Here is a 56,633-nt window from a genome sequence, read left to right as displayed (position 1 = left end):
GCGCTGTCGGCATCGAGCCCCTACGTGCAGGGGCAGGACACGGCGTTCGACTCTGCGCGCCTGAACTCGGTGTTCGCGTTTCCGCTCTCGGGCCGCGCCCCGCTGGCGCTCACGTGGGAGGACTTCACCGCCTACTTCGACAAGATGACGCGCACCGGCGTGGTCAAGAGCATGAAGGACTTCTACTGGGACATCCGCCCCAAGCCCGAGTTCGGCACCATCGAGATCCGCGTGTTCGACACCCCGCTCACCATCGAGCGCGCCGCCGCGCTGGCGGGCTACGTGCAGTCGCTGGGCGCCTGGTTTCTGGCCGAGCAGCCCTTCATGCCCACCGAGGACGACTACCTGGTCTACACCTACAACCGCTTCCAGGCCTGCCGCTTCGGCATGGACGCGGTGTACGTGGACCCTGCCACGGGCGACCACATGCCGCTGCGCGAGCACATCCTCAAGACCATGGACAAGATCGCCGGCCACGCCGCCGTGCAAGGCGCATCGAGCGCCATGCACATGCTACGCACCGAGGTCGAAGCGGGCCAGAACGATGCGCGCTGGCTGCGCGAGCGCCAGCGCGAGGAGCAACTGCTGGCCGAGGTCAGCCGCCAGGCGGCGCAGCGCTTTCGCGGCGCCACGGCCTGATCCTGCGCGGCCCCGCCGTCACGCCGGCAGCACCGCCAGCTGGCGCGAGCGCTGCGTGCGCCCGCCATGGCCCCAGTCGCTGGCGGGCAGCTCCCGCACCACCACGTAGCTGGCGGGGGCCAGCACGCCGTCCCCGGCCAGCTGGCGCTGCAGCTCCGCGAACGCCGCCTGGATGAAGGCGGCCTTCTCTTCCTGCGTGTTCGTGCCCTGCGTGATGCTGATCTCCAGCAACGCCGTGGGCTGTTCGGCCGGCGCACCGCCGATGTGCCAGCGCGCGGCGGGCAGGTCGTCGATGACCACCGCCGTCACCTCGCGGCGCTTGCCCAGCAGGTCCACCGTGAGGTCCGTCAGCGCGCCGGCCAGTTGCCGGTAGCGTTCGGGGTTTTGCAGTGGGGCCAGTTTCAGAACGAGGGTTGGCATGGTGTTGTCTTCCTTTCTTGCGGGGTGGGAGCAGCAGGGGACGGCGTGTTCAGCCCGGCGCTGCGCAAAACCCAAAGGCCCGCGCGCACCAGAGTGCGCGCCAGCCAGGCGTGGGCGTCACGAAGGGCCTGCTGGCGCAGCCGCAGCGCGTCGCGCCGGGCGCAATCGCGCAGCCTCTGGTACTCAGCGGGGTGCATGGGCTGGTGCATGGCGGTTCCTTTCGAGGGCTGTTTTGCAGGGCTTGAAGCCACTGTAGGCAGCCCCGGGCGCGGCGGAAACGGCCCACGGCGCAAGACCGTTTTGCGCGGATTGCAAGGCCCCGCCGTTACCATCGCCCCATGCGCGAGATCCGCTTTGAAGACATGCACCTGTTCGTGCGCGTGGCCGACCTGGGCTCGCTCTCGGCGGTGGCGCGCGAGCGCGACGCGCCGGTGAGCCAGGTCTCGCGCACCCTGTCGCGCATCGAGCAAGCCTGCGGCGCGCGGCTGCTGCACCGCTCCACGCATGGCCTCGCGCCCACACCCGAGGGACTGACCTTCCTGGACTACTGCCGCCGCATCACGGGCACGCTCGACGAGCTGGAAGGCGAATTCGCCCACCAGAGCGGCCAGCCCCGTGGCTGGGTGCGCGTGGCGTCCAGCTCGGTCGTGGCCGAGCACCTGTTGATTCCGAGCTTTGACAGCCTGCAGCGGCAGCACCCGCAACTGCGCGTGGAGCTGCTGGTGGATGACCGCATGGCCGACATGGCGCGCGATGGCATCGACATCGCCATCCGCACCGGCCCCCCGCTGACCGACACCGTGGTGGCGCGCCCGCTGGGCACCTTGGCACGCGCCCTGTACGCCACGCCCGGCTACCTGCAGGCCCATGGCGCGCCAGAACACCCCGACGACCTGCACGCGCACCGCCTCATCGCCAACAGCGCGGTGGCTTTCCTGAACCATTGGCCCTTCCTCGTCGATGGAGAACCCCGCGTGCTGGTGGCCGAGGGCCACTGGCGCTCGGGCAGCACCGCCATCACGGCGCGCATGGCGCTGCAGGGCCTGGGCATTGCGCGCCTGGCCACGGTGGTGGCCGAGCCCCTCGTGCGCCAGGGCCTGCTGGCGCCCGTGCTCGCCGACTGCGTGGACCTGCAGCCCAGCCCGATCCATGCCATCACCCTCACCCGCAGGCACCGGCTGCCCAAGATCCAGGCCTGCATCGACCACTGGGCGCGGTGGTTTGACCCGCGCTAGCGCACCACCATGCCACGCTCTTTTTTGCTGCCGCACATGTTTTCTGATTTTTGGCCCTCCCCGGCCCACCATCCACACCGCACACACCCCATGACCACAAGGCCCTGCCATGGGTGAGTTCGACCTGATCGCCCGCTACTTCACCCGCCCTGCGCGCCCCGGCGGCGCCGTGGCCCTGGGCGTGGGAGACGACTGCGCGCTGCTGGCGCCTGCGCCCGGCATGCAGCTGGCCATCTCCAGCGACATGCTGGTGGAGGGCCGCCACTTCTTTGCGGACGTGGACCCCGAGGCCCTGGGCCACAAGGCGCTGGCCGTGAACCTGTCGGACCTGGCGGCCTGTGGCGCGCGCCCGCTGGCGTTCACCCTCGCCCTGTCGTTGCCCCGGGTGGACGAGGCCTGGCTCGCGGGCTTCTCGCGCGGGCTGCTGGCGCTGGCCGACGCCCACGGCTGTGCGCTGGTGGGCGGCGACACCACGCAGGGCCCGCTCAATATCTGCATCACGGTATTTGGCGAGGTCCCCCCGGGCCAGGCCCTGCTGCGCAGCGGCGCACGGGCCGGCGACGACATCTATGTCAGCGGCACGCTGGGCGACGCCCGCCTGGCGCTGGAAGCCCTGCTGGGCCACGCCCCCCTGCCCGCCGGCGTGCTGGCCCGCGCGCGCCAGCGGCTGGAGCGCCCCACCCCGCGCGTGGCCCTGGGCCTGGCCCTGCGCGGGGTGGCCAGCAGCGCCATGGATGTGAGCGACGGGCTGCTGGGCGACCTGTCGCACATCCTCAAGGCCTCGGGCGTCGGGGCCCGCATCGACACGCACACTACTTCAAAAATGATAGCATCCAGCGCTTACTCATCAAGCGCCAACGGCCAAATTGGCTTGGAATTGATCCACCAATGCACGCTGGCAGGCGGCGACGACTATGAGCTGGCCTTCACCGCCCCGCCCGCACGGCGTGACGCCGTGGCCGCCGCGTCGCAGGCCAGCGGCACGCCCGTCACCCGCATCGGCACCGTGCGGGCCGAGCCCGGACTGCAGCTGCTGGACGCGCAGGGCCAGCCCATGGACAACCGCTACGCCTCGTTCGACCATTTCCGGTGACTGGCCCCGGCGGCCGGCGGCCACTTTTTTTCGCGGACCATGAATCCTTTGGCGAAACCAGCGGCTCTTGGTGGGGGAGGCGCCCTGTGCTGGCACCTCCTTCAACCGACCAAGGAACCAATTCCCATGCTGTACCGCAAGAACATCACCCGCCCCGAAAGCCTGCTGCGCGTTGTGGGGGGCGTCGCCCTCATCGCTGCGGGGCTGTGGTGGCTGGCCGCATCCCCCTTGGGCCTGGCGCTGGCCGCCGCGGGCGTCGGCAGCATCCTGAGCGGCGCGTTGGGCTACTGCCCCGCCTGCGCCATGGTGGGCCGCAGGCCCGTGGAATGACATGAGACATTCCCCCCTCGAGTCGCTTCGCGCCTTCACCCCCCGCTCTCACGCTGCGCGTGGGCAGGGAGGCGCAGCCAGCGCGCCGGTCTCATGGGCTGCGGGTGGCGCAATGCACCGTGGAGAACTGAGAAGATGAGCCCCACCCAACCACTACCCACGCTCGCCCAGCTGCTGCCCGCAGCGCGCAGCGGCGACGCCGTGGCGATGGAGCAGCTGCTGCGCCTGACCCGCCCCGACATCCGCCGCTATGCGCTGCGCCACTGCGCGGCCACCACGGCCACCGACGACGTGGTGCAGGAGGCGCTCATCATCGTCTACCGCCGGGTGGGCGCGCTGCGCGAGGTGGCGGCGTTTGGCGGCTGGGTGGTGCGCATCGTGCAGCGGCTGTGCATGCGGCCCATGCTCGCGTGGCTCAAGGCCGAGCCCCTGGCGCAGGTGGAGGACACGCTGGCATGGTCGCACCGGCCCGACCACGAACTGCGCCACGACCTGGCCCTGGCCATCGACTCGCTGCCCCCCCTCTACCGCGACGCGCTGCTCCTGCGCGACTTCGAGGAGCTGACCATCGAGGAGATGGCCCAGCGCCTGGGCGTGACGCGCGAAGCGGCCAAGAGCCGCCTGCACCGCGCGCGGACCCTGGTGCGGGAGTACCTTTCCGCGCCCGCCAGCACCCCGGGGCCTTGAGGCCAGGCGCCAAAGCGGCCGCGCTGCGCAATAGTTCACGCGGCGCCCTGCGGGCTTTTGCAACGCCAGGCCCGCAGCGTGCAACATCACGCCCCATGGCCTACACCTACCTGTTCTTTCAACCCGCCCGGCTGCCGCTGCGCACGGAGGACCTCTCGCCCGACACCGTGCTGGTGCTGCGCGACATCGAGCACATCAAGGCATCGCTCGCCCAGGTGCTGCCGGGGCTGGAATGGGCCCTGCCCACCTGGGGCCATGCCACGGTGCTGGGCCACGGGGTGGAGTTCCACCTTCCCGAGAACGTCTCCGAAGGCCCGCTGGCCATGCATTGCTCGCTGCGCACCGACTACACCGCATGGGTGCAGGCGCTGTGCGACACGCTGGGCTGGCTGGCCTTCGACGAAACGCCCATGTGCCTGCAGCCCCACGGGCCGCCCTTTCCCGCTTGACGCGCCGCGCGCGAAGCCCCGGTTCGACGCCGCCGCCCGGCGGGAACGGGAAGCCGCCCCGGCCCTCCAGCCAACCAGCCAGCCGGCAAACAGGCCTTCCTTGCGCGGCGACCGCCCCGCTCAGGCGCGCACGAACTGCGCCAGCGGCCGGCGCGGCGTGGCGGGCACCTCGCCCTGCGGGTAGCCGATGCGGCAGAACATCTGCACCGTGGCATCGTCCGCGCTGCGCGGCGCGGGCCGCCCCAGCACCAGCTGGTGCACGCGCTCGTAGTGCGGCGCCATCTCGGCGAACTCCTGCAGCGCCTGGCTCATGGGGTGCATGCCCACGCCCAGCGCCGTGGCCCGCAGCTGCAGGCGCGCGTAGGCCCGGCCCGCCTGGACCTGGTCGGCGCGCGTGTTGCCGCCCGCGATCCACACAAAACCCATGGCCGTGCGGCTGTGGCCTTCGAAGCGGCCCATCGCGCTCTTGTAGGCCGCGCTGCCTTCGGCGGGCGGCGCCGTGCGGTCGAACATGCCCAGCGCCGCCACCGCCCGCACGAAGGGCGAGTTCAGGGAGATGCCGTCGCGGTGGCGCAGGATTTCGGAGGGGCCCACGCGCGTGAGGTGGATGCTCTCCATCATCGTGCGCGGGGTGAGCAGCTCGACCTGTGCGGATTCCCAGCACAGCGCGCGCAGCGGCCCCAGGCGGGCATCGTCCACCGTTCCCCCGGCCTGCAGCGGCGCCCCGGGGCGCTGGCTGGCCAGCAGCGCGGCCAGCACCTCGAGCGCCACGGGACGGGCCGTGTCGAAGTCGCTCTTGGGCGTGCGGCGCTGCAGCACCTGCGCAAACAGCGGATCGGGCTGGCCCGCGGGCTGGAGGGTGACACGCGCCACGGGCCGGTCGTCCCAGGCGGTCAGCGCCTCGGGCAGCGGGCCCTGCGGCCACAGCTGCACCTCGCTGCCCGCGCCTTGCTGCGCCAATGCCAGCACCAGCAGCTCCAGGAACGCCCCGTGGCCGATCAGGATCTGTCGGCCCAGCGGGTCGGTGTGCGGCAGCACGCGCTCGCGGTCGGTGCGCAGGGTGATCACGCCGTCCTCGCGCAGGTCCACCACCCAGGGCTGCAGGTTGTGCGGGTTCGGCGCGGTGATGGCGTAGGCCACGGCGCGGCGGCGCACCTCGGTCTCGCCCACGGGGCCCTGCCAGGCCTCGACCGCCTCGGCGGGGTAGTGCGGGCCGGCCACGCCACACGCGGCCAGCGTGCCCGTGGCGGCGGCGATGGTGCCACCACCGGCCAATCGAATGAAGTTGCGGCGATGCATGGAGACGCTCCTTGGAGGGGTGAGAAAGACAGACACGGGTCAGGCCAGCGCGGCACGGCGCGCCTGCGGCGCCAGCAGCCCCAGGTCGGCGAGCGCCTGGCGCACCGCCTGGTCGAAGGGCGTGTGGGGTTCATCGCCGATGAGCGCGCGCAGGCGCGTGTTGTCCAGCCGGTGCGGCGTGCTCCACAGGTAGCGCATGGCCGCCAGCGCGGCGAACGTGGGCGCCACGGCGCCCGCGATGCGCAGCAGCGGCCAGGGCAGCCGCCCTACCCGCAGCGCGCCGGCATCGGGCAGCCAGCCCTGTTCCGCGGCAATGGCCGTGAAGCTGTGCAGCCATTGCCGGGCGCTGGCGTGGTGCCCCGCGAAATGCAGGCATTCAAAGGCGGCCAGGCGATGCCGCTCCTGGGCCACGCGCACGAAGGCACGCGCCAGGTCGGGCAGGTAGGCCCAGGGCGTGGCCACGTCCAGCGGGCCGGGCCAGGTGATGCGGCCCCGGGGCAGCTCCCTGGCGATGGCCTGGTCGAGCCAGCTGCCCGTGCCGCTGCCAAAGAAGTCGCCCGCGCGCACCACCACCGCCCGCAGTCCGCCGTCCCGCGTGGCGGCGGCCAGGCGCTGCTCGAGCTGCACGCGCAGGCGGCCCTTGAAGCCGGTGGCGGCCTGGGGCGTGTCCTCGTGCAGCACGGCGGGCATGGCCTCGCCGAAGTTGTAGACGTTCCCGGGCAGCATGAGCGTGGCCCCCAGCGTGCGCGTGACGGCGACCGCTGCCTCCATGAGGGCGGGCGCCTCGTCGCGCCAGGCCTTGTGCGTGTAGGCCGGGTTGAGCGCATGCACCACCACCTGGGCGCCCCGGGCCTGCGCCGCCAGCGCGGGGGTGTCCTGCACCGCCGCGGGCAGCCACCACACGCCGGGGATGGCCGGCAGTGCCGCTCCCTGGGCGCCCGGCCGCACCTGCGCCAGCACCTGCCAGCCCGCCTGGGCGAAAGCGCGGGCGGCGGCCTGCCCCAGGCGGCCCCGGCCTCCAAGGATCAGCACGGTGGAAGCCGCCGGGGCGGCGGTGCTGGGCGTGGCGCTGGTGGTCATTGGGGGCCTTTGTGAAAAGAAGGAATGGGGTGATTGTGGAAATGCGCGGCGAACTACACAATTGCCTAACTTTTCATATCAGCAATTCATTTTTGAATAGCAAGGCCCGCAGAAACCGGAGCACGCCGCCGCCCCATGAATCAGACCTTCGACTGGAGCCTGGTGCAGTCCTTCCTGGCCGCGCTCGACCAGGGCAGCCTGCTGGGCGCGGCGCGCGTGCTGAACGCGAGCCAGCCCACCATCGGCCGCCACATCGCCGAGCTGGAGGCACAGCTGGGCGTGGTGCTGTTCGAGCGCACCGGGCGCGGGCTGCTGCCCACGGCCACGGCGCTCCAGCTGGCCGAATCGGCGCGCGCGATGGAGGCCGGCGCGCACCAGCTCGCGCGCAGCGTGTCGGGCGCGCAGGCCGGGGTGAGCGGCACCGTGCGCATCACCGCCAGCCAGCCCGTGGCCTGCGCGCTGCTGCCCCCCGTGCTCGCGCGCATGCGGCAGGCGCTGCCCGAGGTGCAGGTGGAGCTGGTGGCCAGCAACGAGGTCACCAACCTGCTGCGCCGCGAGGCCGACATCGCGCTGCGCATGGTGCGCCCCAGCCAGGCCAGCCTGGTGGCCAGGCGCATCGGGGCGGTGACCCTGGGCGCCTACGCCCACCGCGACTACCTGCGCCGCAAGGGCGTGCCGCGCCAGCCGGCCGACCTGCTGCAGCACGAGCTGATCGGCAACGACCGGCACGAGGACATTCCGCAGGGCTTCGCGGCCATGGGCTACCCGGTGGAACGCCAGCATTTCGCCTTCCGCACCGACGATCTCATGGCCTACTGGGCGGCCGTGCGCGCGGGCCTGGGCATCGGCTTCGTCGGCCGCTACCTGGCCCGCACCGATCCCGAGGTGGTGGCCGTGCTGCCCCTGCTGCCCCTGCCCGAGCTGCCCATCTGGCTCACGGTCCACCGCGAGATCCGCACCAGCAGCAGAATCCGCGCCGTGTATGACTTCCTGGCGCACGAGGTCCCGGGGATGCTGTGAGCATCCGGCAACGCCACACGGCTGCTAGCATCCCATTTCCGTTTGTCCACCGCGCCCGAGGAACCCCGTGATCCACTTCCCCATCGCCCTGCGCTTGCGCGCTCCACGCCCGCTGCGGCACGCGTGCCTGGCCGGCCTGGCCGTGCTGTGCAACGTGGCCCCGGCGGCCCTGGCCCAGGACACCTCGCGCATCACGCGCGTCACTGTCTATCCGGGCAGCGCCACCGTGGAGCGGGTGGCCAAGGTGCCCGCCGGCGCGCGCAGCCTCACGCTGGCCTGCCTGCCCGCGTCGCTGGATGCGCAAAGCCTGCAGATCAACGCCGACCCCGGCGTGCGGGTGGGCGAGTTCAATGTGCTCACCGAAGACCGCGATGTGGTGGCCGCCTGCGCCAGCCCCCTGGACGGCCGCATCCGCGAGCTGGAGGACCAGATCGCCGGCGTGAAGGCCGAGGCCTCGGCGCTGCAGCTGGTGGACAGCTACCTGCGCGGCGTGGCCCACGCGGGGCCCGCCCCCGGCGATGCGGCGGCGGCGGGCCGCACCGGCGGTCTCGCCCCCGCACCCGCGCAGATCACCGCGACGGCCGAGGTGCTGCGCAAGTCCGGGCAGGACAGCTTTGCGCGCGCGCACCAGCTCCAGCGCAAGCAGGAATCGCTGGAACTGGCGCTCAAGCCCCTGGTGGCCGAGCGCGAGCGCGTGGCCAGCCAGCGCGCGCGCGTGGTGTCGGTCACCATCAACCTCGCCACCGAGCGCGAGGCCGAGCTGCGCCTGTCCTACCAGGTGCGCGGCCCGGGCTGGCAGCCCACCTACCGCGCCACGCTGGACGCCGGCCAAGCCAAGGTGCTGGTCGAGCGCCAGGCGCTGGTGGCGCAAAACAGCGGCGAGGACTGGGGCAACGTGCAGCTGACCCTTTCCACCGGCCAGCCCGGCCGCGCCACCCAGGGCCGCCTGCCGCGCGCCTGGACGCTGGACGTGGCACCGCCGCCGCAGCCCGTGGCCGCGGCGGCCCCCATGATGGCCATGGCCCCGCCCGCCCCCGCGCCCGCGGCCCGCGCGCGCAATGTGGCCGAGGAGGCCATGCCCACGTTCGACGTGAGCGCCACCGACAAGGGTTTCGCCACCGAATTCGCGGTGCCGCAGCGCATCACCGTGCCATCGAGCGGCCAGCGCGTGACGCTGGCGCTGGGCAGCCACGCCGCGCCCGCCACGCTGATCACCCGCACGGCCCCCGCCGTGGAAGAAGCCGCCTACCTGGTGGCCGACATCGCCCAGCCGCCCGGCGTGTGGCCCGCGGGCCCGGCGGGCCTGTACCGCGACGGCGCGTTCGTGGGCAGCGGGCGCATCGACTTCGGCACGCCCAGCCCGGGCGCTCCGGCGGGCAGCACCAGCCTGTCGTTCGGCCGCGATGAGCTGGTCACGGTGCGGGCCGAGCCCGCGCAGGACCTGACCGGCAGCACGGGCTTCACCGGCTCGCGCACCGAGCGCAAGACCCGCCGCGCCTACAGCGTGGAAAACCGCCACAAGACCGGCATCACGCTGCAGGTGCTGCATGCCGCGCCGGTCTCGCGCAACGAGAAGATCGAGGTCGAATCGCGCTACCAGCCCCAGCCCGCCGACATGGCCTGGAACCGCACGCCCGGCACCGTGGCCTGGCAGCAGGCCCTGGGCGCGGGCGCCACGGCGCAGTTCAGCGCCGAGCACACGATCCGGTATCCCAAGGATGTGGAGCTGCAAGAGCGCCAGTAAATGATGAGGCCCCCCCTGAGGCGCTTCGCGCCTTCACCCCTCTCTCGCTGCGCGGGAAGGGGACGCACCCGGTGGCCTGGCAAAGCCAGTTTCACAGGTACGCTGGCCTTGTGCGCGCCAGCTCCATACGCCGTGGGTTGCACGAAGCACCGTTGATTGTTGATATGACCCCCAGCTCTCCTTCCGCCCACACACCCGCCCCCCGGCGCCCCACCGTGGCGTTCATGTTTTCTCACCCGGCCCACTTCATCGCCCTGGGTTTTGGCGCCGGGCTGTCGCGCGTGGCGCCGGGCACCGTGGGCACGCTGTGGGCCTGGCTGAGCTACCTGGTGCTGCAGCAATGGCTGTCGCCCCAGCACATGGGCCTGCTGATTGCAGGGAGCACCGTGGTGGGCTGGTGGGCCTGCACCGCCACCGCCCGCAACCTGCGGGTGGCCGACCCCGGCAGCATCGTGTGGGACGAGGTCGTGGCCTTCTGGCTGGTGCTCTGGCTGGCCATGCCCATGGGCTGGTGGGGGCAGCTCGCGGCGTTCGCGCTGTTCCGCTTCTTCGATGCCGCCAAGCCTGGCCCCGTGGGCTGGGCCGACAGCCTGTTCAAGGGCTTTGGCTGGCGCGGCGGCTGGGGTATCTTGTGGGACGACTTTGTGGCAGCCTTCTGCACGCTGCTGGCCATTGCACTGTGGAGGTTCCTATGACAACCGCGTCGCTATCGAATGAAGAGCTGCTGGCGCTTGATACATCAGCGCTGGAGGCCAATTTGACGCAAATTTCCCTGCGGCTGCTGAAACACAGCCACCTGCTGGCCACCGCCGAGAGCTGCTCGGGCGGCATGATCGCAGCGGCCTGCACCGACCTGGCGGGCTCCAGCCAGTGGTTCGAGCGTGGTTTTGTCACCTACTCCAACACCGCCAAGGTCGACATGCTGGGTGTGCCCGCCGCCATGATCGAACAGGACGGCGCCGTGAGCGAGTCCGTGGCCCGCGCCATGGCCGACGGGGCGCTCACCCATTCCCAGGCGCAGGTCAGCCTGGCCGTGACCGGCGTGGCCGGCCCCACGGGCGGCAGCGATGCCAAGCCCGTGGGCACGGTGTGGTTTGCCTGGTGCGTGAATGGCGAAACCCACAGCGAGATGCAGCACTTTGCGGGCGACCGCGCCGCCATCCGCACGGCCACGGTGCGCTATGCGCTGCAGCGGCTGCTGGCCTGGTTGCCCGCCTGAGGCGGCGTTGCCTTGCGCCGCCTCACGTCGTCTCACGCCGTTGATTCGCGTTGCCGCGGTACCGCACTGCCTGCGGCTTCCGCTTGGGCTATACGGTTGAACGCACATCCGCATGAGACGGCGCCCGCAGGCGGGTCGGCCTATGCGCGGCCGCGAAAAACACCGCGCCGCCTTGCAGGGATCGCTGCCAGCCCGAGCAGACCTGCCAGCAGCACCAGCCCCCACGACGCAAGCGTGGGCACGGCCATGGCCGCCCCCAGAGCCACGGCAAACACCCCCGACAGCAGGCCCAGGTTCTGCAGATTGCCGTGGGCGTCGCGCGCTCCCGTCACCTGCACGTCGACCGCCGGGAGCACCAGATTGCCCGCGCCCACGGTGAAGCTCTGCACATAGTGCGTGCTGTCCGTCCAGCTGCCGCCCGTGGGCGTCAGTACGGCAGCCAGGCCCGGCTGGTTGGGGAAGCTCAACACCGGCGTGCTGGCGGTGTCCATGGGTTCGCTGAAAGTGATCGTCAGCGTGAAGAGCTCCCCGGCGCGCAGAATGCTGCCGCCCCGCTGCGTGGTCAGGTCGCTGCGCAATACGGCGGTGCTGGGCGCGACCGCCAGGACGCTGGGGTTCCTGGTGTCGATGCTGAACACGCCCGTGAGTTCGAAATCGGTGTTCTTGTTGTCGGGGTCGTCCTTGCGCCCCACGCCGCCGGCGATCAGCACGTTGATGCTGTCGAACTGCTCGTCGCCATCGGCAATCGTCCAGGTCACTATGTAGCGGTTGCGGTTCGCCCATGTGGATGTGACATTGCCGAGCGTGAGCGGCGTGCCACCCGTGTTGGTGAACACCAGGTTCGTGCACAGATAGTTGAGCGGCACCCCATTGGGGCACCCGCCATAGTCGCTGGCAATGTCATACCGGATAACGAATGTGACGGTTTTCCCGATGTCGGCGTCGGTGAGGACATGGCCGCTGCCGGCCGGGTGCACCAGGATGCCGCCATCGATGACACCCTTCATGTCGACGACATGCGGGGGAGGGATGTAGAGAATCTCGAACACGTCGGCCTGAAAGCCGGGGGACTGGACCGCGCCCACGGTGTCCTTCGCGCCGCTGACCGCCACGTCCACCGGGCTGATGTTCACGACCATGCTGGCGGTGCCATAGTTCTGCCGGAACGTCGTGGCATCGAGCCAGGTCGAGGTGGTGGGCACCAGAAACGCCCCGGGGTCTTCACCCACCGTGGGAAACGAGATGACCGGAGTGACGGCGGTGTCCATGGCGACGTCGTAGGTCACCGTCAAATGAAAGGCGTCACCGCCCGACACCGGGGAGTCGCTGGGCACGACCGATACCATCGCCGGAGCCGCCAGCACAAACGGTGCCGCCAGGCACAGGCACCACGGCAGCAGCAGCCGTGCCATCAGCCGGCCCCGCCCCCTTGAAATCACGCCCACCCCAAGCCCCGCCCCGCCTGTACAGGCCATCTCTGTCGTACCCACAACCATTCCTTTTTCGGCCCACAGGGCCTGTTTCTTTTTTTGCGCCGAGCACCTTGCCGAACCACCGGTGGAATTCAGAACCTGCGAGGAAAAACCCGGTGCCACGCGGGGCTGCCGCGCACCGCGCCCCAGGCTGCTGCCGGCTGCATGCGGACACCCCGGGGTGCCACCGCGCGAGCCGGCCGCCAGTGTAACTTTACGTAAGCAAAGACGATCCGGCGGCGGCCCGGGGCGCGAGGTGGGGCACCCGGTCGCCAACGCGCCCCTCGCGCGCACCCATCACCGCGGCCACCGCCAGCGCGCTCTTGCGCTGCAGCGCTGCGGTGTAGCATGGGCGCACCTCATTCGCGGCGCACACCATGCACTGGTTCCAAGGATTCAACAGCCAACGTATCGCCACGGGCGGGGCAGATATCTTTGTGCGCACGGGCGGCAACACCGAGGGGCCGCCGCTCTTGCTGCTGCACGGCTTTCCGCAAACGCATGCGCTGTGGCACCGCGTGGCGCAGCAACTGCAGCACGACTACTTTTTGGTGATGCCCGACCTGCGCGGCTATGGCGACTCGTCGCACGCTCCCGGCCTTCCCGGCCACGCCAACTACAGCAAACGCGCGATGGCGCAGGACATGGCCGAGGTCATGACGGCGCTGGGCCATGAGGCGTTCTTCCTGTGCGGCCACGACCGGGGCGGCCGCGTGGCGCACCGCCTGGCGCTGGACCACGCGGCGCGCGTGCGCAGGCTGTGCGTGATCGACATCGCGCCCACGCTCGACATGTACGCCCGCACCGACATGGATTTCGCGCGGGCCTACTACCACTGGTTCCACCTGATCCAGCCCGCGCCGCTGCCCGAGACCATGATCGGCGGCAACGCGCGCGCCTACCTGCACGCCAAGCTGGGCGGCTGGGGCAGCGCGGGCCTGGCCCACATCGAACCCCAGGCCCTGGCCGACTACGAGCGCTGCTTTTGCACGCCCGAGGCCATCCACACCGCGTGCGAGGACTACCGCGCCAGCGCGGGCATCGACCTGGACCACGACCGCACGGGCCGCGCGCAGGGCGAGAAGATCGCCTGCGACACGCTGGTGCTGTGGGGCGAGCACGGCGTGGTGCACCGGCTGTTCGATCCGCTGGCGCTGTGGCAGGCGCAGTGCGCGGGCGCCGTGACCGGCCAGGCCGTGCCCGCCGGGCACTTCATCCCCGAGCAATTGCCCGAGGCCACGGCCGGCGCGCTGCGCGCCTTCATGCGCTGACGGCGCGGGCCCGGGCCGCGCACGGACCACAATCGCCGCGGCAGGCGTGCATTTGTTCACGCAGGCCCCGGCCGGCGCCTGCCGCCGGGCACGCGCAGGGGCCCCGGCGTTCCTAGAATCCGCCGCTTCGCAGCTGCGGAATCCGTTGCGAAGGCCTGTGCGCAGGCACCCCGTTTTCCGCAGCGCCCCCCCAAAACAAGCCCTGCCGATTGCGCGACCATGCCCCCTTTCACCGCCACCCAGAACCAACTGCTCACCGAGCACCTGCGCAGCTTTCTGCACGGCATCGAGCCCGAGGCGCTGGAGCTGCTGCGGGCCCACCTGGAATGGGTGGAGGTGCCCGGCGGCAGCACGCTGATGACGCAGGGCGAGCCGGGCGAATCGATGTACCTCACGGTGAGCGGCCGCCTGCGCGCCTATGTGCGTGGCGACGACGGCCACCAGCGCCGCGTGGCCGACATGGGGCGCGGCCAGGTGATCGGCGAGATCAGCCTGTTCACCGATGCCCCCCGCGCCGCGACCGTGGTGGCCGTGCGCGACTCGGTGCTGGTGCGCCTGACCAAGGACGTGTTCAAGACCCTGCTGGCCAGCAGCGCGCAGGTGTCCATCGCGCTCACGCGCCAGATCATCCAGCGCCTGCAGTCCGGGACGGCCGCCAACGTGGCCGCGCTGGAGCGCCCCGTGGCCATGGGGCTGCTGCCGATCAGCGCCGGGGTGGACCTGCAGGGCTTCGGCCAGGGCATGGCACGCCAGCTGGACCTCATCGGCCGTGTGCGCGTGGTGGATTCCGCCACGGTGGACGCCGAACTGCGCGAGGCTGGCATCGCGCAGCGCGAGGGCGCCGACGCCACGGCCAACCGGCGCATCGCCATGCTGCTCGACGAGATCGAGGCGCGCAACGACTTCGTGCTGCTGGTCGCCGACCCCGAGCCCACGCCCTGGACGCGCCGCGTGAGCCGCCACTGCGACGAGCTGCTGCTGCTGGCCGACGCGCAGGCCGAGCCCGCCCTCCACGCCATCGAGGAGCAGTGCCTGCTGCGCCGCGCGCCGCTGGCCGAGGCCGCCGAGATCCTGGTGCTGCTGCACCCGGCCGGCACCCGGTGCCCGCAAGGCACCCAGCGCTGGCTGGACCGCCGCCCCGTGGCCGACCATCTGCACGTGCGCCCCGCCCTCGACCGCGACATGGCGCGCCTGGCCCGCATCCAGAGCCGCACGGCCGTGGGCCTGGTGCTGGCCGGTGGCGGCGCGCGCGGCTTCGCGCACCTGGGCGTCTACCGCGCGCTGCAGGAAGAAGGCGTGGAGATCGATTGCGTGGGCGGCACCAGCATCGGTTCGGTGATGGCGGCGTACGTCGCCTCCGACCAGCCGCTGGAGGCCGTGATGGCCAATGCGCGCGAGGCCTTTCGCACCAACCCCACGGGCGACTTCAACCTGCTGCCGCTGCTGTCGCTCATCAAGGGCCGGCGCCTGCGCCACATCCTGCACGCGGCCGTGGAGCGGCTGGTGGGCTTCCCCGCGCAGATCGAGGACCTGTGGAAGAACTACTACTGCGTGGCCACCAACTACTCCAGGGCAAGCGAGCAGGTCGTGCGCCGGGGCAGCCTGGTGAAGTCGCTGCTGGCCAGCATCTCCATTCCCGGCGCGCTGCCGCCCGTGGTGCACGAGGGCGACCTGCTGTGCGACGGCGGCACGTTCAACAACTTTCCGGTGGACGTGATGCGCGGCATGCGCGGCGTGGGCACGGTGATCGGCGTGGACCTGAACTTCAGGAAGCCCCGGCGCATCGACCTGGACGACGTGCCCACGAGCTGGGCCCTGCTGCGCGACAAGCTGCGGCCGCGCGCCAAGCGGCGCTACCGGCTGCCGTCGCTGGCGAGCTACCTGATGAACGTGACCATCCTGTACAGCATGTCGCGCCAGCGCCAGTCGCAGCAGCTCACCGACCTGTACTTCAACCCGCCCATGGACCGCGTGGGCATGCTGCAGTGGAACCGCTTCGAGCAGATCGTGCAGCAGGGCTATGCGCACGGTACCGAGGTGCTCGACGCGCTGGATGCCGTGCGCCGCCAGCGCATCGGCGGGCTGCGGGCGGCCTGAGAAGCAGCCCGCGCGGTGCGCGGGTTTCAAATCAAAAAAGGCCGTGGCGCTTGCGTGACAAGCGCCAATCGCTATTTATTTAATAGCAATCCAACCCATAGAGACCGGGACTCAGGCCGCCCCGTGGCACTTCTTGTACTTCTTGCCGCTGCCGCAGGGGCAGGGGTCGTTGCGGCCCGGCTCGGGGGCCTTGCGCACCGTTTCCACGCGCGGGCCCATGCTCTTCCAGATCTGGCGCAGGTCGTACACGGCCCAGATGGCTTCGCCGAAGGCCTCGACGCGCGCCTGGCTGGTGCTGGGCGGGCCGTCCTCGCTGTACATGCAGACCTCGGGCTTGCCGGTGTCGTCCTCGGTCAGCGCGACGATGCTGTCCAGCGCGTCGTCCAGCCACCGGGCGGCCTCCTTGTCGCGCGGGGCGGCCCAGTCCTCGGGCCAGTTCTCCACGGCGAACATGAAGCCCAGGGCCCAGACCTGGCCGAAGGACGGGATTTCCTGGTCGTCGCCCATCTCCGCGCGCTGCTCGTCGGTGAGGCTGGCCACCGCACCGCGCATGTCCATGGCCTCGGGCTGGAAGGTGCGGTCGTCATCCAGCGTTTCGACCTTGGTGTCCAGCTGCGCCACGATCTCGTTCCAGCGGCGGTCCCACAGCGCGAGGAAACGCGCCTGCTGGGCGGCATCCGCGAAGGCGGGCAGCAGCGGCAGGGGCTCGCCCTCGGCCACATCGAGCTCGGCGCCGTCGCCCAGCAGCATGGGCAGGTATTCGGCGGGGGCGATGGGGCGGCGGCTGCAGATCACGGCGGTCATGAAACCGTCGCAGAACTCCCACTGCGGGATTTCCTCGCCGCGCGAACGCAGGTCGTCCAGGATGTTGTCGATCTCTTCGAGTTCGTCGGGGCCCAGCCCCAGGGGGGCGGCGGCAGGCGTGGTATCGGTCATGGCAGGGCTCCGGTCAATCGCTCAGGGGCGAAGAAGAACAATTTTTTACTTCTATGATGCTGCACAGGTCCGCCGCTTGCGGCCGGGCCTGCGAAAAGGCGGCCAGTGTAGCCCTCTCGCCGCCTGGCGCCCGGCATCCCGCAGAATCAGGACCCCCATGATCCACCAACTGAACTCCCTGTACCCGGTGCGCTACACGGCCTTCGCGCTGTGCGTTTTCGGGCTGCTGCTGTCGCTGTTCGCGCTGGTGGCCTTTAGCGTGGGACTGCCCGTGGTGCTGGTGTTCGCCGCCCTGGTGGCCGTGGGCGTGTACGACCTGCAGCAGTCGCGCCACGCCATCCTGCGCAACTACCCGGTCATCGGCCACATCCGCTTCATGCTCGAATACGTGCGGCCCGAGGTGCGCCAGTATTTCATCGAGAGCGACAGCGAGGCCGCGCCGTTCTCGCGCGCGCAGCGCTCGCTGGTGTACCAGCGCGCCAAGGGCGACCCGGACAACCGCCCCTTCGGCACCCACCTGGACGTGGGCGCGCAGGGCTACGAATGGGTCAACCACTCGCTCGCGCCCACGCAGCTGCCGTCGCACGACTTTCGCGTGTGGATCGGCGGCAACCCGGATGCACCGTCGCCGTCCGTGGCGCCCTGTACCCAGCCCTACCACGCGAGCGTGTTCAACATCTCGGCCATGAGCTTTGGCGCGCTGTCGGCCAACGCCATCCTGGCGCTCAACCAGGGCGCCAGGAAGGGCGGCTTCGCGCACGACACGGGCGAGGGCAGCATCAGCCAGCACCACCGCGTGCACGGCGGCGACCTGATCTGGGAGATCGGCTCGGGCTACTTCGGCTGCCGCAATCCCGACGGCACGTTCAGCGAAGAGCGTTTTGCGGCCAACGCCACCGATCCGCAGGTCAAGATGATCGAGCTGAAGCTGAGCCAGGGCGCCAAGCCCGGCCACGGCGGCGTGCTGCCCGGGGCCAAGGTCACGGCCGAGATCGCGGCCGCGCGCGGCGTGAAGGAAGGCGAGGCCTGCATCTCGCCCGCCAGCCACAGCGCCTTCCGCAACCCGGTGGAGATGATGCAGTTCATCGCCAGGCTGCGCACGCTCTCGGGCGGCAAGCCCACGGGCTTCAAGTTCTGCCTGGGCCACCCGTGGGAGTGGTTCGCCATCGTCAAGGCCATGCTGGTCACGGGCATCACGCCCGACTTCATCGTGGTCGACGGCGCCGAGGGCGGCACCGGCGCGGCCCCGGTGGAGTTCAGCGACCACGTGGGCGCGCCGCTGCAGGAGGGCCTGCTGCTGGTGCACAACACCCTGGTGGGCGTGAACCTGCGCGACCGCGTGCGCATCGGCTGCGCGGGCAAGGTCATCAGCGCCTTCGACATCGCCCGCATGATGGCGCTGGGCGCCGACTGGTGCAACGCGGGGCGCGGCTTCATGATGGCGCTGGGCTGCATCCAGGCGCAAAGCTGCCACACCGGCCACTGCCCCACGGGCGTGACCACGCAGGACCCGCTGCGCCAGCAGGCCCTGGTGGTGCCCGACAAGGCCACGCGCGTGGCGCAGTTCCACCGCAGCACGCTGCACGCGCTGCAGGAGCTGGTGCAGGCCGCCGGCCTCACCCACCCCAAGGACATCACGGCCCACCACATCGTGCGCCGCATCAGCGACACCGAGGTGCGCCTCTTGTCCAACCTCATCACGCGCATGCTGCCCGGCGCGCTGCTGGGCCCGCTGGACGCGCAGCACAACGTGTTCCGCCTGTACTGGCCCCTGGCCAGCGCGCACAGCTTCCAGGCCAGCGAGCCCGCGCTGGAGCCCTCCATCCCGCACCATGTGGAGCTGGTCCATGCGGCGGCGGCAGGCACCGCCGCCGCGGTGGCAGGGGACGCGGCCGTATGACGATGGACACCCCCGACTACGGCGCCTTCCTGCAGCAGCACCTGGCCACGCAGCCCCACGCCGTGATGGCCCACGTGCTGGGCGGCGAACAGATCTGGATCAAGCGCGCGGGCGCGCCCCACGGCACGGGGCGCTACCGCGCCATGGCCGTGCTGGCCGGCCTGCTGCGGCTCCCGGTGCTGCGCCCCGTGCCCAACCCCGGCGGCACCGCCGCCATCGCCACCGAGGTGCGGCGCCTCACGGACCTGGCGGCACGGGGTGTGCGCGTGCCCGTGGTGCTGGCCGCGCAGCGAGATGGCTTCGCGATGCGGCACCTGGGCCGCACGGGGGAGGAGACCCATTCGCTGGGCAACGAGATCGACCATGCCGTGCAGGCGGGCGACACGGCGGCCGTGCTGGCGCTGTGGCAACAGGGGCTGGACACACTCGCCCATGTGCACCGCCAGGGCACGTGCCTGAGCCAGGCCTTTGCGCGCAACCTGGTGCGCTGCCCCGATGGCGAAGTGGCCTGCATCGACTTCGAGGACGATCCTGCGTCCGTGCTGCCGCTGCCGGTATGCCATGTGCGCGATGCGCTGTGCTATGCGCACTCCACGGCCATCTATCTGCACCAGAGCGGCACGCTGGGCGAGGGGCGCGAGCGCTGGGCGGCGTGGGTGGCGCAGGGGAGCACGGAGATGCGGGAGGTGCTGGCGACCAGCGTTCGCCGGATGGGGTGGATGCGGCAACTGCCTGCGAGCCGCAAGCTGGGGCGGGACTTGCAGCGGGTGCGGGCGGCGTATGACCTGTTGGCATGACAAGACTAGCGCGATGAACGACTATGAGATTTACACCCCCACAGCAGAAGAAGTCCACTCCGGCGTCCTCGGCCGCCGGATGCGGCAGTTCAACTACGGATTTGTTAGCGAATACGGCCAGACGCAGCCAGTGTGGGTGAGCGCACGTGACACCAAGGGTGAATTGCTGGGCGGGCTGCGCGGATTCGTGTTTCTGCAGTGGCTGAATGTGGAACTTCTGTTTGTCGACGAATCGGCCCGGCACCAAGGGCTGGGCCGAAGCCTGCTGGCTACGGCGGAACAGAAAGCCCGCGAGCTGGGTGCGCACAGCGCGACGCTGAGTACCTTTGAGTGGCAAGCGCGGGGCTTTTACCTCAAGCAGGGCTATGAGGAGTTCGGACACATCGACAACTACATCCAGGGCTTTCAGCTGGTGTACATGAAGAAGGTACTCGCACCTTGATGTCTCCGGGCAGGGAGACTGGATCTTCAGAAGCGCTAGACGAACCACAGCCAGATGGCCACGCCCAGACACCCCAGCGAGAGCACAACAAAGGCCCAGTAGAGGCCAGGAATGCCACCGATGGCAGTGAACTTGTTCGCCTGCAGCCCCTCCTGTTCAGCGCGTGACAGGGGGTCCACTCCGACAGCCCGACCAGAAGATGGCGGTACAGCCCAGATCTTATGGTCCGACGTTCGCTCGAACTGACGCGCATCGAATGCAAGGTACGCGAAGAAGCCTGAGAGGACTAGAAAACCCAATGGTCCCATACCGATCCTTCCAGTGACGGCCGCATCAAGCCACTGGAGCGACGGACGCTTCTTCCAGCACCAACTCCGTCGCCACATCCGCGCCCAAGCTCAACAACCGCTTGCGCATACAAATCACCGCCTTGTCCTTGCTCAGCAAAATCGCCCGGTGCGCGGCGGCCAGGTCGATGAACTTCTGGTCGTCCGCGTCCTTGCACACATAGGCCACCCTGGACGCAACATCCACCAGCTGCACCTGCACATCGAACGCGGACAGCACCTGCGCCGCGTCCACGCGGTAGTAGTCCATGCGCTCCGCGATGTGCGGGTAGGCCAACACCCGCTCCAGCTCATCGCGCATGACCTGCGTGGCAATCCATGACAGGCGCCCCTGGGCCAGCAGCGTGCGCAGCGGCGCGGTGCGCGGGTCGCTGAAGATCAGCAGGTCCAGCGCCACGTTGGTGTCCACCACCACGGGGCGCGCGGGCTCGCCCTCAGCGGCCTCGGCGGGCAGCGAAAGCTCAACCCGCATCGCGCGGGCCGCCGGCATCGGGCGCCTGGGACGGCGCCTTGGCACCGCGGTCGCGCACCGCGCCCTTGATCATGTCGAAGCGGAACATGCGGCATTCGATGGGGCCGTTCCACATCGGCACGCGGCGCGACTCCTTCAGGCGCATCTTGCCGGGCAGCTTGAGGTCGGGCGTGAGCATCCAGGCCGTCCAGCCGCTGTAGTTCTTCTTCCAGTGGGCGGCCAGCTGGCTGAAGAACTCGCCGCCATCGTCGGTATGGGCTTCTTCACGGCCCACGGCCAGGCCCTGGGCACGGTCGGCCGCGCGCTCGCTGGCATTGCGGCCCGCGGCACCGGCCGCGGCGATGCGTTCGCCGTACGGGGGGTTCAGGAGCATCACGCCGGGCTGCTCGCACGGCGGCATGCGCTGCAGCGCATCGCCTCCGCGCAGCTGCACGGCGCCCGCCACGCCGGCGCGCTCGGCATTGCGCTCGGCGAAATCCACCATCCGGAAGGCGACGTCACTGCCAAAAATAGGTACAGCGCTTGTCTGTATTGCGCCTTCAGCTTCATTTTTAATAGCAGACCAGACATGGGCCTGGTAGGGCAGCAGTTTCTCGAACGCAAAGCGGCGCAGCCTGCCCGCCGGAATGCGGCAGGCGATCTGCGCGGCCTCGATGGCGATGGTGCCGCTGCCGCAGCAGGGGTCGTACAGCGGCTGGGGGTTGTCGCCGTGGGGGTCCCAGCCGCTGGCGGCGATCATGGCGGCGGCCAGGGTCTCCTTCAGCGGGGCGTCGCCCTTGTCCTCGCGCCAGCCGCGCTTGAACAGCGGCTCGCCCGAGGTGTCGATGTAGATGGTGGCTTCGTCGGTGGTCAGGTGCAGGTGGATGCGCACGTCGGGCCACTGCGTGTTCACGTCGGGGCGCACGCCGCTCTTGGCGCGAAAGCGGTCGGCCACCGCGTCCTTGACCTTGAGCCCCGCGAAATTGAGGCTCTGCAGCGGGCTGTGCTGGGCGGTCACCTCGACCTTGAAGGTCTGGCGCGTGGTGAACCAGATTTCCCAGGCCACGTCGCTGGCGGCGGCGTAGAGGTCGTTCTCGGAGCGGTACGGGCGGTGCGCCAGCTGCACCAGCACGCGCTGGGCCAGGCGGCTGTGCAGGTTCAGCAGCAGCGCGTCGCGCCACGAGGCGCGCAGCAGCACGCCGCCCCGGCCCACCAGCAGGTCCTGCCCCGTGAGGGCGGTGATGCCATGCACCTCGTCGGCCAGGAAGCCCTCCACACCGGCGGCGCAAGGGAGAAAAAGTTGGAGTTGATTCATGACGATGGTGAGGATACGCGCTCGGAAAGTACGTGTGAATCCGGCGTGCCGGCACGGGCCAGCAGCAACTGGCGGATGGAGTCCGGGATCGGCGCCACCTTGCGGTCGGCCTTGCCGATGAAAACGATGCCGATCTTGCCGCGCGCCACCTCGCGGCCCGAGGTCTTCTCGGTCATGCAAAAGACCAGGTCGAACCCATAGCGGTTGAAGTCCGCAGGCGCCATCTCCACGCGCATGGTCTCGCCGTGGAACCCCTCGGACTTGTACTGTGCCACGATGTCTCCGACCACGATGGACAGCCCGCCCACGTCGGCCTCGGGGTAGCCGAGTGACTGGAAAAACCGCACCCGGGCCTCGGACACGAGGCTCAGCAGCTGCGCGTTGTCCAGGTGCCCGCCCTGGTTGACGTGGCTGATGTAGATCTGCATTTCGGTGGCGAAACCGAAGTGCGCGGGAAGGTCGAAGACGATGCGGGCCATGGACGGGGTGGCGAAGTAAGAGGGAAAGACGGCAACGGAGCGGAAAAATGGGCCACCAGGCGCATGCGCCGCGCACACGCCCGCACGGCGCCTACAGCGCCTTGCGCAGATTCGCCGGCGCGATCTTGAGCGCCTCGCGGTACTTGGCGACGGTGCGGCGCGCGCACTCGATGCCCTGCTCCTTGAGCATCTCGGCGATCTGGCTGTCGGACAGCGGCTTGGTCGGGCTCTCGGCGGCCACGAATTGCTTGATGAGGGCGCGCACGGCGGTGCTCGACGCATTGCCGCCGGTCTCGGTGCCCAGGCCCGAGCCGAAGAAGTACTTGAGCTCGTAGGTGCCGATGGGCGTGGCCATGTACTTGGCCGTGGTCACGCGGCTGATGGTGGACTCGTGCAGGCCCAGCTCGTCGGCGATGTCGCGCAGCACCAGCGGGCGCATGGCGAGTTCGCCGTGGGTGAAGAAGTTCTTCTGCCGCTCCACGATGGCGCGCGAGACGCGCAGGATGGTGTCGAAGCGCTGCTGGATGTTCTTGATGAACCAGCGCGCCTCCTGCAGGCGCTGCTGCATGCCCTGGTGGCCCTCGCCGCCCTTGTGGCCGCGCAGGGCGCCGGCATAGATGTCGTGCACGCGCAGGCGCGGCATCACGTCGGGGTTGAGCTGCACGATGAAGTTGTGCTGCCCGTCGCGGCCATTGGCGCGCCCGGCCTTGCGCACGATCACGTCGGGGATGATGATGTTGCGCTCCACGTCGGCGAAGCGGCGCCCCGGGCGCGGCTCCAGCCGGGCGATCAGCGCCATGGCGGCGCGGGTGCGCTCCTCGCTGTCGCCGCAGGCCTGCGTGAGGCGGCGCACGTCGCGCCGCGCCAGCATCTCCAGCGGCTGCTGGCACACGCGCAGCGCGGTCTGCACGGTGTCGGGGTCGATGTCGCTGTCCTCGTCGGCGGCCAGCGCCTTGAGCTGCAGCGTCAGGCACTCGGCCAGGCCGCGCGCGCCCACGCCCACGGGCTCCAGGCTCTGCAGCAGCCGCTGTGCCACGGTGAAGCGGTGCACCAGTTCCTCGATCTGCTCCAGGTCGTCGGGCCCGGCCAGGCTGATGGCCAGCTCTTCGAGCGGATCCTCCAGGTAGCCATCGTCGTTGAGCGATTCGATCAGGAAGCGCAGCGCGGCGCGGTCGATCTCGGACAGGCGCAGCGCCAGCGCCTGTCGGTGCAAAAAGGCGGTCAGCGATTCGTGCGTGCGGGCCAGTTCGGTGGCGTCGGCCTCGTCGCCTTCGGCGTCGTTGCGGTTGCGGGCGGGGGCGTCGCCGCCCCACTCGGCGTCGTTGGGCGCCATCTCCACCGTGCCGTCGCCGCTCCAGTCGGGCTCGTCGGCGCCCGCGCTCGGAGTTTCAGCATCATTTTGAGCCTCAGCGCTGGTACTGCTTGCGCTGGTAGCTCCTGAAAAAATAGCATCATCCGCGCTGTAGTCGTCGGCCTGGGCCGGCGTATCGGCGGCTTCCAGGCCAAACTCCTCGCGCGGCGCCTCGTCGGCGTTGCGTTCGAGGAACGGGTTTTCGTCGAGCATCTGCTCGACTTCCTGCGAGAGTTCAAGCGTGGACAACTGCAGCAGCCGGATGGACTGCTGAAGCTGGGGGGTCAATGCAAGATGCTGCGAGACGCGCAGCGAGAGTCCAGGTTTCATTGATTGAGCGCCGCCGGGCCGCCCCAAGGCGCGAACGCCCCCTCGGGGGGCAGCGAACCACGCGCAGCGGGGAGCGTGGGGGCACCGTACCGCGCCGCCGGGCCGCCCCAAGGCGCGAAGGCCCCCTCGGGGGGCAGCGCAGTACACGAAGTGACAAGCGTGGAGGCCATGTCTACATGCGGAAATGTTCGCCCAGGTACACCCGGCGCACTTCGGCGTTGTCCACGATCTCGGATGGCGTGCCCTGGGCCAGCACCTGGCCATCGCTGATGATGAAGGCGTGGTCGCAGATGCCCAGCGTCTCGCGCACGTTGTGGTCGGTGATGAGCACGCCGATGCCGCGCGCCTTGAGGAAGCCGATGATGCGCTGGATCTCGATCACGGCGATGGGGTCGATGCCCGCAAAGGGCTCGTCCAGCAGGATGAAGCGCGGCTGCGTGGCCAGCGCGCGGGCGATCTCGACGCGGCGGCGCTCGCCGCCCGACAGGGCCATGGCGGGCGAGGCCCGCAGGTGGTCCACGCGCAGCTCCTGCAGCAAGGCCGTGAGACGCTCTTCGATGGCCTCGCGCGACAGCGGCTTGCCGTCGTCGTCCGCGCGCTGCAGCTCCAGCACCGCGCGCACGTTCTCTTCGACCGTGAGCTTGCGGAAGATGGAGGCTTCCTGCGGCAGGTAGGACAGCCCCAGCCGCGAGCGGCGGTGGATGGGCATGTGGGCCACCGAATGGCCGTCGATGCGGATGTCGCCCGCGTCGCTGCGCACCAGGCCCACGATCATGTAGAACGAGGTGGTCTTGCCCGCGCCGTTGGGCCCCAGCAGGCCCACGACCTCGCCCTTTTGCACGACCAGCGACACATCCTTGACGACCTTGCGGCTGCCATACGACTTGGCCAGGTGCTGCACCTCCAGGCGGCTGCCCGCCTGGGTGTCAGGACCGGGGCTGACGGGCTGCGCGCTCACTTGGAGCCGCCGCCAAGGCTGTTGCTGGGGCGCAGCACCGGCGCCGATGCCGGGGGCGCGGCCTCCGGCGCGGCGGTACCGGCGGGCGGGTCCTTGGGCGCGAGCACCGCGCGCACCCGGCTGCCGGGCGCGGGCGCATCGCCCGCCGCATTGGTCGCGGGGGTGCGCTTGCCGTCCACGGTGAACACATCGGTGAGGTTGTTGTAGACGATCACGGCGCCGGTGATCTCGTCGCTGAGGACCGCCCCGCGGTAGCGGCGCAGCTCGGCGCGGGTGATGAAGCGCACGTTGTCGGCCTTGCCGTCGTACTCGATGACTTCGCTCTCGCCTTCGATGAACTCGTCCGGCGCGCCCGCCACGGTATCGCGCTTCTGGCGGAAGAAGGCCCGCTTGCCCGCCTCGGCCGTGACCACGCCGTACTGGTAGCCGTCGGCGTCCTGGCGCACGTCCAGCCGCGCGCCGCGCAGCACGATGGAGCCCTTGGTCATGACCACGCGGCCCGAGAACACGCTGGTCTGCTTGAGCTCATCGTGTCGCAAGGCGTCGGCCTCGATGTTCATGGGCTTGGCGCGGTCGGCCTTTTCGGCGTGCGCCGCGCCCAGATGGCAGGCCAGGGCGACAAGCAGGAGGTGGGGGAGGATGCGGTAGTTCATAGGGCACGAATCTTGCAGGTCATTGTAGCCACCCCACGGCGTGCGCCATGAAAAAAGCCCGCATCCGCGGGCTTCTTCTTGGGGCATCCGAGGCCGTCGGCGCTTGGAAGCCGCCGCCTGCACCCGTGGAGCCGGCGCTGCCGGGCCGCCGGGTGCGTCCCCCTGGGCAGGAAGGCGGCTCACGAGGGCCACGCTTCCTTCAAGGAGGCGTCACCCCTTTTTCGCCGTGGCGGCCAGGTGCTCCACCACCTGCAGCACGTTCTGCATGTTGCCGGCCATGGTGCCATCGGTGTAGTACTTGCCGGCCACGCCCATGGAAGGCACGCCTTCCACGCCATACGCGTCCTGCAGCTGCGACGCACGGCGCACCTGGTTGGACACGGTGAAGGAGCCGTAGACCTCCTTGAACTTGGCGGCATCGACCCCCTGCTGGGTCACCCAGGCCAGGATTTCGTCGTCCTTGGCCAGCTTCTGCTTTTCCACATGGATGGCGCGGAACACCTTGGCGTGCAGCGCGTCGAGCTTGCCCATGCCTTCGAGCGTGTAGTAGAGCTTTTGCTGCGGCACGAAGCTGGCATTGAAGGCCACGGGCATGCGGCGGATGCTCATGTCCTTGGGGGCGCTCTTCACCCATGCGTCGAGCGTGGGCTCGAAAGCGTGGCAGTGGGGGCAGCTGTACCAGAAGAATTCGATCACATCGACCTTGCCGGCGGGCGCATCGGGCGCCACGGGCTTGTCCAGCCGCTTGAAGTCCTTGCCCTCCTTGAACTGGCGGGCCTGGGCCAGCGCGGGGGTGGCCACTGGCAGCGTCAGGGCGGAAGCGGCAACCGCCGAGGCGGCGGACAAAGAAAACTCACGGCGTTTCATGGCAAAGACTCTCCTGGTTCTGGTCTGGGGGATGTGAGCCATGCCCCCGCAAAAAGTTCAGCTCCCGCTGCGCGGCAGTTCAGCGCTGCACCCGCACCAGGGCCGATTCCACCCCGGCGCCGTCGAGCTTTTCCTTGAGCTGCTCGGCATCATCGCGCTTGGTGAACGGGCCCACGCGCACGCGGAACACGGCCCGCCCATTTTGCTCGCGCTCGCTCACCCGGGCCTCCCAGCCCAGCATGGCCAGCTTGGCGCGCTGGGCATCCGCATCGGCCTGGGTGCGGAATGCCCCGGCCTGCACGAAGTAGTCGAACGGGTCCAGGTTGCCCTTGGCGGCGGCCTTGGCGACGGCCAGATCGCCCAGCGGGTCGGCGCCGGGCTTGCTTTCGGCCTTGGCCGCCTCGGGCTTGCTGGCAACCGGCTTGGGCGCGGAGGCGGCCGCCCGCACTTCGGGCGCCGCCGCGGAGGCGGGCGCGGAAGCCGCCGCCACCGCCGGCGCGGGGGGGCGCGCCGGGTTCTTGCCGTACAGCGGAGAGTTCGGGTCCCAGTTCTTGTTCTTCTGGGATTCGGCGGCATCCATGTCCACGCCCCGCCCGTTGCCCTTGTTGAGGAAGGGCACCGGCACCTTGGTCACGTACACGGCCACCGCCAGTGCGGCCCCCAGGCCCACGATGACCCCGACGATGAAGCCGATGATGGTCCCACCCGTCTGTTGTTTCTTCATAGTGACTGCTTACATTCTGGCCGGAGCCGACACGCCCAGCACGGCCAGGCCATTGTGCAATACCTGCGCGGTGGCGGCGACGAGGGCCAGCCGGGCCCGCTTGACGGTTTCATCGTCCACCAGGATGCGCTCGGCGTCGTAGTAGCTGTGGTAGCTGGCGGCCAGGTCGCGCAGGTAGAAGGTCACGTCGTGCGGCGCCTCGCCGTCGGCGGCGGCGGTGAGCATCTCGGGGTACTTGGCCAGCTGCAGCATCAGCGCCTGGGCCTGCGGGCCTTCGAGCGCCGACAGGTCCGCGCCCTGGAGCGAGGCCACATCGCCGCCGCCCTGCTCGGCCCAGCCGCGCAGCACCGACTGGATGCGCGCGTGGGCGTACTGCACGTAGTACACCGGGTTGTCGTTGTTCTGCGCCACGGCCAGGTCCACGTCGAAGGTGTACTCGGTGTCGGGCTTGCGGCTCAAGAGGAAGAAGCGCACCGCGTCCTTGCTGGTCCATTCGATCAGGTCGCGCAGCGTGACGTAGCTGCCCGCGCGCTTGCTGATCTTGACCTCTTCGCCGCCCTTGACCACGCGCACCATGGTGTGCAGCACGTAGTCGGGGTAGCCCTGCGGGATGCCCACGCCGGCCGCCTGCAGCCCGGCGCGCACGCGGGCGATGGTGCCGTGGTGGTCCGTGCCCTGGATGTTGACGACCTTGGTGAAGCCGCGCTCCCACTTGGCGATGTGGTAGGCCACGTCGGGCACGAAGTAGGTGTACGTGCCGTCCTTCTTGCGCATGACCCGGTCCTTGTCGTCGCCGTAGTCCGTGCTCTTGAGCCACAGCGCGCCGTCCTGCTCGTAGGTCTTGCCGTTGGCCACGAGCTTGCCCACGGTGGCCTCGACGCGGCCGCTGGTGTACAGGCTCGACTCGAGGTAGTACTCGTCGAACTTCAGATTGAAGGCCTGCAGGTCCTTGTCCTGCTCGTTGCGCAGGTAGGCCACGGCGAACTGGCGGATGGACTCCACATCGTCCACGTCGCCGCTGGCGGTGAACGCGCGGTCGTCGGCCTTGACGGTCTTCTTCGCGAGGAAGTCGTTGGCGATGTCCTGGATGTAGTCGCCGTTGTAGAACGCCTTGGACGCCGGGTTCTCGGGGTCGGTGGGCCAGCACTCGTCGCCGGGCTTGAAGCCCTTGGCGCGCAGCTGCGTGCTGGTGGTCAGCGTCTGGATCTGCACGCCCGCGTCGTTGTAATAGAACTCGCGGTGCACCTTCCAGCCCTGGGTGGCAAAGAGGTTGCAGATCGCGTCGCCCAGCGCCGCCTGGCGGCCGTGGCCCACGTGCAGCGGGCCGGTGGGGTTGGCCGAGACGAACTCGACCAGCACGCGCTGGCCGTTGTCGGCCTGGTAGCCAAAGCGGTCTCCGGCACCCAAGACCTCGCGCACCACTTCCTGCTTGGCGGTGGGCTTGAGGCGGATGTTGAGAAACCCGGGGCCGGCGATCTCGATGGCATCGACCCAGCGGGCAAACGCGGGCGTGGCCTCGAGCGCGGCCTTGAGCTGCTCGCCCAGCGCGCGCGGGTTGAGCTTGAGCGGCTTGGCCAGCTGCATGGCCGCCGTGCAGGCGAAGTCGCCGTGGGCGGCCACCTTGGGGGATTCGAACGCAGCGCGCCCGGCAGTGCCGGGCGACAATTTTTCCAGCTCGCCGGCGAGCGCCGCGAGCAATTCCTGTTTGACGGAGAGCATGCGGGGATTCTACGGGGGCGCCCCGTCATCCCATCCCGCCGCTGTGGCGTTATGCTGAATGGCCCGGTGTCCACCGGGCCGTCCATCCCCCTACCCGCAGGAGCATTACATGAAGAAACTGCTTTCCCTGATGACGGCCATCGGCCTGACCCTCTCCCTGGCCACGGCCCATGCCGCCGACGCGCCTGCTGCCGCGGCCTCCGCGCCGGCCAAGGCGCCCACCGCGCAGCAAAGCAAGATGGCCACCTGCAATGCCGACGCCAAGGAAAAGAAGGGCGACGAGCGCAAGGCCTTCATGAAGGAATGCCTGTCTGCCAACAAGCAGGAAAAGCAGCAGACCAAGATGAAGACCTGCAACGCAGACCCCAAGGCCAAGACCCTCAAGGGCGACGAGCGCAAGGCCTTCATGAAGGAATGCCTGAGCAACAAGCCCGCCTGACACACCTTGGCCCCCAAACAAAGCCCCGCACGCGGGGCTTTGTGCTTTCTAGCGCGTGCCCACGCCCCGCGCCAGGAACACGGCCAGCAGCGGAATCACCACCAGCAGGTGCGCCTCGATCATCACCAGGCGGCGCGTGCCGCGCACCTCGGCCTCGGTGGGCAGCGCACCCGTGACGCGCAGCTGCTTGCGCCAGCGCAGAAAGCGCACCGTGGGCACGATGGAGATCAGGCCGATGACCACGAACAGCGTGACCTTGGTGTGCAGCAGGGGCTGCGACCAGTACCACCCCGCGCCCTTCATGCCCCACCAGGTGCGCGCCAGGCCCGTGGCCAGCACGGCGATGGCGGAGATGCCATAGACCATGTCCACCCGCGCCAGGCGCTCCACCACCGCGGCGTTGAGCCACTCCTTGCGGCACAGGGCCGCCTCGCTGGCCAGGAAGACGGTCATGGTCAGGATGGCCAGAAAGTGGGCGTAGGCCAGCAGGGCTTCAGTGGTCATGGGGCGCCTCGTGACAATGGGACTGGCAATGCTAGCGCATCCGGCAAAAAACTCCTGATTTGATAGCTTTCAGCGCTTTCTCATCAAGCGCTGGAGGCCGATCTGGCTTGAAACCTGCGCAGCGCTGCCAGCCCCAGCAGCGCCGCCAGCACGAGCAGGCCCCATTCGGACAGCGTAGGAATCGCCTGCGCGGCGGCGGCCAGCATCAGCATGGCGTGCGGGTCGGCGATGGCGCCGGGGGCGGGGTCGTTGTCGCCCGTGCCGTTGTCGGTGACGGCAAAGCTCACCGTGTCGCCGCTGACCGCGCCATGCGGGAACCAGAGCGCCGTGGCACCGGCCGTGGCGGGGCCGAACTTGCGCGGCACCAGCCCCGCCAGGCTGCCGCCGGGGTAGGTGATGGCCACCGCGAGCGTGGCGCCCGCGCAGCCCGTGGCCGTGAAGCGCAGCACGCCCAGCGGTGCGGTCGCGCCTGCGGGCAGGTTGTCGCCCGGGGCGGCGGCGGTCAGCGCCAGGCTGCCCACGGTGCAGCCCGCCGGGCCGCCGGAGATGCTGGCCTGCGCCATGCCGCCGCCGGGCACCGCCAGGCTGGCCTGGCCCACCGTCAGCGCCAGAGGCCCGCCCGTGGCGCTGGTGTTGTTGGCATCGCCCGCATAGCTGGCGGTGATGGCGTGCGCGCCCACCAGCAGGCCGCTGACGGTGCAGGCGGCCACGCTGCCCGTGATGGCGGGCGGGGCCGCGCAGGCCAGCGGCAGGCCGTCCGCGCTGAAGCTCACCGTGCCCGTGGGGTTGCTGGCGCTGCCGAACGTGGCGGTGAGGGTGACGCTGGCCCCCAGTGCGCTGGGGTTGGCGTTGGCCGCCAGCGCCAGCGTGGGCGCCGCCATCACGGCAAAGGTACGCGCTACGGGCGCCGCCGCCGCCCAGGCCCCGCCGCCCGGCTGGCTGGCCGTCAGCGTGCACGAGCCCGCGCCGCTGAAGCTGGCCACGCTGCCCGCCACGCTGCACGCGCCCGTGGCGCTGTAGGTGATGGGCAGGTTCGACGTCGCCGTGGCGCCCAGGGTCAGCGTGGTGCCCGCAGCCTGCGCGGGGATGGTGGCGGGGAGGAAGGTGATGCTCTGCGCGCCCAGGGGCGTGACCGCGTTGGTCACGGCGGCGTCCGAATCGGGTTGCGTGGGGGATCCGTTGTGCGCCACCACGCGGAACGTGTAGCTTGCTCCATTGGCCAGGTTCGCCACGGTGCAGCTGTGCCCGGAGCCGGTCACGGTGCAGGATCTGGCGGGGTCTTGCACGGCGGTGGCGGTGTAGCTGGTGATGAGGGCCCCATAGGCGTCCGCCCACCGTTCCGGGCTCCAGTCCACCGTCGCCTCGGCGTCGCCCGCGGTGGCGGTGGCGCTGGCCGGCGGGGGCGGCTTGCCTGCCTGCACCGTGATGGAAGTGGGCAGCGACGCCGAGCAGTGGCGGCTGTCCGTCACCGTGGCCGTGAAGCTGAACGTGCCCGTGGCCGTGGGGGTGCCGGAAATGGCGCCTGCAGCCGACAGCACCAGACCCGGCGGCAACGCCCCCGCCGCGACCGCGAAGGACGACCCGCCCACCGCCCCGGCCTGCGCCAGCGTGTAGGCATAAGCGGCCCCGGCCGTGCCGTTGGCGGGCGTGCCGGTGGCCGTCATGGCGGGGGCGGGGCAGAGCGTCACGTCGTCGATGCCGATGTAGTCGCCGTTCGCGCCGAAGGTGCCGGCGCCGGTCACGAAGTAGCGGAACGCGACGCGGCCCGAGGTGGGGGCGGCCAGCCCGGACACGGTGATGCGGTACTGCGTCCAGGCGGCGGGGTAGCCGCCCGCCGCCAGGCCAGGGTTGATGCTCGTCAGCAGCGTGGTGAAGTCTCCCACGTCGGTGGCGGTGGTGCCCACGTCCGTGCTGGCGCCCTGCGTGCTCATGCGCACTTCCAGGCGGTCGGGGTAGTCCGTTGGGTTGGGGACCGGCTTGCGCGTGTAGAAGGTCAGCACGTCGCCATTGCTCAGTGTGCGGTTCGGCATGACCAGCCAGTTGCTGATGGTGCCGCTGCTGCCCGTGTTCCTGAAGTTGGCCGCTATGTAGGCATTGGCTGCGCCGCTGTAGGCGTCGAACGGGCCGGGGTCCGGCAAGGCAGAGATGGGGGTGCCCTGGAACCAGCCCATGGCGCCCACCGGGGCGCTGTTGTTCTGCATGACCCAGCCATTGCCCGATAGCGTGAAGGTGTCGTCAAAGCCTTCGTACAGGACTTGCGCAGGGGCCGCGCCCGGCAGCGCAGCCGCGGCGGCCAGCAGCAGGCCCGCAAGGCGGGCGGTGGTGGAGGGGAATGGCATGGGTGGGCTGGTGGCGATGAAGATGCGCCATGTTGCCGTTGCCTGCCGCTTTTGTATGTCCTCAGAACTGAGGACAAGGCCCTGCCAGGGTTCTATGCAAAAAATAGCCTCCAGCGCCCACCCATCAAGCGCCAGCAGCTACAAAAAGAGAAGTGATTCACACCACCCGCCTTCCCACGCGGCCCGCTGACAGCGCCACCAGGGCCAGCAGGGCCGACAGCAGCAGCAAGCCCCCTTCGGACAGCGCCGGAATCGCCTGCGCGCCGGCGGGCGCGGCGGCCAGCAGCAGCATGGCGTGCGGGTCGGCGATGGCGCCGGGGGCGGGATCGTTGTCGCCCGTGCCGTTGTCGGTGACGGCAAAGCTCACCGTGTCGCCGCTGACCGCGCCATGCGGGAACCAGAGCGCCGTGGCACCGGCCGTGGCGGGGCCGAACTTGCGCGGCACCAGCCCCGCCAGGCTGCCGCCGGGGTAGGTGATGGCCACCGCGAGCGTGGCGCCCGCGCAGCCCGTGGCCGTGAAGCGCAGCACGCCCAGCGGTGCGGTGGCGCCTGCGGGCAGGTTGTCGGCGCCGGTGGCCGCGCTCAGGCCCAGGGTGTTCACGGTGCAGCCGGCCGGGCCGCCGGTGATGCCGACCTGCGCCGTGCTGCCGCCGCCGCCCGGCACGGGCACGGCGGCGGTGTTGACGGTGTGCGCCAGCGGGCTGGCGGTGGCGGGCGCGTTGTCGGCATCGCCCGTGTAGCTGGCGGTGATGCTGTGCAGGCCCATGGCCAGGCTGCTGGTGGCGCAGGTGGCCACGCCGCCGCTGAAGGTGGCCGTGGTGCAGGCCAGCGGCGCGCCATCCACGCTGAACGCCACCTGGCCCGTGGGGCTGGCGGATGCGCCGTTCAGCGCGGCGGTGAAGGTGACGCTGGCGCCCACGGCGCTGGCGGACAGGGCCAGCGTGGGCTGGGCCTGCGTGCCCAGCAGCAGCGCGTTGGACGCCATGCCGTTCACGAACGCCCGCAGCGCATACCGGCCGCTGGGCAGCGCGCCCGGCGCGGCCACGTCGATGCTGGCGGCGGTGGAGCCGGTGGGCGCGAGCCAGGTGTGCGCGCCGTTGTCCAGCCGCGTCAACTGCACCAGCGGCAAGGGGGTGGGCGATGCGCTGGTGCTGCCGCCGCTGGCCTCGCTGTCGCCGCGCAGCCGCAAACCGGTGAGGGTGAAGGCCGCGCCGCTCAACCGGACGGGGCCGCCGGTCAATGCGGGAATGCGGGCCGGGGGCACTGCGCCGCCGGCAGGGTCGTAGCGCTCGGCGGTGGCGATGCCGCTGGTGGCCGTGACGCCGTCGCGCCCCCCGGCGGCGAGCACCGTGCCATCGGGCAGCACGGTGGCGGTGTGGTAGGCGCGCACAGTGGCCAGCGCGCCGGTGGCGGCCCAGGCGCCCGTGGCGGGGTCGTACAGTTCGGCGCTGCCCAGGTAGCCGCCACCACCCCCCCCAGCGGCCAAAACCTTGCCGCCGGGCAGCAGGGTGGCGGTGTGGCCGGAGCGTCCGGTGTTGAGCGGGCCGGTGGGGCTCCATGCGTTCAGGGCGGGGTCGTAAAGCTCGGCGCCGCCGAGGTCGGTGCCGTCGTGCCCCCCCGCGACAAGCACCTTGCCCTGGGGCAGCAGGGTGGCGGTGTGGGTCCAGCGTGGGCTGGCCATCGTGCCGGCGCCGCTCCAGGTGCCCGAGGCGGGGTCGTACAGCTCGGCGCTGCCCAGGGTGCCGCCGCTGCCATTCCCCCCCGCGATGAGCACCCTGCCGGTGGGCAGCAGGGTGGCCGTGGGCCATTGGCGTGCGGCGCTCATCGCGCTCGTGGCGGACCAGAGGCCGGTGGCGGGGTCGTACAGCTCGGCGGTGGCGGTTTGGCTGTTGCTGATGTTGCTGCCCAAGCCCCCCACGACCAGCACCTGGCCGCTGGGCAGCAGGGCGGCGGCGTGCCGCAAGCGGGGGCTGGCCATCGCGCCGGTGCCGCTCCAGGTGCCCGTGGCGGGGTCGTAGAGTTCGGCGCTGGCGAGCGCTCCTGCGCTGCCGAGGCCGCCCACGACGAGCACCTTGCCGCCGGGCAGCAAGGTGGCGGTGTGGTAGGCGCGCGCGGCGGCCAGCGGGCCCGTGGCGGCCCAGGCGCCGGTGGCGGGGTTGTACAGCGCGGCAGCGCCGATGAGCTGCCCGGTGCCATAACCGGCGCCCCCGCCCGCGACGAGCACCTTGCCGTCCGGCAGCAGGGTGGCCGTGTGCTCCGTGCGCTGGCCTGGCAGCGCGCCGGTACCCTCCCAGGTGCCGATGGCGGGGTCGTAGAGCTCGGTGCTGGCGAGCGGCGCGCCAAGGTCGCTGGCGCCCCCGATGAAGAGCACCTTGCCCTGGGGCAGCAGGGTGGCGATGTGGCGCCAGCGCCCGTCGTTCAGGCCGCCGGCGGCGGTCCATTGGTTGGTGTCAGGGTCGTACAGTTCGGCGCTTTGGAGAGCGCTGCCGCTGCCGAAGCCTCCCGCCACGAGCACCTTGCCGCCGGGCAGCAGCGTGGCGGTGTGGAACAAGCGCTTGCTGTTCAGCGAGGCGGCAGGCGCCCAGGTATCGCCCTGGGGGTCGTACAGCTCGGCGCTGGCAAGCTGCTCGCTGCCGCTGTTTCCGCCCACGGCAAGCACCCTGCCGTCGGGCAGCAAGGTGGCGGTGAAATCGCTGCGCGGCCCTTGCGGCAGCGGGGCGGCGGAGCCCCAGGTGTTGTCGCTCGGGCGGTACACCTCGGCGGTGGCGAGGTATCCGGTGCCGTTGCCGCCGCCGACGACGAGCACCCTGCCGTCGGCCAGCAAGGTGGCGGTATGGCCCTGGCGCGCTTCGGCCAACTGCCCGGCGGGGGACCAGGCGCCGGTGGCGGGGTCGTACAGTTCGGCCTGGGCCACCTGCCCCCCGCTGGCGTGGCCGCCCGCGACGAGCACCCGGCCATCGGCCAGCAGGGTGGCGGTGTGTTCCGTGCGCGGCTGGGCCAGCGCGCTGGCACCGCTCCACAAGCCGGTGGCGGGGTCGTACAGCTCGACGCTGGCGATGAATGCGCTGCCGTCGTAGCCACCCGCCACGAGCACCTTGCCATGGGGCAGCAAGGTGGCGGTGTGGCCGCGGCGCGCGTGGGCGAGCGGGCCGGTGGCGGCCCACTGGCCGGCGGCGGGGTCGTACAGCTCGGCGCTGGCAAGGTGGCTGAGGCTGCCGCCGCCATAGCCGCCCGCGACGAGCACCTTGCCGTTGGGCAGCTGGGTGCTGGTGTGCCATTGGCGCCCATCGCCCAGGCTGCCGCTGGCCGCCCAGGTGCCCGCCTGGGCGTGCGCGGCGGGCCAGGCGGCCAGGCAGGCGATGGCGATGAACACGAACTGGAGCAGCAGGGCGCGCAGGGCGCAGGGGCGGCGGGGCATGGCGGGGCCTTGGTGTGTGACGAACCGCCGGAATGTTAAGAAATTGCAACACGCCTGTATGTCCTCAGAACTGAGGACAAGGCCTTGCCGGGGTTTGATGCAAAACAGGCCTCCAGCGCTTATCAGACAAGCGCTGGCAGCTATCAAAAGAGTAGTTCTTCAATCACCGCGCGCCAGCGGCAGCCACAGGGTGAATTCGCCCCCGCCCTCCCATGCCGCCCACTGGCAGCGCCCGCCCAGGGCCTGGGCGCGGTGGCGCACGTTGAGCAGGCCCTGGCCGGCCAGGGCGGCGGGCGGGCCTTCGGACAGCACGAAGGCGCCTGCGTTGTCGCGGATGCGCACCACCACGCCCGCGCCGCCCTGCCCGGCTTGCGCCTGCGGCGCGGTGGCCACGTCGATCAGGGTGGCCTGGGTGTGCTTGAGGATGTTGGCCAGCACTTCTTGCAGGATGCGCAGCACGTGCAGCGCGGACTGCGGGTCGAGCCAGGGCAGCGGGGGCAGGTCCTGCACGTTCCAGGCAAGGGTGATGCCCGCGGCCTTGAGCCGGGGCGCCAGGCGAAAGCGCACGGCCGCCAGCAGCGCCAGCAGGTCGGCATCGGCGGGGTCCAGCGAGTCGATGGCGAGCTTGAGGTCGTCGATGCAGTCCTTGAGCACCTGGGCCGTGTCGGCCGTGCTGGCCTGGCCGCGCTCGACCATGCGCAGCGCGCTCATCAGCGACGAGCCGATGCCGTCGTGCATGTCCTGCATCATGCGCTGGCGCTCGGTGGCCAGGGTCTGCTGGCGCTCCAGCGCGCGCAGTTGCTCGTGGCTGGCGGTCAGTTCGCGCTCGCGGGCGGCGAGCTGGCTTTCCAGCCCGGCGTTGGCCACCTCGACCGCGTGGATGGCGCCCACGTAGCGCCGCCAGACGATGGCCAGGAAGATGGCGAACAGGCCGATGGCGTTGTAGGGCGCCAGATAGACATGCTCCATGTCGATGCGGTAGTTGACCATCAGCAGGTCGTGCGCGCCCGCGGGCACGTTCAGCGAGAACCAGGCGAACAGCACCAGCCCCTCGCGCGACCGCGCGCGCCACGAGGCCCACAGGCCCGACGCGGCCACCACCGCCGTCAGCACGGTGATGACGAGATAGACCAGCGGCAGCATGGCATCGAGGTACGGCAGCAGCGGCGGCAGCGGCAGGGTGAGCACGGTGCCCAGCGACACCAGCCCCGCGATGCCCAGCGCCAGCGCGGGCATGCGCCGCCCGTGCACGCGGAAGGCGAAGGCGAAGGTGCACACCATGGCCCAGCCCAGCGAATTGACGGTCATCCAGCCGAACCAGTCGTCGGGCACGGGCAGGGGCCGGTCGTCCACCACGTAGTGCAGGCTGCGCAGCAAGGTGGTGACGGAGATGGCGAAGAACAGCAGGTAGATGGGCTCGCGGCGGCGCACGCAGCCCACGGCCAGCGCGAACAGGCCAATGGCCAGAAAGGCGGCGCCGGTCAGGCTGATGAAGTCGTTCTGCACGAAGCGGCGCACGCTGTAGCGCCACAGCAGGTTCTGCTCGGTGCCCACCCAGGCGCTGGAGACGGCCCCGCCCACGCCGCGCTGGCTGGCCATGCGCAGCCACACGGTGCGGGGCGGCTCGCCACCGGCGGCTTGGTTGCCCAGCGCCACCCACAGGGGCCGGTTGAAGCTGTTCCACACGCGGCTGCCGCGCGTGCGGTAGGCCATGCGGCCATCGACATAGACGGCGACGATGCCGATGGTCTGCCAGCGCGGCAGGTACAGAAACAAGTCCTGGCCCGGCGCGCCCGATGCGCTGGGGGCACCGGGTGTACCGGGCGGGGGCAGGTCGAGCCGGTACCAGGCCACGTCGGGCGGGGCCCGCAGCGAGGCGCCGCCCTCGGCCAGGCTGCGCTCCCGCGCGTGGGGCAGCGGCACGCTGGCCCACGCGCCTTTCTCCTCCTCCCCAGCGAAGGGCGGCGCGGGCGGAGGTTCCCAGCCCGCGCCGGGCTCCATGCGGAAGGCGGCCTGCCGCAGGTGCGTGGGGTTATCGGTAGCGCTGCCGCCGCCGCAGGCCGCGAGCCAGGCGGCCAACAGCAGCGCGGCGCACCACCTACCCGTTCGCCAGAAGGCCTTGCCTGTGGGCGGCATGGATGGCCTCGGCGCGCGTGTTGACCTGCAGCTTGGCGTAGATGCGCCGCACGAAGGTGAGCACCGTGGTGCGGGAGACGCCCATGGTGCGGGCCGTCTCCTCGGTGGTGAAGCCCTTGCTCACGCAGCGCAGCACCTCCTGCTCGCGCGCGGACAGCAGCGCGGCGGGCGGCTCGCTGGCGGGCGGCAGGCTGGCGGCGGCGCGCGCCAGGATCTTGCGCGCCACCATGGGGCTGATGGGGCTGCCGCCCGCGTGGATGCTGCGGATTTCCTCGGCCAGCTCGGCGGCGCTCACGTCCTTGAGCAGGTAGCCCATGGCCCCGGCCTCGATGGAGCGCAGCACGTGCGTTTCATCGCCAAAGATGGTGCTCACCAGCACGCTGCAGCCGGGCCACTGCGCGCGCGCGGCGCGGATCACGTCCAGGCCCGAGCCGTCGGGCAGGCCCAGGTCCACCAGCAGCACATCCATGGGCGACTGGGGCAGCAGCGCCAGCGCCTCGGCCCGGCTGGCCGCCGCCATGGCCAGCGCCAGGTCGGGCTGCGCGCCGATCATGGCGATGAAGGTGTCGCGGCAGGCCGGGTCGTCCTCGACCACGCCCACCCGCAAAGGAGCAGGCAGGCGCGCGGGCCAGGGGGCGGGCAGGGGCGGGGCGGTGTCGGGGGCCATGGGCTGGATTATGGGCAAGCGCCGGGCCGCAGCGCCATGTCATCAGTTCTGAGGACAGACAGGCGCATGGCCAATCCCTACCATCTGTGACTTCACGCCAATGCTTTCAATTTCATAGCTGCCTGCGCTTTCTGCGTGGGCGCTGGAAGCCTTTTTTATGCCCAAACGAATCGCCCTCGCCGCCGCCTGCCTGCTGGCCGCCAGCCTGGCCCCCGCGGCCACCATCACCGTCAACACCACGACCGTCATGGGGGGCGACGGCCTGTGCAGCCTGACCGAGGCCCTCGGCAGCGCGGTGACGGATACCGTCTGGGACGCCGACTGCGCGCTGGGCAGCGGCGCCGACACCATCGCGTTCGACCCCGCCGCTTTTCCCGCAGGCAGCACCATCACGCTGGGCAGCGCGCTGGACATCTACCAGGCCTCGAACACCACCATCGACGGCGGCGGGCGCGTGACCCTGGACGGCGGCGGCGCCACACCCCTGGTCACCGCCACGCTGGCGGGCACCACGCTCACGCTGCGCGGGCTGACGCTGGCCGGCGGCAATACCGCCGGCGGCGGCCCGACGGATGGCGGCGGCATCTACGCGGACGGCGTCACCCTGAACATCGACCACAGCGTCATCACCGGCAACACGGCCCTGGCCAACGGCGGCGGCCTCTTCAGCCGCGACAGCACGGTGACCATCACGGACAGCCAGTTCACCGCCAACACCGCCAGCCTGGGCGGCGCCGTCTACAGCACGGGCAGCGGCTCGCTGACGGTGACGAACAGCCGCTTCACGGGCAACATCGCCGGCCAGCAGGGCGGCGCCCTCTACAGCGGCGTGAACACGCTGGTCACCGGCAGCATCATTGCCAACAACGCCAGCCCCGCCGCAGGCGGCGCGAACAGGGGCGCGGGCGTCCGGTTCAGTGCTCCGGCCGGGCACACGTTCACGCTGAACCACAACCAGATCACCGACAACACGCCCGGCGACAACTGCTATAGCGCCATCCCCTTCACCGGCACGGGCAACCAGTACTGGCCGGAGAGCGACACGAGCTGCCCCGCAGCCACGGGCCGCTTCGTCAACCCCCTTGCGCCGCCCGCGGCCATCCCCGTGGATGCGCCCTGGGCGCTGGCGCTGCTGTCTGCGCTGGTGGCCGCGCTGGGCTTGCACCGGCGGCGACGCGGCGTTTAAGGCCAAAACACCCTTCAACGCCCGCTCAGCAAGCGCAAACAGCTATCAAAACAAAAGCAAACAAACCATGTTCCACACCCCGTGCCCCCATCCCCTGCGCGGGCTGGCCTGCGCCGCCGCGCTGGTGGCCGCTGGCGCCGCCCAGGCGGCCAGCCTCACCGTGACCAACGGCAACGACAGCGGCCCGGGCAGCCTGCGCCAGGCGCTCGCCGATGCCAACGCCAGCGGCGACACCATCGCCTTCGCGGGCGGCGTGTCCCGCGTGGCGCTGCTGGGCCAGCTCGTCATCGGCAAGAGCGTCACCATCGACGGCCCCGGCGTCACGCTGGACGGGCAGCTTCGGGGCCGCGTGCTGTGGGTCAACGCGGGCGCCACCGCCACCCTGCGCGGGCTGGTCATCACGCGCGGGCTGCTGGCAGGCAAGGGGATCGACGTGGGCGGCACGGCGCAGTCGGGCTCGTCCTGGGGCGCGGGCATCCGCAACGATGGCACGCTCACGCTCGACGGCGTGCAGGTGCAGGGCAACTACGCCACGGGCGGCGGGCAGAGCGGCATGGGCGGCGGCGGCGGGGGCAGCGGCGTGGGGCTGAACATCGGCCAGCCGGGCGAGATCAAGGGCGCGGGCGGCAGCGGAGGCAATGGCAGCAGCCTCAATGGAGGCGGTAGCGGCGCCATCGATGCGCCAACGGGTGGGGAGGGTTTCAGCAATGGCGGCAGCGGCAGCCATGGCGGGGGCGCGGGGGGCGGTGGCGCCGGTGGTGGCGGTGCCGGCGGCGGTGGCTGGGCGGGCGGCGGTGGCGGTGGCGGATGGTACGGCGCGGGAGGTGGCGGCTATGGCGGCGGCGGCGGGAACACCGACGCCGGGAACGGCAGCAACGGCAGCAGCGGCGGCGCAGGCGCAACCCTTGCAGGAAACGGCGGCACCGGCAGCACGGGCTTTCCAGGAAATGCTGGTGACACGGGCGGCGGCGGGGGGTATGCCGCGCTCGGCGGCGTCTGGGTGGGCGGCGGCGGGGGCGGGGGATGGATTAGCGGCGGCGGAAATAGCGCCGGCGGCGCGGCGGCCGGCGGCATCTACAACGCGCCGGGCGCGCAACTCACGGTGCAGGGCGCGGGCTGCGCCATCAGCGCCAACCTGGCCGCGGGCGGTGGCGGTAGTGGTCACCCTGCCAGCTTCGCTGGCGGCCAGGCCGTGGGCGGGCTGTGGAACGATGGCCAGCTGACCCTGGCGCCCGGCTGCGAACACAGCGTCAGCGGCAACGCGGCCGGCGCCGGGATGCGGGGCCGGAACGCAGGCCCTGACCGCGCCGACGCCGACCTGCGCGACGACAAGCTGCTGCAACTGGCCGTGCTGTCCACGGGCGGCAGCGTGGGCGCCACGGCCCCGCCCGCCCCCACGGCAGGCCAGATCACCAACTGCATTGCGAGCAGCGGCACCTGCGAGGCCAGCTACCTCGCGGGCGGCGTGGTGACCCTCACGGCCACGCCCGCCACCGACTGGCACGTGGTGTGGGGCGGCGACTGCGCCGGCAGCGCCACCACCTGCACCGTCACCCTGGACCAGGCGCGCAGCGTGACGGCGAGCTTCGCCATCAACACCCATGCCCTCAGCGCCAGCGCATCGCCCGCCGGCGGCGGCATCGTCACCTGCCCGGCGAGCGTGAACCACGGCGGCGGCGCCACCTGCACCGCCAGCGCGCCCCACGCGGGCTTCACCTTCACCGGCTTTACCGGCTGCGACGGCGTGGACCTGCCCAGCCGCACCTGCACCCTCGCCAACGTGCAGGCCCCGCGCAGCGTGCAGGCGCAGTACGCGGCCATCACCACCGCCACCGGCACCACCGTGCCGGCCGGCGGCGCGGGGGGCGCGGCCAGCGCCAGCTTCACCGGCGGGGGGGCGGGCTGCCGCTTCGACCCGGCGGCCACCGGGTTCATCGCGGCGGCCGCAACGCCGCCAGGCCGCACCGCGCCGCAAGGCGCATTCCGCTTCAAGCTGGTGGGCTGCACCCCGGGCGCGACGGTGCGCGTCACCACCATCTGGCCGCAGGCGGTGGACGACTTCATCAAGCACAGCCATGGCAACTTCATCACGCCCGGCAACCTGCTCATCAACGGCAACACCGTGGGCTTTGACGTGACCGACGGCGGCGTGGGCGATGACGATGGCCTGCAGAACGGCGAGATCCTGGACCCGGCGATGCCCCTGGCCGCCGCACCCCCCAGCGCCCATGGCATCCCGGCACTGGGCGGATGGGGCTTGCTGCTGCTCACGCTGCTGGCGGGCTCGGCAGGCATGGTGGCGCAGCGGCGCAAGGCATTCGCCTGAACACAGACGGGGGCCAGCGCTTGCCCAGCAAGCGCAAGCAGCTATTACATCAATAGCAAAAAAACAGCGGCGCAAGCCCCGGGGCCCGCGCCGCTGCGGCGGCGAGTGGCGGCGTATCAGGCCGCGGAGCGGGCCACCGCGCCCAGGGGCACCTCGGCGGCGGGCACCACCCCGGGGGCGGGCAGCGGATGGCCGTTCAGCGCGGCGTCCAGGCGTTCGTGGTCCAGCGCGTTTTCCCAGCGCGAGACGACCACGGTGGCCACCGCGTTGCCGATGAAGTTGGTCAGCGAGCGGCACTCGCTCATGAAGCGGTCCACGCCCAGTATCAGCGCCATGCCGGCCACCGGCACCTCGGGCACCACGGCCAGGGTGGCGGCCAGGGTGATGAAGCCCGCGCCGGTCACGCCCGCCGCGCCCTTGGACGACAGCATGGCCACCAGCAGCAGCGCCACCTGGTGGCCCAGCGAGAGTTCGGTGTTGGTGGCCTGGGCGATGAACAGCGCGGCCAGCGTCATGTAGATGTTGGTGCCGTCCAGGTTGAACGAGTAGCCCGTGGGCACCACGAGGCCCACCACCGACTTGCTGCAGCCGGCCTTTTCCATCTTCTCCATCAGCGACGGCAGGGCCGATTCGGACGACGAGGTGCCCAGCACCAGCATCAGCTCGGCCTTGAGGTAGCGGCACAGCTTGAGCACCGAGAAGCCGCACAGCCGGGCCACGAAGCCCAGGATGACCACCACGAACAGCAGCGAGGTGATGTAGAACGAGCCCACCAGCCATGCCAGGTTGACGAGCGAACCCAGGCCGAACTTGCCGATGGTGAAGGCCATGGCGCCGAACGCCCCGATGGGCGCGGCCTTCATCACGATGCCCACCACCTTGAACACGGGCGTGGTCAGCGCTTCCAGAAAATTCTGCACCGGGCGGCCGGCCTCGCCCACCATGGCCAGCGCGATGCCGAACAGCACGGCCACCAGCAGCACCTGCAGGATGTTGTCGCCCACGAAGGGGCTGACCAGCGTCTTGGGGATGATGTCCATCGCGAAGCCGGTGAGCGACATCTCGTGCGACTTGGCCACGTAGGTCTTCACGGCCGTCTGGTCCAGGTCGGCGGGGTTGATGTTCATGCCCGCGCCGGGCTGCACCACGTTGGCCACCACCAGGCCGACGACCAGCGCCAGCGTGGAGAAGAACAGGAAGTACGCCATGGCCTTGCCGAACACGCGGCCCACGGTGGAGAGCTGCGACATGCCCGCGATGCCGGTCACGATGGTCAGGAAGATCACCGGGGCGATGATCATCTTCACCAGCTTGATGAACGCGTCGCCCAGCGGCTTGAGCGCCTCGCCGTAGGCCGGCTCGAAGTGGCCCAGCAGCACCCCGAGGACGATGGCGACCACCACCTGGAAGTACAGTTGCCGGTAAAAGGGAAGCCGCACGGGATGGGCGGTGGGGGCGGTAATGGCGTGCATGGGGATGTCTCCTGAAATCACGGTGACTGCACCAGCGGGGTGCGTCGAGGGTGCCGTTTGTACCGCCGCCCCCGGATTCAGCCGATAACCTATTGGTATTAGTCGGTGGCACCGCCAGAGGGCGCCCCGTGCCCCAATATAGGGAAAACCCCTAGATGCCAGCGAGGTGAGGCACACTCGCTGCCCTCACCATCACAGCCCGGAGCACGCTCCCGGCCCCCTGATTTCTGCCCCATGACGACGCCGCGCCTTCGCAAATTCTGGACCCTGCTGATCCTCCTCACCGGCATGGCGGGCAGCATGTTCGTGGCCGGGCAGTGGGCGTGGCAGCGTTCGCTGCACGAGGAGAGCGACAGCGTGCAGCAGCAGCTGACCCTGTACGGCCAGACGCTGGCCCAGCGCATCGACCGCTACCGCACCCTGCCCGAGGTGCTGGCGCTGGACGCGCAGCTGCAGGATGCGCTGACCCGCGCCCTGAGCCCGGCGGAGGTGGAGCAGCTCAACCTCAAGCTGGAGCAGGCCAACGGCGCAAGCCAGTCGTCCACGCTCACCCTGCTCAACCGCGAAGGGCTGGCCGTGGCGGCCAGCAACTGGCGCACCACCACCAGCAACGTGGGGGTGGACTACAGCTTTCGCCCGTATGTGCAGGAGGCGCTGGCGCAGGGGCGCGGCAGCTTCTACGGCATCGGCGTGACCACGGGCGAGCCGGGCTACTTCCTGTCGCAGGCCATCCGCGACGCCAGCGGCCACACGCTGGGCCTGGTGGCGATCAAGATCGCGCTGCAGGAGCTCGAGCGCGAGTGGCTGCAGACGCCGGACATCGTGCTGGCCTCCGACGCGCACGGCGTGGTGTTCCTGGCCAGCCAGGACGCGTGGCGCTACCGCCTGCTGGAGCCCCTGGGCGACGAGGAGCGCCGCGAGCTCAACGCCACGCGCCAGTATTCGAACCAGCCGCTGCGCCCGCTGGCCTGGCGCGTGGACGACCACATGGACAACGGCGGCCGCCTGGTGCGCCTGTTGTCGCCCGACCTGCCGCCCCTGCCCGGCCGCGTGCTGTGGCAGACCCAGCCGCTGCCCGGCACGCCCTGGCAGCTGCACCTGGTGCACGACACGCACAGCAGCATCGCCGACAGCCGCTGGGCCGCGGCGGCCGGCGGCGGCGGGTGGCTGGCACTGGCCCTGCTGGTGCTGTTCGTGCGCCAGCGGCAGCGCCTGGCGAACCTGCGCCAGCGCAGCCGCCAGGAGCTGGAGACCGTGCTGCAGCAGCACGCGCAGGAGCTGCGCACCGCCCAGGACGGCATCGTGCAGGCGGCGCAGCAGGCCGCCCAGCAGACCGACACGGGCCTCTCGCGCAGCCTGGAGCACCTGCCCCAGGGCGTGGTCATCATCGATGCCGACCTGAACCTCGTGGCCTGGAACTCGCGCTACGTGCAGCTGTTTCGCTACCCCGCCGACCTGATGCGCGTGGGCCAGCCCATCGCGGACCTGCTGCGCCACAACGCGCGCCGCGGCTTGCTGGGCCCCGGCCCGGCCGACGAGGCGATCGAGCGGCGCCTGTCGCACCTGCGCAGCGGCCTGCCCCATCTGCACGAGAGCGCCAAGGGCGATGGCACGGTGCTCGAGATCCGCGGCAACCCGCTGCCCGAAGGCGGCTTCGTGACCAGCTATGCCGACATCACCAGCTACAAGAACGCCGCACGCGAACTGCGCAGCCTGGCCGATGCGCTGGAGCAGCGCGTGGCCGACCGCACGCGCGACCTGGACGCCGCGCGGCGCGAGGCCGAGCGCGCCAACCGCTACAAGACCCGCTTCGTCGCGGCCGCCGTGCACGACCTGCTGCAGCCGCTGAACGCCGCGCGCATGTTCACCTCGCTGCTGCGCAGCCACCTGCAGGACGACGCCGAGCGGCGCACGGTGGACAGCATCGACGGCGCGCTCGCTTCGCAGGACGCGATCCTGAGCAGCCTGCTCGATATCTCGCGCATGGAGTCGGGGCAACTGGACGTGCACATCCACGACGTGGCCCTGGGCCCGCTGCTGCAGGTGCTGGCCCACAACTTCGGCGTGCTGGCCGAGGGCCAGGGCCTGAAGCTCCGCTGCGTGCCCACGCGCGCCGTGGTGCGCACCGACGAGAACCTGCTGCGCCGCATCCTGCAGAACTTCGTCTCCAACGCCATCCGCTACAGCCGGCAGGGGCGCATCGTGGTGGGCTGCCGCAGGGCCGGGGACCACCTGCGCATCGAGGTGCACGACCAGGGCCCGGGCATCCCCGAGGCGCTGCAGCGCGAGATCTTCGAGGAGTTCCGCCGCCTGGACGAAGGCCGCGCCGACGACCGGGGCGCGGGCCTGGGCCTGGCCATCGTCGAGCGCCTGGGCCGCCTGCTGGGGCACGAGATCGGGCTGCGCTCGCAGCTGGGGCGCGGCAGTGTGTTCTGGGTGCGCGTGCCGCTGGGCGACCCCGCCGCCGCGCGGCAACAGCCAGCCGCCGCCGCCACGGCCGCTCCACGGCAGCCGCAGGAAGACGCCCCGCTGCAGGGCAGCAGCGCCTGGGTGATCGAGGACGACGGCCCCACCTGCGCCGCGACACGTGCCCTGCTGGAGCGCTGGGGCTGCCAGGTGCCGCTGGCCGGCGGCGCGCCCGAGGCGCTGGCCCAGGCCGAACGCGGCCAGGCGCCGCAGCTGGTGCTGCTGGACGTGCACCTGGGCGCCCGCCACCATGGCCCCGATGTCTACGCCCAGCTGTGCGAACGCTGGGGCCAGGCCCCCGCGGTGATCCTGGTCACCGCCGAGCACGACGCCACGCTGCGCCGGCAGGCGGCCGAATACGGCTGGGGCTTTCTGGCCAAGCCGGTGCGGGCGCCGGCGCTGCGGGCGCTGGTGAGCCAGACGCTGCTGAGACAGGGAGCATCCCCCTGAGCCGCTGCGTGGCTTCCTCCTTCTTTCTCTCTGCGCGCTGCGCGCTACGGGAAGGGGGACGGCGCCAGTGCAGGCACCGTGTGCTGGCGGCCCTCGCACGGCGTCTCGCACATGGTGCTGCGCCCGGTTGGGGAGGCTGCGCTCGTCGCTACGCTTTTAGTAGCTGCCAGCGCTTGATGAATAGGCGACAGCGGCCGTTTTGATTCAGATCCCGACCTCAGGAAGACACGCCGTCTTCCGTCTCCAGGCTTTTCACCAGCACCGCCGCCTGCGTGCGGCTGTAGCACGCGAGCTTTTTCAGGATGGCCGTGACATGCACCTTCACGGTGTTCTCCGCCAGGCCCAGCGCGGCGGCGATCTGCTTGTTGAGCAGGCCGTCGGCCAGGCACAGCAGCACGCGGAACTGCTGGGGCGTGAGCTGCGCGAGCCGCGCGGCCAGCTCGGCGTCGGCCTCGGAGCGCTCGGCCGCCATGGGCGGGAACCAGCTGCCGCCGTCGAGCACGGCCTCGATGGCCTCGCCCATGGCCTCGGCCGGCGCGGACTTGGGGATGAAACCGGCCGCGCCGAACTGCTGCGCGCGGCGGATCACGCGCGGGTGGTCGTTGGACGAGATGATGACCACCGGCAGCTCGGGGTACTCGCCGCGCACGTGCAGCAGCGAGGAGAAGCCGCGCGCGCCGGGCATGCTCAGGTCCAGCAGCACCAGCTCCACCTCGGGGTGCTCCTGCAGCGCCGTGCCCAGCGTGGCGGCGCTGGCCGCCTCCAGCGTGCGGAACTGCGGCAGACGCTCATGCAGCACGTGCAGCACGGCGGCGCGGAACAGCGGGTGGTCGTCAGCGACGAGAAGCGTGGGCTCGGCCATGGAGTGCGCAGTCTGCCACGGGGCGGTCCATCAGCACCACCCGTCGCACGGAGCGGGCCAACGCATGGGGCGCGCCAAGGCCAGCGCTACCGTGGAACCGGCTTGGCCCCCGGAGGCATCCCGCTTCGCGTCGGAGGAAGGCGCGCAGCGGCCCAGGGAAGTCATTCGCCTTTCCAGAACGCGGGCTGCGCGTACTGGTGTTTCAGGAAGTCGATCCACAGCCGCACGCGCAGCGGCAGGTGCTTGCGCTGGGGGAACACCACATAGATGCCGTTGGGCGGCGCGGCGAAGTCCTCCAGCACCGCGACCAGGCGACCAGCGGCGATCTCGGCCTCGACCTCCCAGGTGCTGCGCCAGGCAATGCCCCAGCCGCCCAGGCACCAGTCGTGCAGCACCTGGCCGTCGGAGCAGTCGAGCGGCCCGCCGGGCTTCAGATGCATGACCTCCGTGGCGCCATCCGCAAGGGGCACCCGGAACGCCCAGCCGCGCGTCTGCGATGCGTCGCTGGACAGCGTGAGGCAGTCGTGCTGCACGAGTTCGGCCGGCGCGCGCGGCGTGCCGCGCCGGGCCAGGTATTCGGGCGTGGCCACGCACAGGCGGCGGTTGTCGGCGATGCGAACGCTCACCAGCGACGAGTCGGGCAGGTCGCCCACGCGCACGGCGCAGTCGAAGCCTTCCCCCGCGAGGTCCACCACGCGGTCGCTGAGGTTCAGCGAGATGGTCACGTCCGGGTGCGCCGAGCGAAAACGCGGCACCAGCGGCGCCACATGGCGGCGGCCAAAACCGGCGGGCGCGGTGATGCGCAAATGGCCCGTGGCCTTGACCCCGCCTTCCGACACGCTGGCCTCGGCATTGGCCACGTCGGACAGCAGGCGCTGGCAGTCTTCCAGGAACGCGCTGCCCTCGTGCGTGAGGCTGATGCGCCGCGTGGTGCGCACCAAGAGCTTCACGCCCAGGTGCTCTTCCAGCGCGTCGAGCCGCCGCCCCATGATGGCGGGCGCCACGCCCTCGGCCTTGGCGGCGGCCGTGAGGCTGCCGCGCGTGGCCACCGACACAAAGGATTCGAAGGCCTTGAGTTTGTCCATGGGCAGTGATTATGGAGACATCCGAGGGCGTGCAAGCCCGGCGCCGCACGGGCCTTACGCCCCCGGCCTTGAAGCAAAAACAGCGTCCAGCGCCCGGGGGCATTGCGCCAATAGCTATTGTTTTTATAGCATTCAGAACAGGCGCGACTTGAGGAAACCCACCGTGCCATACCGCTTGACGTCCGCGTAGTGGTCGCGCGTGAGCCCCTGCACCATGGCGGTGTAGGCATCGGCCAGGTCGGGCGCGATGGTGAAGTGGTCGTAGTTCACGATGACCTCCACGCGCTCGCCCTGGGCGGCAAGCGGTGCCAGCAGGCGACGCACCTCGTGCTCGATGGCGTCGATGGTGGTGGCCGTGTTGATCTGCAGGCCCGAGAAGTCGATGTGCAGCAGCCTGCGCGCGGCGTCGAGCTCGAAGCGCTGCACCAGCGGGCGGTTGAGCAGCTGCTCGCGCAGGCCCAGCGGGCCGGGCTCGAACAGGCGCATGTCCATGACCTGCAGGCCCGGGCTGATGCGCGGCGTGAAGGCCATGTGGGCCAGCACGTCGCGGTGCAGGTCGATGCCGGGCGCCAGCTCGATCAGCTCCAGCGCGCCGCCACCGCCCTCCTCCCCCGAGGGCACCAGGCGGAACACGCAGCGCTCGGTGACGTACAGCACGCGCTGGCCGCGCCGCAGCGCCTCGGCGCCGCTGAAGGTGCGGTGCTCGACCTCGCGCACCAGCTTGCGCGCGCCGCCTTCGTGCAGGATGTGCAGGTGGCCGTCGACCGCCTCCACCTGCAGCGCCCCCGCCGTGAACGTGCCGACGAACACCACGGTCTTGGCGTTCTGGCTGATGTTGATGAAGCCGCCCGCACCCGCCAGGCGCGGCCCGAACTTGCTCACGTTGAGGTTGCCGTGCTGGTCGGCCTGCGCCAGGCCCAGGATGGCGATGTCCAGGCCGCCGCCGTCGTAGAAGTCGAACTGGTTGGGCTGGTCGATGATGGCCTGCGGGTTCACGGCCGCGCCGAAGTTCAGGCCCCCGGCAGGGATGCCGCCGATCACGCCGGGCTCGGCCGTGAGCGTGACCAGGTCGATGATGCGCTCCTCGGCCGCCACGTTGGCCACGCCCTCGGGCATGCCGATCCCCAGGTTCACCACCTGGTGCGGGCGCAGCTCCAGCGCCGCGCGGCGGGCGATGATCTTGCGCTCGGTCAGGGGCATGGCCTCCAGCGTGTCCACGGGCACGCGCAATTCGCCCGCGAACGCGGCGCTGTAGGGCTCGGCAAAGGTCTGGTGGTGGTGCGCGGGCTCGGTGGCCAGCACCACGGCGTCCACCAGCACGCCGGGCACCTTCACCTGCCGGGGGTTGAGCGTGCCGCGCTCGGCGATGCGCTCGACCTGCGCGATGACCACGCCGCCCGAGTTGCGCGCGGCCATGGCGATGGCCAGCGCTTCGAGCGTGAGCGCCTCGCGCTCCATGGTGAGGTTGCCGTCCGCGTCGGCCGTCGTCGCGCGGATGATGCCGACGTGGATCGGGAAGGCCTTGTAGAACAGGTAGTCCTGCCCGTCGATGGGCAGGACGCGCACCAGCTCCTCGGTGGTGCGTGCGTTGAGCTTGCCACCGCCGTGGCGCGGGTCCACGAAGGTGTCGAGGCCCACGCGCGTGAGCGTGCCGGGCTTGCCCGCGGCGATGTCGCGGAACAGGTGCGTGATCACGCCCTGCGGCAGGTTCCAGGCCTCGATCTGGTTGTCCACCGCGAGCTTCTGGATGCGCGGCACCAGGCTCCAGTGCCCGCCGATCACGCGCCTGAGCAGGCCTGCATGGCCCAGGTGGTTGAGGCCGCGCTGCTTGCCGTCGCCCTGGCCTGCGGCGTAGACCAGGGTGAGGTCGCGCGGGGTCTGTGTGGCCTCCCAGCGCTGGGCGAGCGCCACGGCGATGCTCTCGGCAAAGCCGATGCCGACGAAGCCGCCCGTGGCCACGGTGTCGCCATCGTGGATGAGCAACACCGCGTCGGCGGCGCTGACGATCTTGTTCTTGTAGGCTGCGTTCAGCGCGCCAGCGGCCAGGGGTGCCTGCATGGGTTTGTCTCCCGGTGGGTTTGTTGTGTGCGCAGCGTAGTGGGTAACCGGCCAAAGCACCATTCCGGGCGACTACGGACGGCCACCAGTTGTGCGTAAAAGTCACTGGTTTAGAGATTTTCAGCGTATTTATGTGGGCAAATATTTGCAATACAGTCTGTCCATGGCCTGCTCATGCAGGTCCCGTTTTCTTTTTCATTGATCCACGTTTGCACAACTTTCTAGGCACCCCATGACCGATCGCACCAAAGTCCACGGCCTGCAAGTGGCCACCTCCCTGTACCGCTTTGTCGAAGACAAGGTGCTGCCCGGCACGGGTGTCGATGCCGCCGCCTTCTGGAAGGGCTTTGACGCCATCGTGGCCGACCTGGCCCCGCGCAACATCGCCCTGCTGGCCGAGCGCGACCGCCTGCAGACCGAGCTGGACACCTGGCACAAGGCCAATCCCGGCCCCATCAAGGACATGGTGGCCTACCGTGGTTTCCTGGAAAAGATCGGCTACCTGGTGCCCCAGCCCGCCGATGTGAAGGCCACCACCGCCAATGTGGACGACGAGCTGGCCACGCAGGCCGGCCCGCAGCTGGTGGTGCCCATCCTGAACGCCCGCTATGCGCTGAACGCCGCCAACGCGCGCTGGGGCAGCCTGTATGACGCGCTGTACGGCACGGATGCCATCAGCGAAGAAGGCGGCGCCGAAAAGGGCAAGGGCTACAACCCCGTGCGCGGCGCCAAGGTGATCGCGTTCGCGCGCCAGGTGCTGGACGACACCGCGCCGCTGGCTGCGGGTTCGCACAAGGATTCGACGGGCTACAAGGTGGAAGGCGGCCAGCTGGTCGTCTCGTTCGCCAACGGGAGCACCACGGGCCTGAAGGATCCCTCGCAGTTCAAGGGCTACCAGGGCAACGCCGCGGCGCCTTCGTCGGTGCTGCTGCAGCACAACGGCCTGCACCTGGACATCCAGATCGACCGTTCCACGCCCATCGGCCAGTCCGATGCGGCGGGCGTGAGCGACCTGGTGCTGGAAGCCGCGCTCTCCACCATCCTGGACCTGGAAGACTCCGTGGCCGCCGTGGACGCCGAGGACAAGGTGCTGGGCTACAGCAACTGGCTGGGCATCATCCAGGCCACGCTGACCGAGCAGGTCGCCAAGGGCGGCAAGACCATCACGCGCGGGCTGAACCCTGACCGCATCTATACGGGCCCGCAAGGTGGCGAGGTGCGCCTGCACGGCCGCTCGCTCATGTTCCTGCGCAACGTGGGCCACCTGATGACCAACCCGGCCATTCTCTGGACCGACGCGCAGGGCGCGCAGCGCGAGATCCCAGAAGGCATCATGGATGCAGTGGTCACAACGGCCATCGCATTGCACGACCTGCAAGGCCACGGCGCGAACGGTATCCGCAACTCCCGCAAGGGCAGCGTCTACATCGTCAAGCCCAAGATGCACGGCCCGGCCGAGGTGGGCTTTGCCAGCGACCTGTTCGGCCGCGTGGAGCAACTGCTGGGCCTGCCCGCCAACACCGTGAAGCTGGGCATCATGGACGAAGAGCGCCGCACCTCCGTCAACCTCAAGGCCTGCATTGCCGCTGCATCGAGCCGCGTGGCGTTCATCAACACCGGCTTCCTGGACCGCACCGGCGACGAGATGCACACCGCCATGCACGCCGGCCCCATGGTGCGCAAGGGCGACATGAAGACCAGCGCCTGGATCCAGTCGTACGAGAAGAACAACGTGCTGGTGGGCCTCTCCTGCGGCCTGCGCGGCAAGGCACAGATCGGCAAGGGCATGTGGGCCATGCCCGACCTGATGGCCGAGATGCTCAAGCAAAAGATCGCCCACCCCAAGGCCGGCGCCAACACCGCCTGGGTACCCAGCCCTACCGGCGCGACGCTGCACGCGCTGCACTACCACCAGGTCAACGTGGCCGAGATCCAGATCGGCCTGGAGAAGACCGACGTGAACGCCGAGCGCGACAACCTGCTGACCGGCCTGCTCACCGTGCCCGTGGCAGCCGCCCCCAACTGGAGCGACGCCGAGAAGCAGCAGGAGCTGGACAACAACGCCCAGGGCATCCTGGGCTATGTGGTGCGCTGGGTGGACCAGGGCGTGGGCTGCTCCAAGGTGCCCGACATCCACAACGTGGGCCTGATGGAAGACCGTGCCACGCTGCGCATCAGCAGCCAGCACATGGCCAACTGGCTGCTGCACGGCGTGGTGACCGAAGCGCAGGTGCGCGAGACCTTCGAGCGCATGGCCGCGGTGGTGGACGGCCAGAACGCGGGCGACCCGCTGTACCAGCCGATGGCGGGCCACTTCGCCACCAGCATGGCCTACCAGGCCGCCTGCGACCTGGTCTTCAAGGGCCAGGAGCAGCCCAGCGGCTACACCGAACCCCTGCTGCATGCCTGGCGCCTGAAGCTCAAGGCCGCACAGGCCACCTGATTCCGGGAGCGCCGCGCGCAAAGCGCGCCACGCTCACCTATTGATAGCTGCCAGCGCCTGCCCATCAAGCGCTGGCAGCTGTTTTTTTATGGATTGCCCTGGCTGCGGCGGGCCACGTGCCAGTGGTGCGCGGCACGGACCGCCCGCCGCGCATGGCACCGGCGCCCAGGCTTTCCCGCTGCGCGGAAGACGGGACGCCGCAGGCGCCTTACACTGGGCCCGCAGCCGCCTCCCATCCACAGCGGGCGCGTGCCGCCCGCCATCATGCCGCCCTCCAGTGCCCCGCCATCCGCTGCGCCGTCTTCCTCCCCCTCCTCCAGCTGCCCCCTGTGCGGCCAGCCGAACCAGTGCGCCATCGCGGCGGGCCAGCCCGCCGAGAGCTGCTGGTGCATGGCGCGGGTGATCAACCCGGAAGCGCTGGCGGCTCTGCCGGCCCCAGCACGGGGCCAGGTGTGTATCTGTCCTGCGTGCGGCGCGCGGGGCGCTCCACCGGCGCCCCGGCCCGGCGCCTCTGAAGACGCGCCGGCGCCGGCGCCGATATGATTTCCGCTTTTGTTTTCTGCAACTATCTCCAAGGAGGCTGATATGCCCACGTACCACGTCGAAATGATGGAAGGCCGCACGGTCGAGCAAAAGCGCAAGCTGGTGGAAGAGATCACACGCGTCTCCGTCGAGGTGCTCGGCGGTTCGCCCGAGTCGGTGGACATCCTGATCACCGACGTCAAGCGGGAGAACTGGGCCACGGGCGGCAAGCTCTGGTCGGAGAGGAGCTGACATCCCCCCGAGGCACTGGGCGCCGTCCCCCTGCTCTCGAATTGCTTTGCAGCAATCCGAAAAAGGGAGGGCCCGGTCCTCGGTGCGGGGCGGCCCGTCCCTGACTGCGCTGGCCTGGGACTGCGCCAGCCCACTGAAGAGCCCGTGCTTCTTCGCAACTGAACGCCAGCCCACCGATCCATGACAACACAGCCTTCTTCTGGTTCCCTCGCCGCCCTGCGCGAACGCCATGGCGAGCGTTACCGCTGGCTGCTGCTGCTGTCCGTCATGGTCGGCACGATGGCGTCGATCATGTCGTCGACCATCGTGAACGTGGCCATCCCCGACATGAGCCACTACTTCACCCTGGGCCAGGAGCGCGCCCAATGGGTCACCTCGGGCTTCATGGTGGCCACCACGGTTTCGATGCTGACCACGCCGTGGCTCCTGTCCCGCTATGGCTACCGCGCCACCTATGTGGGCGCCATGCTCCTGCTGCTGGCCGGCGGCATCGGCGGCGGGCTGGCCCGTGATTTCGGCCTGGTGCTGGCCGCCCGGGTGGCCGAGGGGCTGGCGGCCGGGGTCGTGCAGCCCATTCCCGCCGTCATCATCCTCTACGCCTTCCAGCCCCACGAGCAAGGCCGCGCCAGCGGCATCTTCGGCATGGGCGTGGTGCTGGCGCCCGCCATCGGACCGAGCATCGGCGGCCTGCTGGTCGACTGGTTCGGCTGGCGCTCCATTTTCTTCATGGTCGTGCCGCTGTGCCTGGCCTCCCTCTGGCTCGCCTACAAATTCGTGCCCGTCACCGCGCCGGGCGGCGTGGCCGCCAACCGCCAGGGCGAGGCGCTCGACTGGCGCGGCCTGGCGCTGGGCACGGCCGGGACGCTGTGCCTGCTCAATGGGCTGGTGGCACTGCATGGGGGCACCGCATCGGAGGCCATCCTGTTGCTGGCCGGTGCCGTGGTCGCCACGGGCCTCTTCATCGGCTGGCAACGCCGGCAGCTGCGGCAGGGGCGCAAGCCGCTGATGGATTTGCGGTTGTTCCAGTACCGGCAGTTCGCCATGGGCAGCATCGTGGCGTTCATCTATGGCACGGCGCTGTTCGGCTCCACCTACCTGTTGCCGGTGTTCATGCAACTGGGGTTGTCGCTCTCGGCCTCGCACGTGGGCACCATCATGCTGCCCGCGGGCTTCGTGCTGGCCATCACCATCGCCCTGGTGGGACGGCTGGCCGACAGGCAGCCCACGCACCTGCTGGTGAGCATCGGCCTGGCCCTGCTGGCCCTGTCGTTCGGGCTCATGGTGCTGGTGGGCCTGGGCTCCGCACTGTGGATGCTGGTGGCTTTTGCGATCCTGGGCCGCATCGGACTCGGCTTCATCCTGCCGTCGCTCAACCTGGGGGCCATGCGGCCGCTGGACAAGTCGCTGATCTCGCAGGGATCGAGCGCCATCGGCTTCCTGCGCATGCTCGGCGGAGCCGCCGGCGTGAGCCTGTGCGGTATCGTGCTGGAGTGGCGCCTGGGGGCGCATGGTGCATCGCTGACCTCGGGCGCGAGCAACACGGCCCGCATCGACGCCTTTGGCGAGACCTTTCTGATGCTGACCGCGCTGTGCCTGCTGGCCCTGGTGGCCGCATGGCAGCTGCGCGAAGCACCTGCGGCGCCGGCCGATGCCTCTCCCCCTTCACCCCCGGCCTGATGGCCGATTGATCCGGACTTTGCTCGACCATGTGCCAACTGCTCGGTATGAACTGCAACACGCCGACCGACGTGACCTTCAGCTTCACCGGTTTCGCGCAGCGCGGCGGCAACACGGCCGACCATGCCGACGGCTGGGGCATCGCCTTTTTCGAAGACCGGGGACTGCGGCACTTCGTGGACCATCTGCCCGCCGTGAATTCGCCCGTGGCGGAGTTGATCCGCCGCTACCCCATCCAGAGCCGCAACGTGATCGCGCACATCCGCAAGGCCACCCAGGGTGTGGTGAGCCTGCAGAACTGCCACCCCTTCGTGCGCGAGCTGTGGGGCCGGTACTGGGTGTTCGCCCACAACGGTGACTTGAAGGACTTCCGGCCCCGCCTGCATGCGCATTTCCATCCGGTGGGGGATACCGACAGCGAGCACGCCTTCTGCTGGATCATGCAGGAGCTGGCCAAGTCCCATGCCAGCGTGCCCAGCATTGCCGAACTGACCATCACCTTGAAAGAGCTGGCCGCGCGCATCGCGCCGCATGGCACCTTCAATTTCCTGCTCTCCAACGGCCAGGCGCTGTGGGCCCATGCATCCACAGGGCTGTACTACATCGAGCGCAAACACCCGTTCAGCGAGGCACAGTTGTCGGACGAGGACGTGCGCATCGACTTCGCCACCCGGACCACGGCCACGGACCGCGTGGCCGTGATCGTGACGGCCCCCCTCACCACCAATGAGGAGTGGACGGCCTTCGGCAAGGAAGAACTGCTGGTGTTCGTGGACGGACAGCGGCAAGGCGGTTGAGCCACCGGGCTTTCGTGCAGGCCCTTCCCTCGAACCTCGGGGTGTACCGCCCGCGCCTGCCGGACTTAGCTTCGATAAACGCCAGTGGTGTCACGGAAGACGCACTACCCACAACGTGCTTTTCGCCGTTCCCCAAAGCAAAAAACCCCAGTCATTGCTGACTGGGGTTTTCTGGGCTGTAAGAGCCTGACGATGACCTACTTTCACACG

48 protein-coding genes (1 of these 48 running past the window's edge) are annotated in these 56,633 nt (G+C 70.3%); 24 read left to right on the top strand and 24 right to left on the bottom strand.

Translation table 11 applies throughout. The annotated features are described in order from the left end of the window. Window positions 1–639: the 3' portion of a YbdK family carboxylate-amine ligase gene (locus tag AC07OD_RS16830; protein WP_218296778.1), read on the top strand. Its footprint begins 486 nt before the window's first position; 639 of the gene's 1,125 nt are visible here — the last part of the coding sequence; its start codon lies off the left edge, out of view; the stop codon is at window positions 637–639. 18 nt (window positions 640–657) lie between these two features. On the opposite strand, the gene AC07OD_RS16825 is transcribed toward AC07OD_RS16830, so the two are convergent. Next, complete coding sequence (locus tag AC07OD_RS16825; protein WP_492245026.1) at window positions 658–1,059, bottom strand: tautomerase family protein; 402 nt, start codon at window positions 1,057–1,059, stop codon at window positions 658–660. Continuing rightward, window positions 1,041–1,268, bottom strand: a complete 228-nt coding sequence (locus AC07OD_RS16820) for a hypothetical protein (RefSeq protein WP_494597587.1) — start codon at window positions 1,266–1,268, stop codon at window positions 1,041–1,043. Before AC07OD_RS16820 ends, AC07OD_RS16825 begins: the two co-directional genes overlap by 19 nt. A 129-nt stretch (window positions 1,269–1,397) precedes the next feature. On the opposite strand from AC07OD_RS16820, the gene AC07OD_RS16815 reads away from it, so the two are divergent. The 5 genes from AC07OD_RS16815 to AC07OD_RS16795 all read left to right on the top strand — a co-directional run bounded on the left by AC07OD_RS16815 (window position 1,398) and on the right by AC07OD_RS16795 (window position 4,853). Next, entirely contained in the window at window positions 1,398–2,294 is an 897-nt protein-coding gene (locus AC07OD_RS16815) for a LysR family transcriptional regulator (RefSeq protein WP_494597586.1), read from the top strand. 109 nt (window positions 2,295–2,403) lie between these two features. After that, on the top strand, window positions 2,404–3,387 hold the full coding sequence (gene thiL, locus AC07OD_RS16810) for a thiamine-phosphate kinase (RefSeq protein WP_218341210.1): 984 nt from the start codon (window positions 2,404–2,406) through the stop codon (window positions 3,385–3,387). Between the two features lie 126 nt (window positions 3,388–3,513). Then, on the top strand, window positions 3,514–3,717 hold the full coding sequence (locus AC07OD_RS16805) for a YgaP family membrane protein (RefSeq protein WP_218296774.1): 204 nt from the start codon (window positions 3,514–3,516) through the stop codon (window positions 3,715–3,717). 135 nt (window positions 3,718–3,852) lie between these two features. After that, window positions 3,853–4,404, top strand: a complete 552-nt coding sequence (locus tag AC07OD_RS16800; protein ID WP_218296773.1) for an RNA polymerase sigma factor — start codon at window positions 3,853–3,855, stop codon at window positions 4,402–4,404. A 95-nt stretch (window positions 4,405–4,499) separates the two neighbouring features. Then, complete coding sequence (locus AC07OD_RS16795; RefSeq protein WP_218296772.1) at window positions 4,500–4,853, top strand: hypothetical protein; 354 nt, start codon at window positions 4,500–4,502, stop codon at window positions 4,851–4,853. A 120-nt stretch (window positions 4,854–4,973) separates the two neighbouring features. On the opposite strand, the gene AC07OD_RS16790 is transcribed toward AC07OD_RS16795, so the two are convergent. Then, entirely contained in the window at window positions 4,974–6,152 is a 1,179-nt protein-coding gene (locus AC07OD_RS16790) for an Acg family FMN-binding oxidoreductase (RefSeq protein WP_494597585.1), read from the bottom strand. A 39-nt stretch (window positions 6,153–6,191) separates the two neighbouring features. After that, complete coding sequence (locus AC07OD_RS16785; protein ID WP_494597584.1) at window positions 6,192–7,232, bottom strand: NAD-dependent epimerase/dehydratase family protein; 1,041 nt, start codon at window positions 7,230–7,232, stop codon at window positions 6,192–6,194. Window positions 7,233–7,367: 135 nt separating this feature from the next. Between AC07OD_RS16785 and AC07OD_RS16780 the strand changes: the two genes are divergently transcribed. The 4 genes from AC07OD_RS16780 to AC07OD_RS16765 all read left to right on the top strand — a co-directional run bounded on the left by AC07OD_RS16780 (window position 7,368) and on the right by AC07OD_RS16765 (window position 11,215). Further along, complete coding sequence (locus AC07OD_RS16780; RefSeq protein WP_218296769.1) at window positions 7,368–8,252, top strand: LysR family transcriptional regulator; 885 nt, start codon at window positions 7,368–7,370, stop codon at window positions 8,250–8,252. A 67-nt stretch (window positions 8,253–8,319) separates the two neighbouring features. Further along, window positions 8,320–9,996, top strand: coding sequence for a DUF4139 domain-containing protein (locus AC07OD_RS16775; protein WP_369643602.1), 1,677 nt, complete (start codon window positions 8,320–8,322; stop codon window positions 9,994–9,996). A gap of 164 nt (window positions 9,997–10,160) precedes the next feature. Beyond that, window positions 10,161–10,691, top strand: a complete 531-nt coding sequence (locus tag AC07OD_RS16770; protein ID WP_369643603.1) for a phosphatidylglycerophosphatase A family protein — start codon at window positions 10,161–10,163, stop codon at window positions 10,689–10,691. Continuing rightward, window positions 10,688–11,215 (top strand): CinA family protein, encoded by a 528-nt coding sequence (locus tag AC07OD_RS16765; protein WP_218341205.1) that lies wholly within the window; start codon window positions 10,688–10,690, stop codon window positions 11,213–11,215. The genes AC07OD_RS16770 and AC07OD_RS16765 overlap by 4 nt, the downstream gene beginning before the upstream one ends. 140 nt (window positions 11,216–11,355) lie before the next feature. On the opposite strand, the gene AC07OD_RS16760 is transcribed toward AC07OD_RS16765, so the two are convergent. Then, on the bottom strand, window positions 11,356–12,627 hold the full coding sequence (locus AC07OD_RS16760; RefSeq protein WP_494597583.1) for an IPTL-CTERM sorting domain-containing protein: 1,272 nt from the start codon (window positions 12,625–12,627) through the stop codon (window positions 11,356–11,358). Window positions 12,628–13,064: 437 nt separating this feature from the next. On the opposite strand from AC07OD_RS16760, the gene AC07OD_RS16755 reads away from it, so the two are divergent. Then, window positions 13,065–13,958: an alpha/beta fold hydrolase gene (locus AC07OD_RS16755; RefSeq protein WP_494597582.1), complete on the top strand. Its 894-nt coding sequence runs from the start codon at window positions 13,065–13,067 to the stop codon at window positions 13,956–13,958. A gap of 219 nt (window positions 13,959–14,177) precedes the next feature. After that, on the top strand, window positions 14,178–16,055 hold the full coding sequence (locus tag AC07OD_RS16750; protein WP_494597581.1) for a patatin-like phospholipase family protein: 1,878 nt from the start codon (window positions 14,178–14,180) through the stop codon (window positions 16,053–16,055). Window positions 16,056–16,166: 111 nt separating this feature from the next. On the opposite strand, the gene AC07OD_RS16745 is transcribed toward AC07OD_RS16750, so the two are convergent. Then, the gene (locus tag AC07OD_RS16745) at window positions 16,167–16,991 is read right to left on the bottom strand and encodes a YecA/YgfB family protein (RefSeq protein ID WP_218296764.1); all 825 of its coding nucleotides are present in this window, start codon (window positions 16,989–16,991) and stop codon (window positions 16,167–16,169) included. Between the two features lie 157 nt (window positions 16,992–17,148). Between AC07OD_RS16745 and AC07OD_RS16740 the strand changes: the two genes are divergently transcribed. The 3 genes from AC07OD_RS16740 to AC07OD_RS16730 are packed head-to-tail and all read left to right on the top strand — an operon-like array spanning window position 17,149 to window position 20,130. Then, window positions 17,149–18,891, top strand: coding sequence for an FMN-binding glutamate synthase family protein (locus AC07OD_RS16740; protein ID WP_218341201.1), 1,743 nt, complete (start codon window positions 17,149–17,151; stop codon window positions 18,889–18,891). Beyond that, entirely contained in the window at window positions 18,888–19,688 is an 801-nt protein-coding gene (locus tag AC07OD_RS16735) for a BUD32 family EKC/KEOPS complex subunit (protein ID WP_218341200.1), read from the top strand. Before AC07OD_RS16740 ends, AC07OD_RS16735 begins: the two co-directional genes overlap by 4 nt. Before the next feature lie 13 nt (window positions 19,689–19,701). After that, the gene (locus tag AC07OD_RS16730) at window positions 19,702–20,130 is read left to right on the top strand and encodes a GNAT family N-acetyltransferase (protein ID WP_494597580.1); all 429 of its coding nucleotides are present in this window, start codon (window positions 19,702–19,704) and stop codon (window positions 20,128–20,130) included. A gap of 333 nt (window positions 20,131–20,463) precedes the next feature. On the opposite strand, the gene AC07OD_RS16725 is transcribed toward AC07OD_RS16730, so the two are convergent. The 9 genes from AC07OD_RS16725 to argS all read right to left on the bottom strand — a co-directional run bounded on the left by AC07OD_RS16725 (window position 20,464) and on the right by argS (window position 29,324). Then, window positions 20,464–20,949: a putative toxin-antitoxin system toxin component, PIN family gene (locus AC07OD_RS16725; RefSeq protein WP_494597579.1), complete on the bottom strand. Its 486-nt coding sequence runs from the start codon at window positions 20,947–20,949 to the stop codon at window positions 20,464–20,466. Then, window positions 20,939–22,243 carry a THUMP domain-containing class I SAM-dependent RNA methyltransferase gene (locus AC07OD_RS16720; protein WP_494597578.1) on the bottom strand — a complete coding sequence of 435 codons (1,305 nt, stop codon included), beginning with the start codon at window positions 22,241–22,243 and terminating at the stop codon, window positions 20,939–20,941. The genes AC07OD_RS16725 and AC07OD_RS16720 overlap by 11 nt, the downstream gene beginning before the upstream one ends. Beyond that, complete coding sequence (locus AC07OD_RS16715; protein ID WP_494597577.1) at window positions 22,240–22,722, bottom strand: acyl-CoA thioesterase; 483 nt, start codon at window positions 22,720–22,722, stop codon at window positions 22,240–22,242. The genes AC07OD_RS16720 and AC07OD_RS16715 overlap by 4 nt, the downstream gene beginning before the upstream one ends. 91 nt (window positions 22,723–22,813) lie before the next feature. Then, a complete protein-coding gene (locus AC07OD_RS16710; RefSeq protein WP_218296757.1) occupies window positions 22,814–24,403 on the bottom strand; it encodes an RNA polymerase factor sigma-54 in 1,590 nt (529 codons plus the stop codon). Between the two features lie 172 nt (window positions 24,404–24,575). Then, window positions 24,576–25,361, bottom strand: a complete 786-nt coding sequence (lptB, locus tag AC07OD_RS16705) for an LPS export ABC transporter ATP-binding protein (protein WP_218296756.1) — start codon at window positions 25,359–25,361, stop codon at window positions 24,576–24,578. After that, window positions 25,358–26,014 carry a lipopolysaccharide transport periplasmic protein LptA gene (gene lptA / locus AC07OD_RS16700; protein WP_218296755.1) on the bottom strand — a complete coding sequence of 219 codons (657 nt, stop codon included), beginning with the start codon at window positions 26,012–26,014 and terminating at the stop codon, window positions 25,358–25,360. The genes lptB and lptA overlap by 4 nt, the downstream gene beginning before the upstream one ends. 210 nt (window positions 26,015–26,224) lie before the next feature. Further along, complete coding sequence (locus AC07OD_RS16695) at window positions 26,225–26,881, bottom strand: thiol:disulfide interchange protein DsbA/DsbL (protein ID WP_218296754.1); 657 nt, start codon at window positions 26,879–26,881, stop codon at window positions 26,225–26,227. A 79-nt stretch (window positions 26,882–26,960) separates the two neighbouring features. Further along, window positions 26,961–27,605, bottom strand: a complete 645-nt coding sequence (locus AC07OD_RS16690) for an SPOR domain-containing protein (protein WP_218296753.1) — start codon at window positions 27,603–27,605, stop codon at window positions 26,961–26,963. Window positions 27,606–27,614: 9 nt separating this feature from the next. Further along, a complete protein-coding gene (gene argS, locus AC07OD_RS16685; RefSeq protein WP_218296752.1) occupies window positions 27,615–29,324 on the bottom strand; it encodes an arginine--tRNA ligase in 1,710 nt (569 codons plus the stop codon). A gap of 109 nt (window positions 29,325–29,433) precedes the next feature. On the opposite strand from argS, the gene AC07OD_RS16680 reads away from it, so the two are divergent. After that, window positions 29,434–29,763 carry a PsiF family protein gene (locus tag AC07OD_RS16680; protein WP_218296751.1) on the top strand — a complete coding sequence of 110 codons (330 nt, stop codon included), beginning with the start codon at window positions 29,434–29,436 and terminating at the stop codon, window positions 29,761–29,763. Between the two features lie 48 nt (window positions 29,764–29,811). Here AC07OD_RS16680 and AC07OD_RS16675 read toward each other — a convergent pair whose 3' ends face one another. The 5 genes from AC07OD_RS16675 to AC07OD_RS16655 form a co-directional block, all read right to left on the bottom strand. Then, window positions 29,812–30,267 carry a DUF2214 family protein gene (locus AC07OD_RS16675; protein WP_494597576.1) on the bottom strand — a complete coding sequence of 152 codons (456 nt, stop codon included), beginning with the start codon at window positions 30,265–30,267 and terminating at the stop codon, window positions 29,812–29,814. Between the two features lie 83 nt (window positions 30,268–30,350). Beyond that, the gene (locus AC07OD_RS16670; protein WP_494597575.1) at window positions 30,351–32,606 is read right to left on the bottom strand and encodes an IPTL-CTERM sorting domain-containing protein; all 2,256 of its coding nucleotides are present in this window, start codon (window positions 32,604–32,606) and stop codon (window positions 30,351–30,353) included. A 157-nt stretch (window positions 32,607–32,763) separates the two neighbouring features. Further along, window positions 32,764–36,024: an IPTL-CTERM sorting domain-containing protein gene (locus AC07OD_RS16665; protein WP_494597574.1), complete on the bottom strand. Its 3,261-nt coding sequence runs from the start codon at window positions 36,022–36,024 to the stop codon at window positions 32,764–32,766. A 159-nt stretch (window positions 36,025–36,183) separates the two neighbouring features. Then, window positions 36,184–38,160 carry a sensor histidine kinase gene (locus AC07OD_RS16660; RefSeq protein WP_492807852.1) on the bottom strand — a complete coding sequence of 659 codons (1,977 nt, stop codon included), beginning with the start codon at window positions 38,158–38,160 and terminating at the stop codon, window positions 36,184–36,186. Beyond that, window positions 38,123–38,827, bottom strand: coding sequence for a response regulator (locus AC07OD_RS16655; protein WP_494597573.1), 705 nt, complete (start codon window positions 38,825–38,827; stop codon window positions 38,123–38,125). The genes AC07OD_RS16660 and AC07OD_RS16655 overlap by 38 nt, the downstream gene beginning before the upstream one ends. A 157-nt stretch (window positions 38,828–38,984) precedes the next feature. Here AC07OD_RS16655 and AC07OD_RS16650 point away from each other — a divergent pair, with 157 nt between their 5' ends. Both AC07OD_RS16650 and AC07OD_RS16645 read left to right on the top strand, forming a co-directional pair. Beyond that, entirely contained in the window at window positions 38,985–40,013 is a 1,029-nt protein-coding gene (locus AC07OD_RS16650) for an IPTL-CTERM sorting domain-containing protein (protein ID WP_494597572.1), read from the top strand. Window positions 40,014–40,080: 67 nt separating this feature from the next. Continuing rightward, a complete protein-coding gene (locus AC07OD_RS16645) occupies window positions 40,081–42,339 on the top strand; it encodes an IPTL-CTERM sorting domain-containing protein (RefSeq protein WP_494597571.1) in 2,259 nt (752 codons plus the stop codon). Window positions 42,340–42,455: 116 nt separating this feature from the next. Here the strand turns inward: AC07OD_RS16645 and AC07OD_RS16640 are convergent, their stop codons facing one another. After that, on the bottom strand, window positions 42,456–43,811 hold the full coding sequence (locus AC07OD_RS16640) for a dicarboxylate/amino acid:cation symporter (protein ID WP_218296744.1): 1,356 nt from the start codon (window positions 43,809–43,811) through the stop codon (window positions 42,456–42,458). A gap of 234 nt (window positions 43,812–44,045) precedes the next feature. On the opposite strand from AC07OD_RS16640, the gene AC07OD_RS16635 reads away from it, so the two are divergent. After that, a complete protein-coding gene (locus AC07OD_RS16635) occupies window positions 44,046–46,727 on the top strand; it encodes a hybrid sensor histidine kinase/response regulator (RefSeq protein ID WP_494597570.1) in 2,682 nt (893 codons plus the stop codon). A gap of 217 nt (window positions 46,728–46,944) precedes the next feature. On the opposite strand, the gene AC07OD_RS16630 is transcribed toward AC07OD_RS16635, so the two are convergent. The 3 genes from AC07OD_RS16630 to AC07OD_RS16620 form a co-directional block, all read right to left on the bottom strand. Beyond that, entirely contained in the window at window positions 46,945–47,589 is a 645-nt protein-coding gene (locus tag AC07OD_RS16630; RefSeq protein WP_218296742.1) for a LuxR C-terminal-related transcriptional regulator, read from the bottom strand. 161 nt (window positions 47,590–47,750) lie between these two features. Continuing rightward, window positions 47,751–48,674 carry a LysR family transcriptional regulator gene (locus tag AC07OD_RS16625; RefSeq protein ID WP_218296741.1) on the bottom strand — a complete coding sequence of 308 codons (924 nt, stop codon included), beginning with the start codon at window positions 48,672–48,674 and terminating at the stop codon, window positions 47,751–47,753. Window positions 48,675–48,806: 132 nt separating this feature from the next. Beyond that, window positions 48,807–50,732, bottom strand: coding sequence for an acyl CoA:acetate/3-ketoacid CoA transferase (locus tag AC07OD_RS16620; protein WP_494597569.1), 1,926 nt, complete (start codon window positions 50,730–50,732; stop codon window positions 48,807–48,809). Between the two features lie 232 nt (window positions 50,733–50,964). Here AC07OD_RS16620 and AC07OD_RS16615 point away from each other — a divergent pair, with 232 nt between their 5' ends. The 5 genes from AC07OD_RS16615 to AC07OD_RS16595 all read left to right on the top strand — a co-directional run bounded on the left by AC07OD_RS16615 (window position 50,965) and on the right by AC07OD_RS16595 (window position 56,423). Beyond that, the gene (locus tag AC07OD_RS16615) at window positions 50,965–53,175 is read left to right on the top strand and encodes a malate synthase G (RefSeq protein WP_218296739.1); all 2,211 of its coding nucleotides are present in this window, start codon (window positions 50,965–50,967) and stop codon (window positions 53,173–53,175) included. Window positions 53,176–53,439: 264 nt separating this feature from the next. Beyond that, entirely contained in the window at window positions 53,440–53,718 is a 279-nt protein-coding gene (locus AC07OD_RS16610; RefSeq protein ID WP_218341186.1) for a cysteine-rich CWC family protein, read from the top strand. A gap of 24 nt (window positions 53,719–53,742) precedes the next feature. Next, window positions 53,743–53,949, top strand: coding sequence for a 4-oxalocrotonate tautomerase (locus AC07OD_RS16605; protein ID WP_370627859.1), 207 nt, complete (start codon window positions 53,743–53,745; stop codon window positions 53,947–53,949). 180 nt (window positions 53,950–54,129) lie between these two features. Then, complete coding sequence (locus AC07OD_RS16600) at window positions 54,130–55,626, top strand: MFS transporter (protein WP_369643626.1); 1,497 nt, start codon at window positions 54,130–54,132, stop codon at window positions 55,624–55,626. Window positions 55,627–55,655: 29 nt separating this feature from the next. Further along, the gene (locus AC07OD_RS16595; protein ID WP_218296735.1) at window positions 55,656–56,423 is read left to right on the top strand and encodes a class II glutamine amidotransferase; all 768 of its coding nucleotides are present in this window, start codon (window positions 55,656–55,658) and stop codon (window positions 56,421–56,423) included. Window positions 56,424–56,633: the final 210 nt, after the last annotated feature.

Source organism: Acidovorax sp. GW821-FHT10E03, assembly GCF_059415205.1.
This window is presented reverse-complemented; position numbering and strand designations above follow the sequence as displayed.

Bases quoted from the DNA above. Each gene is read 5' to 3' on its own strand.
- AC07OD_RS16825 (WP_492245026.1), bottom strand. From the start codon at position 1,059: ATGCCAACCCTCGTTCTGAAACTGGCCCCACTGCAAAACCCCGAACGC.
- AC07OD_RS16820 (WP_494597587.1), bottom strand. From the start codon at position 1,268: ATGCACCAGCCCATGCACCCCGCTGAGTACCAGAGGCTGCGCGATTGC.
- AC07OD_RS16815 (WP_494597586.1), top strand. From the start codon at position 1,398: ATGCGCGAGATCCGCTTTGAAGACATGCACCTGTTCGTGCGCGTGGCC.
- thiL (WP_218341210.1), top strand. From the start codon at position 2,404: ATGGGTGAGTTCGACCTGATCGCCCGCTACTTCACCCGCCCTGCGCGC.
- AC07OD_RS16805 (WP_218296774.1), top strand. From the start codon at position 3,514: ATGCTGTACCGCAAGAACATCACCCGCCCCGAAAGCCTGCTGCGCGTT.
- AC07OD_RS16800 (WP_218296773.1), top strand. From the start codon at position 3,853: ATGAGCCCCACCCAACCACTACCCACGCTCGCCCAGCTGCTGCCCGCA.
- AC07OD_RS16795 (WP_218296772.1), top strand. From the start codon at position 4,500: ATGGCCTACACCTACCTGTTCTTTCAACCCGCCCGGCTGCCGCTGCGC.
- AC07OD_RS16790 (WP_494597585.1), bottom strand. From the start codon at position 6,152: ATGCATCGCCGCAACTTCATTCGATTGGCCGGTGGTGGCACCATCGCC.
- AC07OD_RS16785 (WP_494597584.1), bottom strand. From the start codon at position 7,232: ATGACCACCAGCGCCACGCCCAGCACCGCCGCCCCGGCGGCTTCCACC.
- AC07OD_RS16780 (WP_218296769.1), top strand. From the start codon at position 7,368: ATGAATCAGACCTTCGACTGGAGCCTGGTGCAGTCCTTCCTGGCCGCG.
- AC07OD_RS16770 (WP_369643603.1), top strand. From the start codon at position 10,161: ATGACCCCCAGCTCTCCTTCCGCCCACACACCCGCCCCCCGGCGCCCC.
- AC07OD_RS16765 (WP_218341205.1), top strand. From the start codon at position 10,688: ATGACAACCGCGTCGCTATCGAATGAAGAGCTGCTGGCGCTTGATACA.
- AC07OD_RS16760 (WP_494597583.1), bottom strand. From the start codon at position 12,627: ATGGCACGGCTGCTGCTGCCGTGGTGCCTGTGCCTGGCGGCACCGTTT.
- AC07OD_RS16755 (WP_494597582.1), top strand. From the start codon at position 13,065: ATGCACTGGTTCCAAGGATTCAACAGCCAACGTATCGCCACGGGCGGG.
- AC07OD_RS16750 (WP_494597581.1), top strand. From the start codon at position 14,178: ATGCCCCCTTTCACCGCCACCCAGAACCAACTGCTCACCGAGCACCTG.
- AC07OD_RS16745 (WP_218296764.1), bottom strand. From the start codon at position 16,991: ATGACCGATACCACGCCTGCCGCCGCCCCCCTGGGGCTGGGCCCCGAC.
- AC07OD_RS16740 (WP_218341201.1), top strand. From the start codon at position 17,149: ATGATCCACCAACTGAACTCCCTGTACCCGGTGCGCTACACGGCCTTC.
- AC07OD_RS16735 (WP_218341200.1), top strand. From the start codon at position 18,888: ATGACGATGGACACCCCCGACTACGGCGCCTTCCTGCAGCAGCACCTG.
- AC07OD_RS16730 (WP_494597580.1), top strand. From the start codon at position 19,702: ATGAACGACTATGAGATTTACACCCCCACAGCAGAAGAAGTCCACTCC.
- AC07OD_RS16725 (WP_494597579.1), bottom strand. From the start codon at position 20,949: ATGCGGGTTGAGCTTTCGCTGCCCGCCGAGGCCGCTGAGGGCGAGCCC.
- AC07OD_RS16720 (WP_494597578.1), bottom strand. From the start codon at position 22,243: ATGAATCAACTCCAACTTTTTCTCCCTTGCGCCGCCGGTGTGGAGGGC.
- AC07OD_RS16715 (WP_494597577.1), bottom strand. From the start codon at position 22,722: ATGGCCCGCATCGTCTTCGACCTTCCCGCGCACTTCGGTTTCGCCACC.
- AC07OD_RS16710 (WP_218296757.1), bottom strand. From the start codon at position 24,403: ATGAAACCTGGACTCTCGCTGCGCGTCTCGCAGCATCTTGCATTGACC.
- lptA (WP_218296755.1), bottom strand. From the start codon at position 26,014: ATGAACTACCGCATCCTCCCCCACCTCCTGCTTGTCGCCCTGGCCTGC.
- AC07OD_RS16695 (WP_218296754.1), bottom strand. From the start codon at position 26,881: ATGAAACGCCGTGAGTTTTCTTTGTCCGCCGCCTCGGCGGTTGCCGCT.
- AC07OD_RS16690 (WP_218296753.1), bottom strand. From the start codon at position 27,605: ATGAAGAAACAACAGACGGGTGGGACCATCATCGGCTTCATCGTCGGG.
- argS (WP_218296752.1), bottom strand. From the start codon at position 29,324: ATGCTCTCCGTCAAACAGGAATTGCTCGCGGCGCTCGCCGGCGAGCTG.
- AC07OD_RS16680 (WP_218296751.1), top strand. From the start codon at position 29,434: ATGAAGAAACTGCTTTCCCTGATGACGGCCATCGGCCTGACCCTCTCC.
- AC07OD_RS16675 (WP_494597576.1), bottom strand. From the start codon at position 30,267: ATGACCACTGAAGCCCTGCTGGCCTACGCCCACTTTCTGGCCATCCTG.
- AC07OD_RS16670 (WP_494597575.1), bottom strand. From the start codon at position 32,606: ATGCCATTCCCCTCCACCACCGCCCGCCTTGCGGGCCTGCTGCTGGCC.
- AC07OD_RS16665 (WP_494597574.1), bottom strand. From the start codon at position 36,024: ATGCCCCGCCGCCCCTGCGCCCTGCGCGCCCTGCTGCTCCAGTTCGTG.
- AC07OD_RS16660 (WP_492807852.1), bottom strand. From the start codon at position 38,160: ATGCCGCCCACAGGCAAGGCCTTCTGGCGAACGGGTAGGTGGTGCGCC.
- AC07OD_RS16655 (WP_494597573.1), bottom strand. From the start codon at position 38,827: ATGGCCCCCGACACCGCCCCGCCCCTGCCCGCCCCCTGGCCCGCGCGC.
- AC07OD_RS16650 (WP_494597572.1), top strand. From the start codon at position 38,985: ATGCCCAAACGAATCGCCCTCGCCGCCGCCTGCCTGCTGGCCGCCAGC.
- AC07OD_RS16645 (WP_494597571.1), top strand. From the start codon at position 40,081: ATGTTCCACACCCCGTGCCCCCATCCCCTGCGCGGGCTGGCCTGCGCC.
- AC07OD_RS16640 (WP_218296744.1), bottom strand. From the start codon at position 43,811: ATGCACGCCATTACCGCCCCCACCGCCCATCCCGTGCGGCTTCCCTTT.
- AC07OD_RS16635 (WP_494597570.1), top strand. From the start codon at position 44,046: ATGACGACGCCGCGCCTTCGCAAATTCTGGACCCTGCTGATCCTCCTC.
- AC07OD_RS16630 (WP_218296742.1), bottom strand. From the start codon at position 47,589: ATGGCCGAGCCCACGCTTCTCGTCGCTGACGACCACCCGCTGTTCCGC.
- AC07OD_RS16625 (WP_218296741.1), bottom strand. From the start codon at position 48,674: ATGGACAAACTCAAGGCCTTCGAATCCTTTGTGTCGGTGGCCACGCGC.
- AC07OD_RS16620 (WP_494597569.1), bottom strand. From the start codon at position 50,732: ATGCAGGCACCCCTGGCCGCTGGCGCGCTGAACGCAGCCTACAAGAAC.
- AC07OD_RS16615 (WP_218296739.1), top strand. From the start codon at position 50,965: ATGACCGATCGCACCAAAGTCCACGGCCTGCAAGTGGCCACCTCCCTG.
- AC07OD_RS16610 (WP_218341186.1), top strand. From the start codon at position 53,440: ATGCCGCCCTCCAGTGCCCCGCCATCCGCTGCGCCGTCTTCCTCCCCC.
- AC07OD_RS16600 (WP_369643626.1), top strand. From the start codon at position 54,130: ATGACAACACAGCCTTCTTCTGGTTCCCTCGCCGCCCTGCGCGAACGC.
- AC07OD_RS16595 (WP_218296735.1), top strand. From the start codon at position 55,656: ATGTGCCAACTGCTCGGTATGAACTGCAACACGCCGACCGACGTGACC.